The organism is Bacillus sp. BC05(2025) (assembly GCF_056725905.1).
In genome coordinates this window covers 57,672-106,645 of sequence record NZ_JBWYRA010000013.1, presented here as the reverse complement: position 1 = coordinate 106,645, position 48,974 = coordinate 57,672, and the positions used below count along the sequence as shown (strand labels likewise).

Annotated in this window: 42 protein-coding genes and 1 riboswitch (1 of these 43 only partly in view); of the genes, 22 read left to right on the top strand and 20 right to left on the bottom strand. The window is 36.8% G+C overall.

Annotated elements, in window-relative coordinates; all coding sequences use genetic code 11:
• The first annotated feature begins 532 nt into the window (after positions 1-532).
• From ACZ76X_RS26185 to ACZ76X_RS26175, 3 genes are all read left to right on the top strand, one after another.
• Positions 533-1,606, top strand: coding sequence for a glycosyltransferase family 4 protein (locus tag ACZ76X_RS26185; RefSeq protein WP_061529281.1), 1,074 nt, complete (start codon positions 533-535; stop codon positions 1,604-1,606).
• A gap of 202 nt (positions 1,607-1,808) precedes the next feature.
• Positions 1,809-2,546, top strand: coding sequence for a polysaccharide deacetylase family protein (locus tag ACZ76X_RS26180; RefSeq protein ID WP_098669937.1), 738 nt, complete (start codon positions 1,809-1,811; stop codon positions 2,544-2,546).
• Positions 2,547-2,650: 104 nt separating this feature from the next.
• A complete protein-coding gene (locus tag ACZ76X_RS26175; protein WP_479852152.1) occupies positions 2,651-5,326 on the top strand; it encodes a sigma-54-dependent transcriptional regulator in 2,676 nt (891 codons plus the stop codon).
• Positions 5,327-5,466: 140 nt separating this feature from the next.
• Here the strand turns inward: ACZ76X_RS26175 and exsM are convergent, their stop codons facing one another.
• Positions 5,467-5,880 carry an exosporium regulatory protein ExsM gene (gene exsM, locus ACZ76X_RS26170; RefSeq protein ID WP_479852151.1) on the bottom strand — a complete coding sequence of 138 codons (414 nt, stop codon included), beginning with the start codon at positions 5,878-5,880 and terminating at the stop codon, positions 5,467-5,469.
• Positions 5,881-6,070: 190 nt separating this feature from the next.
• Between exsM and ACZ76X_RS26165 the strand changes: the two genes are divergently transcribed.
• Positions 6,071-7,252 carry a chromate transporter gene (locus ACZ76X_RS26165; protein ID WP_479852150.1) on the top strand — a complete coding sequence of 394 codons (1,182 nt, stop codon included), beginning with the start codon at positions 6,071-6,073 and terminating at the stop codon, positions 7,250-7,252.
• 41 nt (positions 7,253-7,293) lie between these two features.
• On the opposite strand, the gene chbG is transcribed toward ACZ76X_RS26165, so the two are convergent.
• From chbG to ACZ76X_RS26140, 5 genes are all read right to left on the bottom strand, one after another.
• Positions 7,294-7,998: a chitin disaccharide deacetylase gene (gene chbG, locus ACZ76X_RS26160; RefSeq protein ID WP_479852149.1), complete on the bottom strand. Its 705-nt coding sequence runs from the start codon at positions 7,996-7,998 to the stop codon at positions 7,294-7,296.
• 201 nt (positions 7,999-8,199) lie between these two features.
• Positions 8,200-9,525 carry a 6-phospho-beta-glucosidase gene (gene celF, locus ACZ76X_RS26155; RefSeq protein ID WP_000145750.1) on the bottom strand — a complete coding sequence of 442 codons (1,326 nt, stop codon included), beginning with the start codon at positions 9,523-9,525 and terminating at the stop codon, positions 8,200-8,202.
• Between the two features lie 3 nt (positions 9,526-9,528).
• Positions 9,529-9,852 (bottom strand): PTS lactose/cellobiose transporter subunit IIA, encoded by a 324-nt coding sequence (locus ACZ76X_RS26150; RefSeq protein ID WP_000989055.1) that lies wholly within the window; start codon positions 9,850-9,852, stop codon positions 9,529-9,531.
• Between the two features lie 183 nt (positions 9,853-10,035).
• Positions 10,036-11,343 (bottom strand): PTS cellobiose transporter subunit IIC, encoded by a 1,308-nt coding sequence (celB, locus tag ACZ76X_RS26145; protein ID WP_001168822.1) that lies wholly within the window; start codon positions 11,341-11,343, stop codon positions 10,036-10,038.
• Positions 11,344-11,359: 16 nt separating this feature from the next.
• The gene (locus tag ACZ76X_RS26140; RefSeq protein WP_001023563.1) at positions 11,360-11,662 is read right to left on the bottom strand and encodes a PTS sugar transporter subunit IIB; all 303 of its coding nucleotides are present in this window, start codon (positions 11,660-11,662) and stop codon (positions 11,360-11,362) included.
• A 400-nt stretch (positions 11,663-12,062) separates the two neighbouring features.
• Here ACZ76X_RS26140 and ACZ76X_RS26135 point away from each other — a divergent pair, with 400 nt between their 5' ends.
• Together ACZ76X_RS26135 and speD are read left to right on the top strand one after the other, a co-directional pair.
• On the top strand, positions 12,063-13,148 hold the full coding sequence (locus ACZ76X_RS26135; protein WP_479852148.1) for a polyamine aminopropyltransferase: 1,086 nt from the start codon (positions 12,063-12,065) through the stop codon (positions 13,146-13,148).
• Positions 13,149-13,175: 27 nt separating this feature from the next.
• Positions 13,176-13,547 carry an adenosylmethionine decarboxylase gene (gene speD, locus ACZ76X_RS26130; protein WP_479852147.1) on the top strand — a complete coding sequence of 124 codons (372 nt, stop codon included), beginning with the start codon at positions 13,176-13,178 and terminating at the stop codon, positions 13,545-13,547.
• A 109-nt stretch (positions 13,548-13,656) separates the two neighbouring features.
• Here speD and ACZ76X_RS26125 read toward each other — a convergent pair whose 3' ends face one another.
• From ACZ76X_RS26125 to ACZ76X_RS26115, 3 genes are read right to left on the bottom strand one after another with little or no spacing between them, the layout of a single operon-like run.
• On the bottom strand, positions 13,657-13,974 hold the full coding sequence (locus ACZ76X_RS26125) for a PTS sugar transporter subunit IIA (protein ID WP_000379634.1): 318 nt from the start codon (positions 13,972-13,974) through the stop codon (positions 13,657-13,659).
• Between the two features lie 9 nt (positions 13,975-13,983).
• A complete protein-coding gene (gene celB, locus ACZ76X_RS26120; RefSeq protein ID WP_000617770.1) occupies positions 13,984-15,285 on the bottom strand; it encodes a PTS cellobiose transporter subunit IIC in 1,302 nt (433 codons plus the stop codon).
• A gap of 14 nt (positions 15,286-15,299) precedes the next feature.
• Positions 15,300-15,602 (bottom strand): lactose/cellobiose PTS transporter subunit IIB, encoded by a 303-nt coding sequence (locus ACZ76X_RS26115; RefSeq protein WP_479852146.1) that lies wholly within the window; start codon positions 15,600-15,602, stop codon positions 15,300-15,302.
• A 223-nt stretch (positions 15,603-15,825) separates the two neighbouring features.
• On the opposite strand from ACZ76X_RS26115, the gene ACZ76X_RS26110 reads away from it, so the two are divergent.
• The 3 genes from ACZ76X_RS26110 (at position 15,826) to ACZ76X_RS26100 (ending at position 18,831) form a co-directional block, all read left to right on the top strand.
• Complete coding sequence (locus ACZ76X_RS26110; protein ID WP_000649373.1) at positions 15,826-17,043, top strand: dicarboxylate/amino acid:cation symporter; 1,218 nt, start codon at positions 15,826-15,828, stop codon at positions 17,041-17,043.
• A gap of 207 nt (positions 17,044-17,250) precedes the next feature.
• On the top strand, positions 17,251-18,408 hold the full coding sequence (locus ACZ76X_RS26105; RefSeq protein ID WP_479852145.1) for an acyltransferase: 1,158 nt from the start codon (positions 17,251-17,253) through the stop codon (positions 18,406-18,408).
• 42 nt (positions 18,409-18,450) lie between these two features.
• Complete coding sequence (locus ACZ76X_RS26100) at positions 18,451-18,831, top strand: VOC family protein (RefSeq protein WP_479852144.1); 381 nt, start codon at positions 18,451-18,453, stop codon at positions 18,829-18,831.
• A 39-nt stretch (positions 18,832-18,870) separates the two neighbouring features.
• Here the strand turns inward: ACZ76X_RS26100 and ACZ76X_RS26095 are convergent, their stop codons facing one another.
• The gene (locus ACZ76X_RS26095; protein ID WP_479852143.1) at positions 18,871-20,871 is read right to left on the bottom strand and encodes a YhgE/Pip family protein; all 2,001 of its coding nucleotides are present in this window, start codon (positions 20,869-20,871) and stop codon (positions 18,871-18,873) included.
• A 135-nt stretch (positions 20,872-21,006) separates the two neighbouring features.
• On the opposite strand from ACZ76X_RS26095, the gene ACZ76X_RS26090 reads away from it, so the two are divergent.
• A complete protein-coding gene (locus ACZ76X_RS26090) occupies positions 21,007-21,891 on the top strand; it encodes a LysR family transcriptional regulator (protein ID WP_479852142.1) in 885 nt (294 codons plus the stop codon).
• 59 nt (positions 21,892-21,950) lie between these two features.
• Here ACZ76X_RS26090 and ACZ76X_RS26085 read toward each other — a convergent pair whose 3' ends face one another.
• Both ACZ76X_RS26085 and ACZ76X_RS26080 read right to left on the bottom strand, forming a co-directional pair.
• The gene (locus ACZ76X_RS26085; protein ID WP_342716358.1) at positions 21,951-23,036 is read right to left on the bottom strand and encodes a transcriptional regulator; all 1,086 of its coding nucleotides are present in this window, start codon (positions 23,034-23,036) and stop codon (positions 21,951-21,953) included.
• A gap of 91 nt (positions 23,037-23,127) precedes the next feature.
• Positions 23,128-23,277: a hypothetical protein gene (locus ACZ76X_RS26080; RefSeq protein ID WP_002174240.1), complete on the bottom strand. Its 150-nt coding sequence runs from the start codon at positions 23,275-23,277 to the stop codon at positions 23,128-23,130.
• Between the two features lie 256 nt (positions 23,278-23,533).
• Here ACZ76X_RS26080 and cydA point away from each other — a divergent pair, with 256 nt between their 5' ends.
• The 3 genes from cydA to ACZ76X_RS26065 all read left to right on the top strand — a co-directional run bounded on the left by cydA (position 23,534) and on the right by ACZ76X_RS26065 (position 27,638).
• The gene (gene cydA / locus ACZ76X_RS26075; protein ID WP_098238600.1) at positions 23,534-24,889 is read left to right on the top strand and encodes a cytochrome ubiquinol oxidase subunit I; all 1,356 of its coding nucleotides are present in this window, start codon (positions 23,534-23,536) and stop codon (positions 24,887-24,889) included.
• Positions 24,882-25,907, top strand: a complete 1,026-nt coding sequence (locus ACZ76X_RS26070; protein ID WP_001979387.1) for a cytochrome d ubiquinol oxidase subunit II — start codon at positions 24,882-24,884, stop codon at positions 25,905-25,907. Before cydA ends, ACZ76X_RS26070 begins: the two co-directional genes overlap by 8 nt.
• Positions 25,908-26,279: 372 nt before the next feature.
• Positions 26,280-27,638: an arsenic transporter gene (locus ACZ76X_RS26065; RefSeq protein WP_342716360.1), complete on the top strand. Its 1,359-nt coding sequence runs from the start codon at positions 26,280-26,282 to the stop codon at positions 27,636-27,638.
• Positions 27,639-27,791: 153 nt separating this feature from the next.
• Here ACZ76X_RS26065 and thiC read toward each other — a convergent pair whose 3' ends face one another.
• Both thiC and lldP read right to left on the bottom strand, forming a co-directional pair.
• Positions 27,792-29,552, bottom strand: coding sequence for a phosphomethylpyrimidine synthase ThiC (gene thiC / locus ACZ76X_RS26060; protein ID WP_306186511.1), 1,761 nt, complete (start codon positions 29,550-29,552; stop codon positions 27,792-27,794).
• A gap of 112 nt (positions 29,553-29,664) precedes the next feature.
• A riboswitch (TPP riboswitch) is annotated at positions 29,665-29,780 on the bottom strand.
• A 71-nt stretch (positions 29,781-29,851) separates the two neighbouring features.
• Positions 29,852-31,513: an L-lactate permease gene (gene lldP / locus ACZ76X_RS26055; protein ID WP_479852141.1), complete on the bottom strand. Its 1,662-nt coding sequence runs from the start codon at positions 31,511-31,513 to the stop codon at positions 29,852-29,854.
• Between the two features lie 283 nt (positions 31,514-31,796).
• Between lldP and ACZ76X_RS26050 the strand changes: the two genes are divergently transcribed.
• A complete protein-coding gene (locus ACZ76X_RS26050) occupies positions 31,797-32,114 on the top strand; it encodes a magnetosome magnetite crystal formation protein family (protein WP_479852140.1) in 318 nt (105 codons plus the stop codon).
• A 91-nt stretch (positions 32,115-32,205) separates the two neighbouring features.
• On the opposite strand, the gene ACZ76X_RS26045 is transcribed toward ACZ76X_RS26050, so the two are convergent.
• Together ACZ76X_RS26045 and ACZ76X_RS26040 are read right to left on the bottom strand one after the other, a co-directional pair.
• The gene (locus tag ACZ76X_RS26045; protein WP_098669959.1) at positions 32,206-32,697 is read right to left on the bottom strand and encodes a metal-binding protein; all 492 of its coding nucleotides are present in this window, start codon (positions 32,695-32,697) and stop codon (positions 32,206-32,208) included.
• 50 nt (positions 32,698-32,747) lie between these two features.
• Positions 32,748-33,113, bottom strand: coding sequence for a YkvA family protein (locus tag ACZ76X_RS26040; RefSeq protein ID WP_000435504.1), 366 nt, complete (start codon positions 33,111-33,113; stop codon positions 32,748-32,750).
• A 545-nt stretch (positions 33,114-33,658) separates the two neighbouring features.
• On the opposite strand from ACZ76X_RS26040, the gene ACZ76X_RS26035 reads away from it, so the two are divergent.
• From ACZ76X_RS26035 to ACZ76X_RS26010, 6 genes are all read left to right on the top strand, one after another.
• On the top strand, positions 33,659-35,587 hold the full coding sequence (locus tag ACZ76X_RS26035) for an LTA synthase family protein (protein WP_479852139.1): 1,929 nt from the start codon (positions 33,659-33,661) through the stop codon (positions 35,585-35,587).
• A gap of 510 nt (positions 35,588-36,097) precedes the next feature.
• Positions 36,098-36,982, top strand: coding sequence for a D-amino-acid transaminase (locus ACZ76X_RS26030; RefSeq protein ID WP_479852138.1), 885 nt, complete (start codon positions 36,098-36,100; stop codon positions 36,980-36,982).
• A 209-nt stretch (positions 36,983-37,191) separates the two neighbouring features.
• Positions 37,192-38,934 carry a C40 family peptidase gene (locus ACZ76X_RS26025; protein WP_479852137.1) on the top strand — a complete coding sequence of 581 codons (1,743 nt, stop codon included), beginning with the start codon at positions 37,192-37,194 and terminating at the stop codon, positions 38,932-38,934.
• Between the two features lie 346 nt (positions 38,935-39,280).
• The gene (locus tag ACZ76X_RS26020; RefSeq protein ID WP_097817021.1) at positions 39,281-40,492 is read left to right on the top strand and encodes a NupC/NupG family nucleoside CNT transporter; all 1,212 of its coding nucleotides are present in this window, start codon (positions 39,281-39,283) and stop codon (positions 40,490-40,492) included.
• A gap of 263 nt (positions 40,493-40,755) precedes the next feature.
• Positions 40,756-41,511 (top strand): GGDEF domain-containing protein, encoded by a 756-nt coding sequence (locus ACZ76X_RS26015; protein ID WP_479852136.1) that lies wholly within the window; start codon positions 40,756-40,758, stop codon positions 41,509-41,511.
• Positions 41,508-42,809, top strand: a complete 1,302-nt coding sequence (locus ACZ76X_RS26010) for a glycosyltransferase family 2 protein (protein ID WP_098669964.1) — start codon at positions 41,508-41,510, stop codon at positions 42,807-42,809. The genes ACZ76X_RS26015 and ACZ76X_RS26010 overlap by 4 nt, the downstream gene beginning before the upstream one ends.
• 153 nt (positions 42,810-42,962) lie before the next feature.
• Here the strand turns inward: ACZ76X_RS26010 and ACZ76X_RS26005 are convergent, their stop codons facing one another.
• Complete coding sequence (locus ACZ76X_RS26005) at positions 42,963-43,097, bottom strand: hypothetical protein (protein WP_000833067.1); 135 nt, start codon at positions 43,095-43,097, stop codon at positions 42,963-42,965.
• Positions 43,098-43,380: 283 nt separating this feature from the next.
• On the bottom strand, positions 43,381-44,898 hold the full coding sequence (opuD, locus tag ACZ76X_RS26000; RefSeq protein WP_479852135.1) for a glycine betaine transporter OpuD: 1,518 nt from the start codon (positions 44,896-44,898) through the stop codon (positions 43,381-43,383).
• Positions 44,899-45,563: 665 nt separating this feature from the next.
• Between opuD and ACZ76X_RS25995 the strand changes: the two genes are divergently transcribed.
• Both ACZ76X_RS25995 and ACZ76X_RS25990 read left to right on the top strand, forming a co-directional pair.
• Positions 45,564-46,436, top strand: a complete 873-nt coding sequence (locus ACZ76X_RS25995; protein WP_479852134.1) for a cell wall-binding protein EntA — start codon at positions 45,564-45,566, stop codon at positions 46,434-46,436.
• A gap of 80 nt (positions 46,437-46,516) precedes the next feature.
• Entirely contained in the window at positions 46,517-46,819 is a 303-nt protein-coding gene (locus ACZ76X_RS25990; protein ID WP_479852133.1) for a DUF3910 family protein, read from the top strand.
• A 132-nt stretch (positions 46,820-46,951) separates the two neighbouring features.
• Here the strand turns inward: ACZ76X_RS25990 and ACZ76X_RS25985 are convergent, their stop codons facing one another.
• Positions 46,952-48,331 carry a zinc ribbon domain-containing protein gene (locus ACZ76X_RS25985; RefSeq protein ID WP_479852132.1) on the bottom strand — a complete coding sequence of 460 codons (1,380 nt, stop codon included), beginning with the start codon at positions 48,329-48,331 and terminating at the stop codon, positions 46,952-46,954.
• Positions 48,332-48,344: 13 nt separating this feature from the next.
• Positions 48,345-48,974, bottom strand: partial view of a hypothetical protein gene (locus tag ACZ76X_RS25980; RefSeq protein WP_479852131.1) — the final stretch only. It continues 924 nt past the right edge of the window; 630 of the gene's 1,554 nt are visible here — the last part of the coding sequence; the start codon falls outside the window, past its right edge — the gene reads right to left on this strand; its stop codon occupies positions 48,345-48,347.

Here is a 48,974-nt window from a genome sequence, read left to right as displayed (position 1 = left end):
TTCCCCCTCTCACATTAAAAATGAGAAAACTCTTTTACTTCTTTATTATATGAATTCCTTTTTTCATTCTTTTTTAAGTTTTTGTAAAATTAAACAGTCTTCGTTAATTATTTGTTAAACCAATTTAGATTTTACAGGAATGAATACTCCCCCTAATTTCTTTCCTCCAACTAAATTTTAAGGGCTTGAGCATTACTACCCGTACACGCGAGATAAATTCCCACATTTTAACACGGAACTTACTCATTTCTACGTGTAACACTTATAATATTGAAATGAAAGTATTCATCATCAAAGAAAAAGAAAAAATGTCATATTCTAAATTCCAATACGATTAAACTTCTCAAACGATTCAACATTCTGTATACAATTGTCATATATTCTATCTGCTCCCATTTACCATACAAAGAAAAAAAGATTGAATTCTAATCTTTTTGTGATACCATATGTTATGAGCCTGTAAATAAACATCATAATTTTCAGATAAATACATTAAAAAAATTACGTTAGACTATAAAAGGGTGGGGTATTCATGGACTCACAAGTGATTTATGCCATTTTGGCATCTTTCATCACTGTACTCGTCGTTACTCCTTTAGTTATTAAGTTAGCTTTTAAAATAGGAGCAACAGATAAGCCAAACGCTCGTAAAGTGCACCAAAAGATCATGCCTCGTCTTGGCGGGTTAGCGATATTTATTGGTGTAGCTGTAGGATTTGTTGTCGGCGGCTTATACGAACAAAGAATGTTATCGATAACGCTAGGTGCGATTATCATTGTAATCATCGGTATTTTAGATGATATGTACGAGTTATCTGCGAAGGTAAAATTCGGTGGACAACTACTAGTTGCCATTATGATTGTAAAAAGTGGATTATTAGTGCAAGTATTATACATCCCAATCCTCGGGGATACTGAACTTGGATGGCTTGCTTATCCGATTACAGTATTTTGGATTGTAGGTATTACAAATGCAATCAACTTAATTGATGGCTTAGATGGATTATCTGCTGGTATTTCATCTATCGTACTTGCAACGCTAGCATATATGGCCTTCACTAGCCCATGGGGCACTGGAGCTGCTATTATCTTACCACTAGCATTAATTACATTAGCAAGTACAATTGGATTTTTATTCTACAACTTCCATCCAGCAAAAATATTCATGGGAGATACAGGCGCACTATTTTTAGGATACTGTATTTCTGTTATATCATTACTTGGATTATACAAAAGTGTAACGTTATTCAGCTTTATCGTTCCAGTTATTATTTTAGGCGTACCTGTATTTGATACGACATTTGCAATTATCCGCCGTATCGTAAATAAAAAACCTATTTCAGCACCAGATAAATCGCATTTACATCACCGTCTACTTGCAATGGGCTTCTCTCATCGTAAAACGGTACTAATTATATACGCATTCGGTATTTTCTTTAGTGTAAATGCAATCATTTTCTCTAGTGCGACATTATGGTTATCCATTATTCTTCTTTTCGTTTTAATCTTCTTTACAGAGATTATTGCTGAAGTAATCGGGCTTGTACACGAACGTTACAAACCAATTATTTCCTTTTATAAAAAAGTGAAAAAACGCGAAGACTAATTGTAGTATAGCCTTTACTATTATGAAATATTCAAATAGCATCCTCTTTCTTATAAGAGGATGCTATTTTTTTAATCCCCATTTCATATTTCCAAAATATAGTTTGTTTGAGAGTCCCACTATTGGAGAAAGATATACATAATAAGAAAAGGATTATATTTTCTTTTTTTACATCTTGATTGTCAAACTGAGGGTGAATGTTATGATCAAGCGAGTATTTCAATCCATTATTTTATTTTTAACAATTACTATGTACGCGTCATCTCATGCAGGAGCGACTACCATTCCCCCTGCTGAACATCATCCAAATACCGAAACTACCTCTTCTACCCAAAAAATCGCGTACTTAACATTTGATGACGGACCAAACAAATATACTACGCAAATTTTAAACATCTTAAAAGAAAAGAACGGAAAAGCAACTTTCTTTGTTATTGGTGGAAAAGTGCCACATTATAAAAAGACAATGCAACGATTGATTAAAGACGGACATTATATCGGACTTCACAGTATGTCACACGATGTAAAACGCCTTTACACTGGTGATCCATCTACTTTAATTACAGAGATGGAACAAGCACAAAGCATCGTTCAGCAAGTTACAAAATTAAATTCACATCTCGTTCGTGTCCCGTATGGTAGCATGCCTTACTTAAAAAAGAATTACCGTGATGCACTTGTATCAGCCCAGTATAAAATGTGGGATTGGACAATCGATACATATGACTGGAAAAGCTATGACAATCCTTCTGCCATACTAGAAAGAGTACGTAATCAGAGCGATGAACAAGTCGAAGTGATTTTAATGCATGATTCGAGTGTAACTGTACAAATACTTCCAAAGGTAATTGATTATTTACAGTCACAAGGATACAAACTGCTTCCCTATAATCCATCTTCTCATCTCGAAGTGAACTTTTGGAAAGACACAAGATTGTAACAGCTTTAGCGCTTATATGCTAAAGCTGTTTTATTTTTCTCTTCCCACCCTTCCCATTTTTGTGTAAAATTTTAAATAGTGATGAAGTTTCGAGGTGAATAGAAATGAAACGAATAGATCTCATTTTTAACGCAATACAAAAAGGCAATTATACAGAAGGTGTAACCGCATTAGAACTCGCTACCCTTCTGCAATTAGATCGCGCCAATGTAAGTAGCGACTTAAACAAACTTGTAAAAGATAAACGTTTATTAAAAACAAATACGCGTCCTGTTCGTTTTTATATCGAAACGAACGCTTCATTGGAAACGCATTCAAAAGAAGTGACTTCATTAGATACATTTGCAATTGAAAATACGAGCCTTAAAATCGCAATTGAAAAAGCGAAAGCTTCTATTCTCTATCCTCCAAACGGTATGCATACTTTACTGCTCGGAGAAACAGGAGTCGGAAAATCTATGTTCGCTTCTTTAATGCACGAATATGCAATTGAAGTCGAGCAGCTTCCTAAAAATGCACCATTTATCGTCTTTAACTGTGCTGATTACGCAAATAATCCACAGCTACTACTCGGGCAGTTATTTGGGATCAAAAAAGGAGCTTATACAGGGGCAAGTGATCAAAAAGGGTTAATTGAAAAAGCACATGAAGGGATCCTTTTCTTAGACGAAGTACATCGCCTTCCTCCAGAGGGACAAGAAATGCTTTTCACCTTTATTGACCGCGGTGTATACCGCCGCCTTGGAGAAACAGAAAACGAACGTAAGGCACAAGTATTAATCATTACTGCAACAACAGAAGAACCAAATTCATTTTTATTAAAAACATTTACAAGACGTATACCAATGACTGTCACGCTGCCACCACTTCGTGAGCGTACGCATAAAGAACGCTTTGCATTACTACAACTATTTTTCACAAATGAAGCAATCCGCCTGCGTAAAGAAATTCACGTTAGTCCGAATGCAATGCGAGCTTTCGTCTTTTACAATTGTCCCAATAACATTGGTCAATTAAAAACGGATGTACAAATTGCCTGCGCGAAAGCCTATTCTGACTTCGTGACAAAGAAACGTGATTCTGTCTATGTTTCAAGTACAGATTTACCTTGGTATATGAAAGAAGGACTATTCATTGAAAGAAAGAGCCGTCACCTATACCAAATACCGAATGAAACATTTGTATTTACAGGTGATGAAGGTTGGAGTAATCATAAAATAGAAAATGAAAAACAGTCTTCTATTTACGATTATATTGATTATAAATATGAAGAACTTCAAGCTCGCGGTATTGAAGAGGATGAATTAGAATTACTAATCGAAAATGATATTCAAAGCTTTTTCGTACAATATTTTAACCAAATGTCAAAAAAGACAAGTCATGAAAATGTTTTTAAAATTGTGGATCGTAATATCGTTTCCGTCTGTGAAAGAATTGCAGAACTTGCTGAAAAGCATTTATCTAAGACGTTTGATGAAAAAGTATTTCTCGCTTTAAGTCTACATGTACAGACAACTCTACAACGTTTGCAAGCTGGAAAACAAATTCATCACCCACAATTAAATCAAATTCGTACAAAATATAAAGAAGCGTTCTCTGTAGCTATGCAATGCATTCAACTACTGGAGGATGAATTACAAATAACAATGCCTATCGATGAAGCAGGCTTTTTAACAATGTTCTTCGTTGTTGATCCAATTCCTGCCTCGCAAACAGAAGTAAAAGTATTAATATTAGCGCACGGTAACGGCATCGCAACCGAAATGGCAAACGTCGCAAACGAACTGCTCGGCATTGATGAAGTAACCGGTATCGATATGCCATTACATGAATCACCGAAAGATTTCTTAGAACGTGTGAAAGTGTATATGAAGACACTCCAAAATGTAAACGGGCTCCTCTTACTTGTTGATATGGGATCGCTCGCTTATATTGGTGATATATTAGAAACTGAGTTCAAAATTCCAGTGCGTGTTCTTTCCATGACAAGCACTCCACATGCACTAGAAGCAGCTCGAAAAGCTCAGCTTGGCTACTCGTTAGATGCATTATATGAAACGGTGAAGAACTTAACACCGTTTTACTTAAACGTACAAGAAGAAAAGAAAAAGCCACTATCTCCAATGAAATCTGTTATTTTAACAGCTTGTTTAACTGGGGAAGGCAGTGCTTTAGCTATTCAAAAAATGTTGGAAAACTATTTGCGATTTGACAAAGACTTAATTGAAATTATTCCGATTAGTATCGTCCATGAAAAAGATTTAACGAAAATGATTGAGAACATAAAAAAAGAGCGGAATATTATTTGTATCGTCACGAATTTCGATGTACAGGTACCATGCTTAACGTATCATTTCCAAGACATTGTAAACTACACAGCGATTCAGCCAATTCAAGAATTAATTACGTATGAAGAAACATATGCAAAGATGGCTGATATTCTTGAACAACAAATGCAGCGTAACGACGGAGCACTACTTATTAAAACAATTCGTTACGCATTAAATACAATTCAAGAATTAATTTCCTTACAGCTAACTCCTGACAGTTTAATGGGTGTTATTCTTCATATGAGCTGTATGGTTGACCGTCTTCAAAAAGGAGAAAGCCTTCTCCCTCATCCAGATAAAGAGAAACGAAGACAAGATGAATACTGGATGTATATGAAAGTGAAAAAAGCGTTGCAACCGATTGAAAATACGTTTGAAATACAAATACCTGATGACGAAGTGTTTTATGTTATGGACTTCTTCATTAAAAATCAACCTACAAAAAATTAATCGAGGCAGTTCTTTAGTATATCGACTGTAACTTGGATTATATTAGCGATTTTCAATATATATCGATTTACCGGCAATAATCGCTAAAATTTGCACCTTATAGCAGAAAAGGCTGTTCCAAAATATGGACAGCCTTTTTTCTACTTCTTTACTTTCCTGATTCTTCCCCTGATTTCGCCCTTCTTATTGGACTTCGTATAAACATTTACATATACATTCGCCTGCACGATTTCTTGCAGTAAGCTATCAAACGCTCTCCCCTGTAACGGCCCTTCAAAATCTCCCACATTAGCTACACCAGTAACGACTCCTTCGTTTACACTAATCCCTTGCTTTAACGGACCAAATAACCTTAAAACAACTGGGCCAATTTGATCCGCTTTCCCTAAATGAATTTGGCATGATGTAACTTTTTCGATGTTTTTCAATATGACGCGATATTGTAATTTCTTTAAATCACCACTAAATATAAACTCTGCTACGCCAAAAGCTTCTGTATTTACAGGAGGTATTTCCCTCTTGCCTGTTAACCTCGCAAAGAAATGTGTTGTCATACGGGCATTCTCCTCATATAAATTTCCCAGCACTACTTCTACTACTTTATGGTTTATACATAATCATTTATGACTTTTTCAAGTGTTAATTACGAAGAAAAGATTCACACAATCTTTACATTACAATCGTTCCTTTTGCGTTACTACCTCCTGTATAATTCATTTAGGAAACACATTTTCGGAGGTTGTTTTGGAAAAAAACAAATACACTTTTCACACATTATTAGAGATTTTTCTCGTTTCATTTAAATTAGGACTTACTTCATTTGGTGGCCCCGTCGCCCATGTCGGCTATTTCCACCACGAATATGTACAAAAAAGAAAGTGGATGGATGAACGAAGCTATGGAGATTTAGTAGCACTATGTCAATTCCTTCCTGGCCCTGCTAGCAGCCAAGTCGGGATGGGGGTTGGATTATTAAGAGGCGGGATATTAGGAGCTATTATTTCATGGATTGGATTCACTTTACCGTCTGTGCTTGTTTTAGTTTTCTTTGCCTCATTCCTTAATCAGCTCAATCTTGGAAGTGCTGGCTGGATTCATGGGCTAAAACTTGTAGCAGTCGCTATTGTTGCTCATGCCATATGGGGAATGGCACAAAAATTAACGCCAGACCGAAATCGTGCGACGATTGCGATTGTAACTGCCGCAATCGCCTTATTATGGCCCAGCAGCTGGACACAAGTCACCCTTATTATAATATCTGGCTTTATAGGCTGGTTTTTATATCGCAACCAACCGATTAGCCAATCTCAACATATAAAAGTACGTATTTCAAAAAAGATAGCAGTTTCTTGTCTTATCTTATTCTTCGGGCTGTTACTACTGCTACCAATATTAAGACCGTTCTCTTATTACATCGCTTTATTTGATAGTTTCTATCGCTCTGGTGCACTTGTATTTGGAGGCGGACACGTCGTGCTACCTCTTCTTGAAGGTGAGTTCGTACAAAACGGAATGATGACGAAAGAACAGTTCCTAGCTGGATACGGATTAACACAAGCAATGCCAGGACCACTATTTACATTCACCTCTTATATAGGAGCAGTGCTAAACGGGACGCTTGGGGCAATACTTGCAACAATTGCGATTTTTCTTCCTGCTTTCTTGCTCGTTATTGGTGTTTTACCATTTTGGAACAGTGTGAGAAAAATATCTTTCATACAAGGCGCACTACTTGGAGTCAATGCCGCTGTTGTTGGTATTTTAATTGCCGCTTTTTATGATCCTATTTGGACAAGCACAATTATGAACGCTGTAGATTTTGTTTTTGCGTCTCTTCTATTTTGCTTGCTCGCTTTTTGGAAAACACCACCTTGGGTTATCGTTATACTCGGAGCCTTTGGCGGATATATTCTATCCATTTTGTAAATAGAAAAAACGACGGCATGATATAACCGTCGTTTTTTCTATTAAAACTTCACAAGCTCTATTCCTTCAGGCAATTCACTCTCTGTTAAAATACGCAATTCTTTCACGCGATCCATTACGTAAGAAGAACGCTTCACAAGCTCTGGATCAATATACGCTGGATGAACCATAATTTCTACCGTTTGTTCACCGTGTACTCTTTCTTTTAACTTCACAAAGTAATCTTCCGTCACACCATCCGCATAAAAGTCACTGTAAAATACGTCAGAAAACGGGCGTACTGCTCGCTCTTCCTCACAACGACGAATCGGAACATTATATGTAGCCGCTAATCTCTCAAGAACATCGTGCAAAATCGGTAAACTGTGCACATGGTGATGACTATCTAAATGAGTTGGTGTTAATCCGTAAGATAAGAATTTCTCAATTTGAGCAGTCCATTCTCGTTCGACTTCTTCCGGTTTTATCTTCCCTTCCCATACGATACTTTGTTTATGAAACAATCCATCTCTACTTACAAGTGATGGTACGTCTCCAAGAAGTGGTTTCCCTGCCGTTAATACGAGATGTACGCCTACTCCGAGTAGGTTATGTTCTTTCGCTAAACGTACTGCATGCTCTGTTCCCGGCATATTCATCATCATCGTCGTTGAATTTACAAGTCCGTTTATGTGCCCATCAATAATGCCGTAATTTGTACCTTCTGTAAGACCGAAATCATCTGCGTTTACAATTAACTTAATCATCGTAATACCTCCTAATAAAGTGAAACTTTAATCAGTGGGGGTTTTCTTCACCCCCCACTGATCATTAGCCCTCACCAATCGGACTTTAATGGGCAGCCCGACCCCCACCTAATTTCTTTGCTTTCGCTGAATTTTGAGGTAGGGGTCTTACTGCCCATTAAAGTGGGATAGAATAAAAAAAGCGGGCTAAATAGCGCCGCTTTATTTCTCTACCTTTTTGAAGAACTGTGGAAGATATTCCTTATGTGCTTCCAACATTTCATCTAAAATTTGTTTTGCCACTTTATCTGATGGTACAAGTGGATTAATTGTCATAGCAAGCAGCGCTTTATGATAATCCCCTGTAACAGCAGCTTCAATTGTTGTGCGCTCAAATGATTTAATTTGCTGTACTAAACCGCGAACTGGTACTGGAAGATCTCCAACTGCAATTGGTTTTGGACCTTCTTTCGTAATAATACAGTTCACTTCAACAGCCGAATCATGTGGCAAACTTGCAATTGTTCCATTGTTTCGTGTATTAACAGGCTGGATATCACCTTTATTATTATAAATAGACGTAATTAAGCTACATGCTGCGTCACTATAATAAGCGCCGCCACGTTTTTCTAATTGTGGTGGTTTAATATCTAAGTTCGGGTCTTTATATAACTCGAATAAATCATTTTCTAATTGTTTTACTACTTCTGCACGTGTACCTTTTTCAACTGAAGCTTCTTTCTCTTCTTCTAACATTTCACGTGTTTTGTAGTAATAACGGTGGTATGGACACGGAATTGCGCGAAGGCCGCGAATAAAGTCTGGCTCCCAGTTAAGCGCTGCAATATTTTCCATCGTAATTTGCTTTTCTGGATCTGTTACAAGCTCTAACACACGATCCATTACACTTACGCCATCTAAATATACGTCTAATCCGTATACCATATGATTTAAACCTGCGAAATCAACGTGAACACGACTTGCATCTACTTCAAGTAATTTTGCAAGACCCATGCGAATTCCGATTGGAACATTACATAGACCAACTACTCTTTGAATATTTGTATAACGAAGGACAGCTTCTGTTACCATACCTGCTGGGTTCGCGAAGTTAATTAACCATGCATTCGGACAAAGCTCCTCCATATCCTTACAAATATCTAAAATAACAGGAATCGTTCTCAGCGCTTTGAACAAACCACCAGGACCATTCGTTTCCTGACCGATTACATCATATTTTAATGGGATTGCTTCATCTTTCGCACGAGCTTCTAATAAACCTACGCGAAGCTGCGTTGTTACGAAATCAGCATCTTTTAATGCCTCGCGGCGATCAAGCGTTAAATGTACTTCGATTGGTAAACCAGATTTTTTCACCATACGTTTTGCTAAGTTACCAACGATTTCTAACTTTTCCTTTCCTGCCTCAATATCTACTAACCAAATTTCACGAACAGGAAGCTCATCATAACGTTTAATAAATCCTTCAATTAACTCTGGTGTATAACTAGATCCACCGCCGATTGTAGCAATTTTAATTCCAGTCATGCTTTATTCCCCTTTCGCTTCTAATTTTTTATAAAGGTCAATAAATTCTGCCGCCAATTCTTTTACTGTAATCGCATTCATTAAATGATCTTGTGCGTGAATTAAAAGGACACTAACCTCTGTTTTTTCTCCTCTTGCTTCTGATTGTATGAGCTCTGTTTGGAAATGATGCGCTTCATTAATCGCTTCTTTCGCCTTCACCATCGCTTCATCAGCCTCTGCCATTTTCCCCTGTTTGGCAAATTGAAGTGCCTCCATCGCAAAGCTTCGTGCATTACCACTATTTAAAATTAATTGAAATGGAATTTGTTCTGCTGTAGTCATCATAATTACCGCCCTCTCTATTATGGTTCAACCGATTTACATACCCCTTCAGTTTGAACATTTCTATTACATTATTATTTTATGAATGATAGTTTGGTGTTCTTGTAGATGGATTTCATCTTTTTGAACATGATATAAAGATAATTGTTCTCACAGATTATGTTATCTGTGAGAACAATTACTATGTTACATAGGTACAGAGTTGTTATTTCCTTGTGCTGCTGCTTTTTCAGTACGAACAACAGAACGGTCGCATAATACAACGAATGGATAGTAGATTACCATCGCAATTACAAAGTTGAATAACTGTAGAATTGCACCTGAAAGATGTCCACCTGTTACAAGATAACCACTAATAATTGGTGGTGTTGCCCATGGAATCATCGCTACTGTTTTTGGTACCCATCCAATAGATATAGCTGTATAAGAAGTTATTACTAATACAATTGGTGTTATGATAAACGGTAAGAATAAAACTGGGTTTAAAATAATTGGTGTACCAAAGATTACTGGTTCGTTAATATTGAATGCACCTGGCCCAATTGATAAGCGAGATACACCGCGTAATTGTGCACTTTTCGCTACAAGTAATACCACTACTAAGAACGCTAATGTTGCACCAGAACCACCAAGATATACGAAAGTATCAAAGAATGGTTTTGTAACAATGTTTGGAACATCAAATGCAGATGTGCCACCTTGGAATAGCTTCATGTTTTTCTCTAATGCCGGTAAGTATAATGGCTCAATAATACCACCAACGATATTTGGACCATGTAAACCGAAGAACCAAAGAAGATGAACAAGTAATACAATAACAATTGCACTTGGTAATGTTCCTGCTAAACTTTGCAGTGGTGATTGAATCGTATTAAAGATAAATTCATGAACACTTGTACCAGCTAATTTCACTGCTAATTGAATACCTGCAACTACTGTTAAGATAACAAAAGCTGGAACTATAGCTGCGAAAGATCTTAAAACTGCCGGTGGTACTCCATCAGGCATTTTAAAAGTAATGTTTCGTTGTACAAAGAAACGGAATACCTCAGTAACAAGGAGCGCCACAATAATTGCTACGAATAACCCTTGTGCACCTGTCCAAGCTAAGTTCAATCCGCCTTCTTTCGGTGTTGTTGGCGTAAGAATAATTAACGCACCAAATGAAATAATACCTGCTGACAAACCATCAACGCCGTAAGATTTTGCTAAGTTATAACTTGTTGTAAATGCTATGATTAGTGCTAGAATCGCGAAAGAACCAGTCCACATTCCACCGCCAACTTGTTTCCACGTTTCACCAAATAACCCTTTCATGAAATCTTGGAAAGCTTCAGACGGAAAACCATTAATTAGTGATGCCAGTGCACCAACTAAAATAAGTGGCATAACTGCAATAAATCCATCACGGATCGCAGCTAAGTGACGTTGCGATCCGATTTTACCAGCGACAGGAACAATATACTTCTCCATGAATGCAATAAACTTTTGCATTTCGCTTCCCCCCTAATTATTTTTTAAGTGTTAACGCGTGATCTAAAACTGCTTCTCCATTCATCATGCCGTAGTGCATTGGATTGATAACGTCGATTCCAACGTTTTTCTCATCAGCAAGCGTTTTCATTGAAGAAAGCATGTAACGAACTTGTGGTCCTAGTAATAATACATCTGCTTGATCGATATTGTTTTTTACTGCATCCCCAGATACAGCCCAAATCTTTCCTTCTAGACCGCGAGCTTTTGCAGCCGCTTCCATTTTTGTAACTAGTAAACTTGTAGACATCCCTGCTGAGCAACATAATAAAATATTCATTTGAAAATCCCCCTTGTGTAGTATAAAAAATTTATGTTTTATTTATTTTTCTTTACGCTATTTATTAATGCAATTAGCGTGCCAACTTTTTAAAACCACTAAAATCAGTGCTTTTTCGAGCATTTTCTTTGTGTGTTAACGCTTTCAATTAGTGTGTCACTCAAAAAACACACAGTGTGTTATAAAACAACACGCTTTTAACACATAACTGTATGAAAATAGATTAGTGTTTAGTTGTCTAGTTGTATTTAAAATAAAAAAACACTAAAAAATTTTTTTAGAATGAAAATCTAATAAAAAATAAACCTCTCTTAAACCCACTCTTCTCTCTATTGTCCAAGCAGCTTCTACTAGATTACATAGAATAGAGTAAAATAACACAATTCGAAAGGGGATTCCTATGCCAAAACATAGAAAACAGAAAAAAATAAAGATTTATAGAATAACTAGCTATAAAAAAGACAAGCGCTCTGAATTAGACTCTGACAAATTTGAACTAAAACAGCAAGAAATACAAAATAAGCAGGACAAGCAAAATAAACAGAACAAGCAGGACAAGCAAGAACAATTGGAACCTATAATAGAAACAAGTTCACACAACTTAGATATATGGGATGAAATTTCTCTCAAGGAAATACAAGCTGGTGAACATACAAGTTTATTTGCAGAACAAAGTAATTACCAAAATATTAATTTGTTACAAGTAAGCGATGTTCGTTTATATTTGGACAAGCAACTACAATTTAGTTCCGTTGATGAGCAAATTTATCATGAAGCACTTGTTCATCCAATTATGTCAAAAGTAATTGATCCAAAACGTGTTCTCATATTAGGTGGTGGCGATGGTCTTGCTTTACGAGAAGTTTTGAAATATGAAAATGTGCTACATGTAGACCTTGTTGATTTAGATGGATCGATGATTGATATGGCTCGTAACGTTCCTGAATTAGTTTCTTTGAACAAAAGCGCATTTTTTGATAATCGTGTGAACACACACGTATGTGATGCAAAAGAATTTCTGAATTCCCCTTCCTCTTTATACGATGTAATCATCATTGATTTTCCAGATCCAGCAACAGAGTTGTTAAGTACTTTATATACAAGCGAACTTTTTGCTCGTATAGCTACATTTTTAACAGAAGATGGAGCATTCGTCTGCCAATCTAATTCTCCTGCTGATGCACCACTTGTTTATTGGTGTATCGGTAATACAATTGAACATGCTGGATTGACTGTGAAAAGTTATCATACGATCGTTCCTTCTTTCGGAACTGACTGGGGATTTCATATTGCTGCTAACTCTGCCTATGTACTCGATCAAATTGAGCAATTATATGTTGTGCCAACTCCTCGAACATTACCTTCTCTTCTTTCTCCTTTATTTCAATTTAAAGAAGAACATTTAGAACAACGTAATCTCGCTCTTTTAAATTCAGAATCGAACCTTATCCTACATCAATGTTACAAAAAGGAAATGGAATTTTAACGATATTATAGTGAGGAGTGCTACCTTATGGAATACTCTACTTTCGGTAAGCATATAATAGTAGATTTATGGGGAGTGGACTTTTCTCTATTAGATGATGTTCACTTTTTAGAATATCATTTAGTTACCGCTGCTAATCGCTCTGGTGCCCATGTTTTAAACGTAAGTGCAAAAGAATTCGATCCGCATGGCGTTACTGTTTTAGTTTTACTATCTGAAAGCCACCTTTCTATTCACACTTATCCAGAAAAAAACTTTGCAGCCATTGACTGTTACACGTGCGGTACGACCGTTGAACCGCAAATAGCGATTGATTATATCGTAAGTATATTAAAACCAAATGAGATGCATATAAAAAAGCTAATCCGTGGTATAGGGAAGATTGTTACTACCGATTAAATACCACCCTTACTCATTTCTAAAAAGGAGGATTGTAAATACCATCAGTGGAACGAACACTCCACTGATGGTACAGACACATACATAAAAAACCTTGCATACGCAAGGTTCATTCAGCTACTGACATCTTCTTATATAATTCTACAAATTCACTCGCTAATTCCTTCACCGTAATTGCATTCATTAAATGATCTTGTGCGTGCACCATCAAAAGGGTAACTTCGGTCTTTTCCCCACCAGCTTCTTTCTGTATGAGATCCGTCTGTACACGGTGCGCCTCTTTTAATTCCTCTAACGCTTCTTGTAATTTAGCTTCTGCTTCTGTAAACTCTCCACGCTTTGCGCAATCAATTGCTTCCATTGAACAACTTCTCGCATTTCCCCCATGCAAGATTAAGTGAAAGGCCTTCGTTTCTATCGTATCCATTTTAGTTCTTTACTCCCCCTTTTCTTCCGCCACTTTTTGTTTATCCCATATTTTTAAGAACGGTAAATAAATGAAGAATGCAAGCGCAAAGTTAACAAGTTGTAAAACAACACCTGAAATTTTCCCACCTGATCCTAAATATCCACTAAATAGAATTGGTGTCGTCCAAGGAACAGCAGCACCGCTCGGACGAGCAACTAATCCCCATTCCATTGCAAAGTAAGAAACAATTGTTAACACAACTGGAACCAATATAAATGGGATTAATAAAATTGGATTCATGACAATCGGCATCCCAAAAGTTACCATCTCATTAATATTAAATATACCAGGCGCAATTGACAATCTACCTATACTTTTTAATTGCTGACTTCGGGCAAATAATAACATTCCTACAACTAAAGCAAGCGTTGCACCAGATCCGCCCATATAAATCCATAAATCAAAAAACTGTGCAGTAATCGTATTTGGTATATCTTGCCCTGCTTGGTAAGCAATTCGGTTTTGATCCATTAACGACAACCAAACGGGACTCATTACACCACCAACAATAGTAGCTCCATGAATTCCACATGACCAAAGAACATGAACGAGAATAACAGCTATTATTGCGCCCCAAAGACTAGCACCAAGTACACTAAGTGGTTCCTGTAAAATTTGCCCTACAATATTATGGATACTGCCAAAAGAAGTATTTTCTATAATTAAGCGTAAAATCCAAATAACCGTTACAACAATAAATCCTGGAACAAGTGCGGCAAATGAACGTGTCACAGCTGGCGGAACTGTCTCTGGCATCTTTATAATTATCTTTTTTTGTACAATAAACCGATAAAGCTCAGTAGATATAAGTGCAATAATCATTGCTACAAATAACCCTTGGCTTCCCATTAATGCAGCTGGGATAGCACCTTCTACAAGTACACTCTCTTTTGTACTTGGTATAATATATGCAACTTGAAATGGCGTCGCAAGTAAAAATGTCACAAGCGACAATGCCCCGGATGCTAAAGCGTCCACTTTATAATATTCTCCAAGCCTGTAAGCGATTCCAAAAACAGCTATTAAAGCCATTATATTAAAAGTTGCACTAACTGGATACCCCAAAGCCCTCTGCCAATTCTCCCCAAACAAACCGGCCATAAAATCATTATAACCTGGTATTGGTAAAGCACTAATGATGAGGAAAAATGATCCTATAATTAAGAAAGGCATCGTCAATACAAGTCCATCACGAATTGCTAGTAAGTGCCTCTGCTCTGCAACCTTCCCTGCTACTGGCATTACATATTTCTCTAAAAACCGTATCATCTATCCCACTCTCCTCATGGTTTCATTAACAAAGCTGCTTGCAGGATTGCTTCCCCATTACAAAGCCCGTAATGGACAGATTGAATGACATCAACAGGTACTCCCTTCTCCTTACATAACTCTTTCATTTTCGGTAATAAATAACGTACTTGTGGTCCAAGTAAAAGTACATCAGCTTCATCTATGTGACTATTTACTTCAGAACCTGATACTGCCCAAATCTTTACCTCTATCCCTCTTGCCTCTGCTGCTTTCTCCATTTTCGTAACAATTAAACTGGAAGACATTCCCGCTGCACAGCAAAGTAAAATATTCATCCCTTTTCCCTCCCCCTTTTTCCAAACCTAAGTTACGGCGCATCCTTTGCCACCACTAGGTTACAAATATATATGTCTAGATTTCCTGCTGTATGCCGAGCTTAAAAACAAAAATTTCTCGGTTTTCACGCTATTCCATCTATCATTATTCTCCTAGTAAAGAGGACGCTAACTCGCTATAATAATTCAGTATGATTTTTTTTATTGATAGGAGGATATATTTATGAAGGCATATCGCTTTCCACTTATTTTATTATCTTCTATCCTAATTGGTGGTTTCATTGGTTATTTCATGGGTGCCGATGCAGTTGCTTTAAAGCCGCTTGGTGACATTTTCTTAAACTTAATGTTTACGATTGTTGTACCGTTAGTGTTCTTTAGCATTGCATCATCTATTGCTAATATGGATGGATTAAAACGTTTCGGTAAAATTATGTCTAGTATGGCTGGGACTTTCTTATTTACAAGTATTTTAGCTGCTATTTTTATGATTATTGTCGTGAAGGTATTCCCGCCAGCACAAGGTGTTGTATTAGAACTAACACAACCTGACAAAGCTGAAAAAGCAGTTAGTGTTGCAGATCAAATTGTCGGTATTCTAACAGTATCTGACTTCTCGAAGTTACTATCTCGTGAAAATATGTTAGCTCTTATTTTCTTTTCTATTTTAATGGGGGTTGCAACTTCAGCAGTTGGTGAAAAAGGAAAGCCATTCGCTACATTCTTACAAGCTGGTGCAGAAATTTCAATGAAAGTTGTATCTTTCATTATGTACTACGCTCCAATCGGACTTGCTGCTTACTTCGCAGCATTAGTTGGTGAATTTGGACCACAACTTCTTGGAACTTACTTCCGAGCAGCAATGGTATACTATCCAGCGTCTCTCATTTACTTCTTTGTATTCTTCACGTTCTATGCATACCTTGCAGGTCGCAAACAAGGTGTACAAGTATTTTGGAAAAATATGGTCTCTCCTACAGTTACATCACTTGCAACTTGTAGTAGTGCTGCTAGTATTCCAGCGAACTTGGAAGCAACGAAGAAAATGGGTATCTCGTCTGACGTTCGTGAAACAGTTGTCCTTCTTGGATCTACACTTCATAAAGACGGCTCTGTTTTAGGCGGCGTATTAAAGATCGCTTTCTTATTCGGTATTTTCAACATGGAATTCGAAGGACCGAAAACATTAGCAATCGCACTTGTTGTTTCTCTATTAGTAGGAACAGTAATGGGCGCTATTCCAGGCGGCGGTATGATTGGTGAAATGTTAATCGTTTCTTTATATGGCTTCCCGCCAGAAGCATTACCAATTATCGCAGCAATCAGTACAATCATTGATCCTCCTGCAACGATGTTAAACGTAACAGCAGATAACGCTTGTGCCGTAATGACAGCTCGCCTTGTAGAAGGTAAGAACTGGATCAAAAACAAATTTGCTTAATAAATAGAAAGAGGATGCTCGTTTTGAGCATCCTCTTTTTGTCGTTATTTGTTGATAAGTCGATATCCCTTGTCGAAACGTCGATATATTGAAAAAATCGTCGATATAATCTATTCCGCCACAAATTTGTTAAAACCTTCACAAATATTCCACACTCATTATCCATTCTCCGTACTATAATCATGTATGGAAAAGGAGATGGACCTAATGACCCAAAGCGCACCAGAATTTAAAGTTTTGCAAAGCATTGCATTCCTTGCTGTCGTTTTGCAAAGTTCCTTATTATATACAATGAATCAAGGAAATGTTTTACTTGAGCAATCCCTCATTATGGGCATGCTATTTAACCTTGCAAAATTTTCAGCACCTGCATTCATATTTATCATCGGCTTTCACTTAATTCGGCAATATACGAAGCAACTAGCCTACACAGAATATCTTTATGAAAAAGCCGCACATTTACTCATCCCTTATTTCTTCTGGTCTATTCTTTACTTATTAACAACAAACGATATGATTACACTACAAAGCGGAATAAAAAGTTTATTACTCGGAACAGCAGCACCCCATCTTTGGTACGTAATTATGATGTTCCAAATTCACTTATTGTTTCCTTTGCTATGCACGCTATTTTATTGGTTTCAAAAACGAACAGAAAATAAAAAAGACATATATAAATATATGACCGTCTTTGCTTCTCTATATTTCCTCTTAATGTGGTATTCTTCTCACTACATTTTTAATGGAGAGAAATTGACTAGCTCAACCATTTTGCATTATACAGACCGTTCCTTCTTCTTCTACTCATTCTATTTTGTCATGGGAGGAATCGCTGCTGTCGCACTAAAAGCGTGGCGTACATTTGTCATAAAACATATTCCTCTTATTACAATCTTATTTTTTATCTTATTTTTATTCATCAATTATGAGTTATTTAGTTTTTACGGAGCAAACTCTATTCATTTAACCGTTTCGACTTATTTAAAACCGTCTATGTTTTTATATATCGTATGCGAGATTATTATACTTTACGTGCTGTCTATTACAATCGTACAGCGACGCGGTTTCTTATATAAAGCTTTACGCTTTATCGGGAATTACACATATGGTGCTTATTTAGCTCACTTTTTCTTCTTGCAACTATGTACAAAATTTCTTTCTTTATTCACACTGCAAGAAAACACAATATTATATAGCCTATTATTATTTACAATAACGGCCACAATCTCAATTTCAGCAATGGTCATTTGCAGTACACTACCACTTCATACGTGGATTACGGGCCCTTCTCCTAGGACAAATATGAAATGGGCGAAGATTGTACTTCGGAAAAATCATGAAAAAGTATTCAAACCATATCTTTGATATAATAGAATTCCATACAAGAAAAGAAAGTAGGACACACCTATGATTAATCAAATTGGACAAATTATGTTATATGTAAATAACCAAGACGAAACAGTGCAATTTTGGACAGAAAAAGTAGGGTTCCAAATCATCGGTGAAGAAAATAACGGAAAAGGATTTCGCTGGATTGAAATCGCTCCAACGAAAGATGCAGGCACAAGCATCGTCCTTCACGATAAAGCGTTAATTGCGAAGATGCAACCTGAATTAAACTTACATACGCCTTCACTTATGTTCTTCTCTAATAACTTAGATCAACTGTATAAAGATCTTTCTGAGAAAAACGTTACAGTTGGACAAGTTGTAGATTTACCTACAGGTAGAGCATTCAACTTTGCTGATAACGAAAATAATTATTTTGCGGTAATGGAACGCAAATAAAAAAGAAGCTATCCGAAAAAACGGATAGCTTCTTTCATTTTAAGAAACTTGTTCTGCATTCGTTTCCTTATGCTGTATATGACTCGTGATCCAAGCAATTCCGCCGGCAACAACGAGATAGCATAATAATATTAAAATTTGCATTTGTAATTGCGACCAATCTCCTAAAGAAATCACATCTTGTAGCCCTCTAAGAGAATGGGACATTGGGAGAAATTGTCCAATCTTGCTAAGAATAGCTATATTTAATTCTCCTGGGAAAGTACCCCCGCTCGTCGCTAATTGCAAGACGAGAAGTGTTACCGCTAAGAACTTTCCAACGAGACCAAATACCGTTACTAACATGAGAATAAATGTCATGAACGTAAAGGAAATAACAATACTTGATAAGATAAAGAGTGGCACACTTGCAACTTCTAATTTCATAGCTCCTAGCACAACCACATCTACTAGTAATGCTTGAATAAGTCCAATTACATATACCAATCCTAGTTTATTAATAAAATGTACCGTTCCGCTTACCTTCATATTTTGTCTACGGCCAAGAGGTAAAATATTCGATGCCATAATTCCGCCAACATAAAATGCAAGTGATAAGAAATATGGTGCAATACCTGAACCGTAATTAGGTACATCAGAAACTGTCGACTTCACTAATTGAACTGGCTCTGAGAACATCGTATTGCGTGCATCATCATTGCGAACATCCGCTATCTTCTCTGCACCCTCTCCCAATTTCGTAGAAAGTTCTTTCGCGCCATCGTCAAGTTTAACAAGTCCGTTCGTTAACTGATCAGCACCGTGATTTAGCTCTGTTCCACCACTCGCAAGGTGATTTACACCTTCTTGTAATGATGTAAATCCACTTCCCCACTTCGTAAATCCATTAGCTAAATTTGCAGCACCATCTGCAAGCTTTTTCGTTCCAGTAGTAGCCTCATTTAACTTAACTCCGAATGTATTCATGCCTTCTTCAATCTTATGCTGACCATCCGCAAGCTTCTGCGCACCTTGTGTCAATTGTTGTTGGCTGTTATTTAAAGTATTTGTTGCTTTAGCTAATCCATTAGAAGTAGCAATAATCTTTTGAAAGGCAGGATCTTGTTGCACTTCTGGATGACTTTTCACGTACTCTTCTAATTGTTGCTTTACACTATTTGCTGCATTGTCCGCTTTCACTTGCCCTTCAGCAAGTTTCTCACTTCCGTTCATCCATTCATTTGTACCAGCACTTAATTCACTAACCCCTGATTGTAAAGTTTTTTCACCTTGCACCAATAACTCCATCCCGCTATGAAGCGAATTTGCTCCTTGGCTTAGCTCGTTTGCTCCGCCAGTTAAGGCTGATTGGCTAGCAGCAAGTTTTTCACTTCCCTCTTTCACTTTTGATGTCCCTTCATTTAAACGATGAATACCATCTGCAAGCTGATTGGCCCCATTTTTTGCATCTGTCGTTCCTTCATGTAACTTCTCAGCCCCATTACTTGCATCACTCAATCCTTGTGCTAAGTCTTGAAACTTTGAAAAGACACCTTCTGTATAAGATTTCGTAATACTATTTGAAATTTTTGTTTTCATATTTTCAACAGCTGTCGTTCCAATTTGAGCTGCTACAAAGTTTTTACCCGGATTTACTTTGTACTGAAGCTGCGCTGGCTCTGGTTTCTCATCCATTAGTGTACTTACCTTTTGAGAGAAGTCCTCTGGAATCGTAACAACCATATAATACTTATCTTCTTTCAACCCTTCATCAGCATGTTTTTTTGATACGAAATGAAAAGCTAGTTCCTTATTCTCTTTTAAATTTTTTACAAAATCGTCTCCTGCATGAATTGTTTTTTCATCCATCGCAGCACCCTTATCTAAATTTACAATCGCAACAGGTAATTTATCTAATTTCCCATATGGATCCCAGTATCCAGCTAAAAAGAATCCTGAATAAATTAAAGGAACGATTAATAAAAAAATTAAAGCGATACGTCCATGTTTATGGTGCCACATCGCTTTCCAATCTTTAAATATAAGTTGAATTCCCTTCATGAAACATACTCCTTCTCCTAATTTCACACCATTACAATGGTTTAACAGATTTACTATACACGCCACTTTTCATACTGTATAATACATCTTTAATTATCAATTCATTCCTTTTAGTCTATAGAAAGGAGAGTCAAAATGGAACTTCTTCAACTAAAATACTTTCAGACAGTCGCACGATTAGAACATATGACAAAAGCGGCTGAGGAATTGCATATCGCACAACCTTCGCTCAGCAAAACAATTGCTAGATTAGAAAAAGACTTAGGCGTCCCGCTATTTGATCGCCAAGGTCGACAGATTACATTAAACTCTTTTGGGAAAGTATTTTTAAAACGAGTAGAGCGCATTTTTCATGAATTAAGTGAAGGTGAACGAGAAATTAAAGATTTAGCTGAATTACAACAAAGCTCTATTACACTGGCAGTTTCTATTCCGAGAATATTACCAGAACTACTCGGTTCTTTTTTACTAGAACATCCTAACGTTCGTTTCCAACAGTTTCTCGCATCTACTCCTTCTATGAAACGACAACTAGATAATATAGAAATTGACTTTTGCATTTCTTCTGTGCCAATTGAAGGCGAGGAAATTATGTGGGAACCACTTATTACAGAAGAAATTTTCTTAGTCGTCCCTTCAGGTCATCGTTTATCAGGACGCAACAGTATTCACCTGCATGAAGTAAAAAACGAATCGTTTATTAGTATGAACACTGGTTACGGATTTCGGCACTTAACAGATGAATTTTGCAAGGAAGCTGGTTTCACTCCGCATATCGCTTTTGAAGTAGATGAACCAACCGTAATTAGCGACCTTATTAAGCAAGGTCTCGGCATCGCTTTCGTCCCAAGTTTAACTTTATTAAAAAACTCTACTTTAGCATTAAATAAGTTACGTATTATTGAACCGAATTGCGAGCGAACTATCGGCTTAAGTTGGTCGAAAAAACGCTATTTATCGAAAACTGCTCAGCAATTTCGTGAATTCGTGATTGACTACTTCTCTAATATTAGGACGTAAAATTACATCGATAAATAACGATATAAATAGAAGGTGCCCCCTCAAAAGGATGGCACCTTCTATTTCTTACTCTTCTCCAATTCCATTTCCGCTAAAAGTGGCAATACGTTATCGAAAATATGCGTATTATTATTTTCACCCGTTACGTATCCACCGTAATATCTACTAAATACATTATCATTTCGAAATGTAACCATATGATCATATAGTTCCTTTGCAAACTTTGTATCACCTGTTTGTAGTACGTACATAATCGTTAATCCGTAAGCCGCTGGTGATTCATAATTCACAGTTTGTTTTCCCGTTTCTAAATTGTAACGGCCGTATAGCTTTCCATCCTCCTGAAATTTCTTCTTTATAAATTCCAAGTAAGCATCTGATGAAAGTCCACCTAGACTCCGGTGATAGGCAACGTATGATTGATCAATTAAATTCACTTCTTTATCGTACGTAAATGTACCATCTTCTTTATACTCTTTCGGGAATGCCCAGCCATGCCTTGGGTAATCCGCTAACAATTGAACGACTTCCTGATATTGCTGAGCAGAAACTTTACCGTACTTCTTCATATAAGAGAATGCGTGCGGATTTAAGTATGATGTAGTTGCAAAGTTATTTTGTTTTCCTGCATCTGCATCATAATAATCAACGTAATAATTACCTTTCTTATTATAACGAATTACAGCATCGCTCAATTGATCTGCCAAGGTTTTATAACGCTCTTCCTTATACATTTCATAAGCACGATATAATTGTTCTATAATACGAAGATCATCTATAAGTGCATTGGTAGCAGACTGTATTTCTCCCTTTTCAGAGATTTTCCATATAACGATTTGATCCTTATGTACAAAGTTATTTTGAATAACCTTAACTTGTTCATCGAATAACGCTTGATCGTCTTTATCGAGTGTATATTGTAGCCATAGCCCTGCCGATTCCGATAAAGCTTCACGGCCCTTCGCTTCACCCGTTCCTGCCTTTGTATCCGCTAAACGATATGTAGCAAGCGTCCCATTTTCATTCACCATATGTCTCAAAATAAAATGTTCTGTACGGTTTCCTTGTATAGCTGACCAAAATACAATTCCACCTAAAGCGATTAAGAGAACAACTCCAACCCCTATATATAAACGTTTCCTCAATCTATTCACCTCCCTAATAAGGCTAGCCTTAATTTTACCAGAACATACGTAAAATTAAAAAAGACAATCTATTAGATTGTCTCCCGTTCCTCTATCCCTCACAAGCCTCTTTAGAAGGTCTATATAGCGATTCCACAAGTCGATCATATTCACGACGCGTAATCTCTTTATTATACAGCTTCAATAATAAATCTCTATGCTCTTTTGAAAATGCCATCTTTTTAATGACTTCAGGATACATAAAACATCCTCTCCATTTCACATAAACTTCTTCACCCCGGAAAAAAAGAACTTATGTTCGCATAAAAGATTATAAAATATTCCTTACTAAAAAACAAACAAAATATTATTAAACATTAACTTTTTTCTTTTTAGAATATTCAAACATTATGTTACCATATCCACTTTTTAAATACATATATATTTTTGGTAGTTTTTTTGAATAAATCTTCCAATTCAATCAGAAAATAATGGCAAAAAAGAAGAGGAGTTTACATATGGATACGGTAACATTAGCAAGAGCATTTTTCGGTTCTTCATTAGCATTCCACATTATCTTTGCAACACTTGGCGTGGGACTTTCATTAATGATTTTTATAAGTGAAATACTCTACCACTGGAAGAAAGATTCCGATTACGCCATTATGGCGAAAAGATGGACGAAAGCGTTCGCCATCCTTCTCGGTGTAGCAATTCCGACTGGAACAATCGTTGGTGTGCAAATCTCACTTCTTTGGCCTGGTTTTGCCAAAATTGTTGGGCAGGTTATTTCTGTTCCCTTTCAAATTGAGATTTTTGCCTTCTTTTTAGAGGCTTTGTTCATGTCCATTTATGTATACGCAGCTGACAAACTACCTCCATTCATGAGATTAATCTCATTATTCTTCGTCATGATTGGTGCCACGGCATCTGCCGTGCTTATTACATCAGCAAATACATGGATGAATACACCAGCAGGCTTTTCAATGGGGCCAGATGGATCCGTTTTTAACGTTGATCCTTGGAAAGCTTTCTTTAATCCGAGTTTTGGCACGAGCGCATTCCATGTCGTGATTACAGCCTACGCAACTGGAGCTGCTGTCATTGCCTCTATCGCTGGATTTAAATTATTAAAGAAAAATTTAAGTGAGCGTGAAGTGGCGTATCATAAAAAAGGACTGCTGTTAGGACTCGTTGTGACATTTATTACAGGGGCTACGATGTGGCTTTCGGGACACGAATCGGCAATTGCCTTACATAAGCATTCCCCTGAAAAACTCGCATCTGCTGAAGCTTTATTTGAAACGACATCACATGCACCGTTATCAATTGGCGGCGTTGTAGATCCTAACACACTTGAACTAAACTATGCACTAGAAATTCCGAACATGCTTAGCCTACTAGTGGGACTAGACCCTAGCACCGTCGTAAAAGGACTAAATGAATTCCCACAAGAAACATGGCCACCATTTTACACACATACACTATTCAACTTAATGGTTGGCACCGCTGCCTTCACCTTTGCAGTTGCAGCAATTGCCCTCTTATATTGGTACTTTGTTTACCGAAAAAAAGGCGCAGAATTACCGAAGTGGCTTCTTTGGGGAGCGGCCGCATGTGGACCAATTATGATGCTCGGCATTGAATTTGGATGGATTTTTAGCTGTAGTGGTCGTCAACCGTGGACTATTTATGGTATGCAACGTACAGTCGACGCTTCTACACGCGCTGATTTTGTCGGTCCTTTATTTATTTTATTCATCATTTTATATATTGGACTCGGTATTTTAACTGTTTTTGTACTACGGACATTCTTTAAGAAACATCCGCTTACAAATGATTTACATCACGAAGGAGGCGATTCTCGTGCATGAGGAAAGTATTGCAATCATCATCTTATGGGCTCTTATTTTCGTTTATAGTATCTTGGGGTCCATCGATTTTGGGGCAGGTTTTTGGGGCATGGTATACGCAAAACATCCAACGCTCGCTGCTAAGCTTGCCAACCGATACTTATCACCAACTTGGGAAGTAACAAATACATTTCTCGTCTTTGTTGTTGTCGCTTTTCTCGGTTTCTTTCCGAAAGCCGCTTTCACCCTTGCGACAGTCATGTTCGTACCAGTTATGTTAATTTTAATACTCATTGCAATTCGCAGTACATTCATGGTATTTGCTTACTCTGTACCAAAGTATCAGTATCTTCTTCGGGTTATTTCAGGTATTACCGGGCTCTTAATTCCAGCCTTATTAATTACCGTTTTACCCGTTACAGAGGGGGCTTATATTACAATGTCTGAAGGAAAAGAAGTACTCCTGTATGGAAAGCTTCTTTCTAGCCCAGTGATCTACTGTTATATGCTCTTTGGGCTAACTTCGGAACTATTTCTCTCTTCTCTCTTTCTTGCTGATTTTGCGAGAGAGCAAGGTTCAGAAGATTCGTATAGAATTTATAGAAGAAACGCCATCATCCTTGGCCCTGCAACACTCGTTACGGCGATTATCGCCCTCGTTGTAATGGACCCGGAAACACACTGGCTTATGCAAGGACTCATAAAGCAATTCCCATGGTTTACAGTTTCTATCGTTTTATTCGTTATCGGGTACTCTTCTCTTTGGTGGACAAACAAGAAGTATGACTCACTAGGATACCCTCGTATTGCAGTTTTAGCAGTCATCGCTCAATATGCATTTGCAAGTTACGCTTACGGTGTTGCACATTTACCGTATATTATTTATCCTGATGTAACTGTATTTACAAGCTTTACAACGGTCGAAACATTCTATGCATTGCTTATTCTATATGCAATTGGCATTGCAATTTTATTACCAGGATTTATTTTCTTCTGGAATTTATTCTTGAAGGATCGAACTTTTTTAAAGGAAAAATAATCCATCCTTGGAGTCTGTCCCAAAAATCATATTGGGATGGGCTCCTTTTGTCATGTTTTTTCGACAAGTTGATATATTTTAAAAATCACTGATATATTTTGAGTTACGCCGATATATTTTAAAAATTGCTGATATATCTCAATAATTGCCTATATAATTTCTATTTACTATCTTACTGCCCCACTAATTTATAGACACCTCTCACAATAGTTATTTCACTATTCGTGACACTTGTCCTTTCGCTTGAAAAACACATATTCACTTTATTCCATTATATGTCTAGTTCTTCCTATTTTTCGCTGAATATACTACTAATACAAACCTTGAGACAAGCTACATTGGTTTAAGGAAAAGTAGAAAGGTAGGTAAAATATGAGCATTGAAATATGGATTACTATTATTGTATTCTTCTTAACGATGATTGTTATCTTTTGGCGACCCCGTGGTTTAAATGAGGCGTGGCCGGCAGCAATTGGCGCTGGCATTATCTTGATTACTGGACTTGTATCAAGACCAGACGTCATAGACATTATTAGTAAAATTGGCGGTGCCTCTATAACAATATTAGCGACCATCGTTATGGCGGTTATATTAGAAAGCTTTGGCTTCTTCCACTGGTCCGCGGCGAAACTTGCAAACTTAGCAAAAGGCTCTGGTCGCCGTTTATACTGGTATATTCAATTATTATGTTTTCTTATGACTCTTTTATTTAATAATGACGGTAGTATTTTAATTACAACTCCAATCTTAATTCTTCTTCTAAAAAACCTTCAATTAAAACCGCATCAACAAATCCCCTATTTATTAAGCGGTGCTTTAATCGCTACTGCATCTAGTGCACCAATTGGTGTAAGTAATATCGTAAACTTAATTGCATTAAATATCGTGAATATGACTCTTTATATGCATACTGCTATGATGTTTGTACCTGCAACATTAGGACTATTGTTTATGTCATGGCTTATGTATACAGTGTTAAAGAAAAAGCTACCAAAAAAATTACCTGTTTCTTCATATGATATCGAAGAAATATTCTTCACAAAAAACTTCCATCCGTTAAAAGGAAAAAATTCAGTTGATACGAAACAAAAACGGACAAGATTCATGCTAAAAGTATTAGGCTTCGTCTTCCTTATGCGCTGTCTTCTATTCGTTGCATCCTTCTTATCCATCCCAATTGAAATTGTTGCCGTACTCGGTTCACTCATTCTTCTCATCTGGAGATGGTACTACTTACGAACGAATCCTGTCGACATTTTGAAAAAGACACCGTGGCACATTTTAATTTTCGCTTTCTCTATGTATGTCATTATTTACGGGCTTCATAATGCAGGATTAACAGCGGCGCTTGTAAATTGGCTTGAGCCAGTGGTAAGTCAACATCTACTCTATGCTAGCTTTGCAATGGGCGGACTTGTCTCCCTCCTCTCCAACGTCTTCAACAATCACCCTGCACTTATGATTGGGACAATCACATTAACAGAAATGGGACTAGATCCAATCACTTTAAAAACGATCTATCTTGCAAACATTATTGGTAGTGACATCGGTTCACTATTATTACCAATCGGTACGCTAGCTTCCCTCATATGGATGTATATCCTGAAACAAAACAAAATTAAAGTAAAATGGAAAGACTATTTAAGTGTATCCCTTATCGTTATTCCACTCACTACAGTCGTCACATTATTCCTCTTATTCTACTGGGTACATCTCTTCTTCGCCTTATAAAGTGAAACTTTAATCAGTGGGGGTCTTATTACTGCCCATTAAAGTGGGATAAACGACAGAAGCCCGCTTTGCTACCGTCTTAGCAAAGCGGGCTTCTTCTATATTTAAGTTAGGTACTACAGTGTGATCAATCAAGTAAAGAGGTGTAACATGTTATTGGTATAAATGACTACCTGTTTCTTTAAATTCTTTCGCTTTCTCTTTCATTCCTTTTTCAATTGCTTCTGTCGTTTCTAAATCATTTTCTTTTGCATATTCCCGAATATCATGTGAAATTCTCATACTACAAAACTTCGGTCCACACATAGAACAGAAATGAGCTGTTTTCGCGCCTTCTGCTGGCAATGTTTCATCGTGATATTCCATCGCACGTTCAGGATCTAAAGATAAATTAAATTGATCGCGCCAACGGAATTCAAAGCGAGCTTTTGAAAGTGCATCATCACGCTGATGAGCCGTTTTGTGCCCTTTCGCCAGATCAGCCGCATGCGCTGCAATTTTGTACGTAATAACACCCGTGCGTACATCATCTTTATTCGGTAAACCTAAATGTTCTTTCGGCGTTACATAGCAAAGCATTGCCGTTCCAAACCAGCCAATCATCGCAGCTCCAATTGCGGATGTAATATGGTCATAACCTGGTGCAATATCTGTCGTTAATGGCCCAAGTGTGTAAAACGGCGCACCCTGACAAATATCAAGTTCTTTCTCCATATTCTCTTTAATTAAGTGCATCGGTACATGCCCAGGTCCTTCAATCATCACTTGCACATCATGCTTCCAAGCAATCTTCGTTAATTCACCAAGTGTTTCAAGTTCAGAGAATTGCGCTTCGTCATTTGCATCTGCAATCGAACCTGGACGTAATCCATCTCCAAGAGAGAACGAAACGTCGTACTGCTTCATAATTTCACAAATTTCTTCAAAATGAGTATACAAGAAGTTTTCTTTATGATGGAATAAACACCACTGTGCCATAATCGAACCACCGCGTGAAACGATACCCGTCGTACGCTTTGCAGTAATCGGAATGTAGCGAAGTAATACGCCCGCGTGAATTGTAAAGTAATCAACGCCTTGCTCCGCTTGCTCAATTAACGTATCACGATACACTTCCCACGTTAAATCTTCTGCAATTCCATTTACTTTCTCCAGCGCTTGATAGATTGGTACAGTTCCAACTGGTACAGGCGCGTTACGAATAATCCACTCACGTGTCGTATGAATATTTTTACCTGTAGATAAATCCATAATCGTATCTGCACCCCAGCGCGTTGCCCACGTCATCTTCTCTACTTCTTCTGCGATAGAAGAGGATACAGCAGAGTTTCCGATATTTGCATTGACCTTCACATGGAAGTTACGTCCAATAATCATCGGTTCTGCTTCCGGATGGTTAATATTTGCTGGTAAAATAGCTCGACCTTCCGCGATTTCCTTACGAACAAACTCAGGCTCTACTCCTTCACGGATCGCAACATATTCCATCTCAGACGTAATAATGCCATTACGTGCATAGTGCATTTGCGTAACATTTGCACCTTGCTTCGCTCTAAGCGGTTTGCGACCCATTTGCGGGAAAACAGGTGTATGTTTTGAAGCTACCTTCACACCGTCATCCTCTGGTTTCACTTCGCGCCCTTCGTATGCTTCTACATCCCCGCGCTCTAGAATCCAAGAGTGGCGCGGCGCCTGCAACCCCTTTTCCAGCTCCACTTTATACGCAGGATCTGTATAAGGACCGCTCGTATCATATACACGAATTGGCGGATTCGGAATGCCGTTCGTTTCACTTTGTTCAATCTCACGCATCGGCACTTTCATACCCGCGCGTGGCCCATCCACATATACTTTCTTACTTCCCGGTAAACTCGATTTCAATTCAATTTGCTCAGATGAAACAGATTGTTTCATAACCTTTGTTGCCCCCCTGTACGTGACAAGGACGAGATATGGCCAGCGTATGCCAAAATAAAAAGAGCCAGGTCCATAAAAAAATAAGGACCTGGCTCATAAAGACATCATTATGTAAAGCCGTTAACTTCCCTACGCTGGTACGAGCCAGATCAGGTCCAAAGGGTTAAGAAGTTCACGCGCTTCTCTCTCAGCCTACGCATACGTTAGGCACCCCTAGTTTATCACTGATTTAATTTTCAATACTTTCTCATCATACACGATAATCTGAAAAATGCAAAGTTTATTTCTTTTGTTACTTATGGAATCATCCACGTTAAATAATATGCCTGTACATACGTCATAATACCAACAATAATTACGAAGAATAAACTATGCTTCACTGTAAAGCGGAATAAATCTGATTCTTTTCCAGCAAGTCCAACTGCTGCACAAGCAATTGCAATCGATTGCGGAGAAATCATTTTTCCTGTTACACCGCCCGTTGTATTTGCTGCAACAAGAAGTACTTCAGATACACCGACTTGCTGCGCTGTAATCGCTTGTAAATTCGAGAACAGTGCATTTGCTGACGTATCAGACCCTGTTAAGAATACCCCAATCCAACCTAAGAATGGTGAGAAGAACGGGAATAGTGCTCCAGTTCCTGCAAGCGCTAACGCTAATGTAGAAGATAAACCAGAATAGTTTGCAATAAATGCAAATCCTAATACGAATCCGATAGATAGAATTGGCATTTTAAGCTCATTTAACGTTTCTTTAAATGTCGCTACTGCATCTTTTGCACTCATTTTCAAAATAAAGATAGAAATGATACAAGCAATTAAGATTGCTGTTCCTGTTGCTGATAGTACATCAAACTTCAAAATCGCCTCGTAAGGCGTTGGTTTATTTACAATTGGCTCTGCTTTCATTACTAAATTGTGTAAGCCTGGAATTTCAAACTTAAACACGAGGCTTTCCAATGCGCCGCCTGGAGCAAATAACGCTTTAAAGAAGCTTTGACTCCAAATGACTACCATCACAGTTAAAATAATAAATGGAGACCATGCTTTTACAACTTTTCCTACTGTTAGTTTCGGCATAGATGTTGCCGTCGTTGTCGCAGCTACTTCACTATTTGCTTGTTTAGACTGATAAATTTCTTTCGGCTGCCAAACTTTTAAGAATAGCGATAAACTCACTAAACTTACTAGTGCTGACGTAATATCCGGAAGTTCTGGTCCTAAGAATGTCGCTGTAATGAACTGCGTAATTGCAAATGAACTACCCGCTACAAATAGAGCAGGCCATGTTTGTCTTACCCCTTTAAATCCATCCATTAAAAATACGATGAAGAACGGAACAAATAATGATAAGAACGGTAATTGATGTCCAGCCATTTGTCCAATTTTATGTGGATCAATACCAGTTACTTGTCCAGCAACTGTAATCGGAATTCCCATCGCTCCGAACGCTACCGGTGCCGTATTTGCGATTAAGCAAAGACCCGCTGCATATAAAGGATTTAATCCAAGACCTGCAAGAAGCGCTGCCGTAATCGCTACTGGTGCACCAAATCCTGCTGCTCCTTCTAAAAATGCTCCGAATGAAAAACCGATTAAAATAACAAGTAAACGATGGTCATTCGTAATGGATAATACGGATGCACGAATGACATCAAATTGACCTGTTTTCACAGATATTTTATATAAAAATACCGACATAATGATAATCCAAGCAATTGGCCATAGTCCGTATAAAAAACCATATCCGGTCGCTGCCATCGCCATTGTGAACGGCATCTTATAAGCGAATAATGCCACTAAAATTGTAAGTACAACTGTAATAAAACCTGCCACATACCCCTTCATGCGGAAAACTGCTAACGCTAAGAAAAAAAAGATAATCGGAATAAGTGCGACCGCTGCCGAAATCCAAATATTTCCGAACGGATCATAAACTTGTGTCCATGTGTTCATTGTTTTCTCCCCCTAAAGAATCCCCTTTTAAATAGAATAATCTCATCAATAGACTATCAGGTCATCATACCTTTAAGTCTAAAATAAAAAACGTTTAAGAAAACGTTTTCAATAATTTTATCACAACAAATTCCATTACAAAAGATTTTTTTGAAAATTTTATTATTTAGTATGGGAATCTTACAAAAACGTCATGTTCTTGTAATGTTCATCGATAGGAAGCTCGCTACATTTCCTGCATAATAAAGATATAACAACGGATATTATTTATGAGGTGATATATATGAACGGAAACAAAATATTAGCAGCTTTATCATACTTTAGTGTATTATTTGCTCCTATCTTATTCCCAATCATTGTGTGGATCGTGGGGGATTCTGAAACGAAACCACATGCAAAACGTGCTCTATGGACACACATTATTCCAAGTATCGCGGCATTTATCGGATTTATTATTCTAGGCATTATGGGTATCGGATCAAATCAACCAGACGTAACACTTGGCATTGGATCAATGATCGTCTTATGTATTTGCGGTATTATTAGCTTATACTACTTCATTTGGAACATTGTAAAAGGTATTAAAATACTGACAGCTTAAGTTTAAACAAACGTTTGATTAAAACAGCACGGTAATACGACAACCTTTTAATAAGAAAAAAACGTCCCAAAATATCTTTTGGGACGTTTTTTTATCTTCTGCGTTTTTTCTTTTTTCTCATCATTTTTTTGCGGCGCGTATTCACTTTATCCGCTATAATGTGAAGCGTACTTGCTACAACAATTCCCATTACGAACGTTACAATTTCAACCTCATGTTCCTTCGCCATTTCTATTAAATTCCCATCAAACGCGATTACATTTAATAGGAATAAAAACGGAGAAAACACAATTAACATGTATGCAATACGAATTACATCACCAAGTATAATTGTATGCGTAAAGAAGGAGCGATGCGGCATGACCTTCTTATACGGATACCAAAATATACGCAGGAATCCCCATTTATTATACGCATTACTATACGTATCTAAATCCGGTGTTAAAAATGTAGTACCTACTAGAAAACCAATTGCAAAAGTTAATAAAAAATCAAAATTTGTTAATCCATACGAAAAGAGCATAAACAAAACAACCGGAAGGGATATTAAGTTTATTTTCGTATGCGTTCTTCCTGATGGCATAATGCACTTCCTCGCTTACGTTTGCCCTGTCACCATATGACAGTTCTCACCTATTGATCTAATTTCTGATCGATAAAGGATGTGTCTATATCCGAACCAAACCATTCTGCCAACTTCACTCGTGCCTTATCTTTCACATCTTCATTGACGTATAACGACGCTTGTAATAGCGCAGCCATTAACGCCCCTAAATCATCCGTATAACCAATTCCAGCAACGAAATCTGGAATTGCATCAATCGGCGCAATAAAATAAGCAAGTGCTCCAATTACAATAATTTTCACTCGTTTTGGAACATCCGGTTTCTGCAAAACGTAAAACAATAATAAACTTGCATAAATAACCGATTGCCCTGCTTGTTTTGCAACATGTTTCACTTTTTTCCAAAACGCTTCAACTGAAAATTTTTGTTCCATATAAAAGCCTCCCTATTTTTTAAAAGAAATAAGCTACAATATGTTATCAGTAAAAGTTCATCAAAATTACACATAATCTATCAATGAACTTCCATTGTAACAAACAAACGAAAAAAGAACAAGTGTTCGTTAATTTTTACATACTTTCCTTCATATAATAGGTTTCTAGATAACCACTTACCCATTGTCATTTCTTATTTCTCAACAAGAAAATTTTCACTTTCACTTAACATTCCGCTCTACCTTTGTTATATTTTCTAGTTGACGGACATATAAACGAATGTTAAAGTTTTCTCTGGTAGTGACAAATCTCATACAAAAAATGTAAAATGTTATAGTGTTTCTCAGAAATGAATTTTGTTGTATAATACAGAAATGACGTTATGCTTATGAGTAACACAAGAAACTAAAAGGGTATGCATAGTTATAGTCGTATATGGGTGAATATAGAACCTCTAATTATGGCCAAGAAAACTATGTATTTTTTATTTTAGCATTTTTCGCTCCAAAATCGACCAAGCCTGATAGAGAAAGGGTGGAAATGAATGAAAGAAACCTTGAAATCACAATTTCAAAACGTGCGTTTCACGGTATTCGTAGCTTTAGCTTTATGGCTGAAGACGTACCTTATTACACGCACAAGCTTTGATTTAAAACTTGAATCTTTCATGCAAGAATTCATTTTATTCCTTAGCCCATTAGCAGCATCATTACTGCTTGTTGGTCTTGCATTATTTGCAAAAGGGAAAAAACGTAACTATATAGCACTTGGAATTAATTTTGTTTTAACAATCGTTCTTGTTGGTAACGTAATGTTCTACGGATTCTACAATGACTTTGTTACTTTACCAGTACTGGGACAAACATCTAACTTTGGAAGTTTAGGTTCTAGTGTGAAAGAATTGTTTAACTACAAAATTATCCTTGCATTTGCTGATATTATCGTATTCTTCATTTTATTGAAGAAGATGAAGAATTTTGCACCGACAGAACGTGTAGCACGCCCAATGCGTTCCCTATACTTCGTGTCAACAGTTGCTATTTTCTTCGCAAACTTAGGACTGGCAGAAGCTGAGCGTCCTGAACTATTAACACGTTCATTCGACCGCGTTATGCTTGTTAAAAACTTAGGTTTATATGTACACCAAGTGTATGATCTTGGCTTACAAGCAAAATCAAGTTCACAAAAAGCCTTCGCTGACGGTAGTAAGTTACAGGAAACAGAGAACTACGTAAAAACAACGCAAAGCAAACCAGATCCAAATATGTTTGGTACTGCAAAAGGGAAAAACGTAATTGTTGTCTCTCTTGAATCATTACAAACATTCTTAATTGGTGCAACAGTTAACGGACAAGAGGTTACACCATTCTTAAACCAATTTACGAAAGAAAGTTATTACTTTGATAACTTCTTCCATCAAACTGGGCAAGGAAAAACATCAGATGCTGAATTCTTAGTAGATACTTCAATGTATCCGCTAGACCGTGGTGCTGTATTCTTCACACATGGTAATAATGAATATACAGCAACTCCAGAAATTTTACGTGAGCAAGGATATTACACATCAGTATTCCATGCGAACAACGCAACATTCTGGAACCGTAACATTATGTATCCGGCACTTGGTTACGACCGTTACTACAACGAGCTTGACTACAAGATTACGCCAGAAACAAAATTAAATTGGGGATTAAAAGATATCGAATACTTCGATCAATCTATCGATATGTTAAAAGAAGTGAAGCAACCATTCTACACTCGTTTCCTTACTTTAACAAACCATTACCCATTCACTTATGATGACAGCACGAAATTAATCGATGAATACAATTCTGGTGATGGCGTGTTTGACCGTTACATGGTAACTGCTCGCTATTTAGACGAAGCAATGAAACACTTTATTGAGCGTCTAAAGGCAGAAGGCATTTACGACAACTCAGTTATCGTATTCTACGGTGATCACTATGGTATTTCCGAAAACCATAACCGTGCAATGGCACAGTTCTTAGGAAAAGAAGAAATCACTGCATTTGACCATATGAACTTACAAAAAACACCGATGTTTATTCACGTTCCAGGTCAAAAAGAAGGTAAAACAATTTCAAAACCAACTGGTGAAATTGACATTAAACCAACAATTCTAAACTTACTTGGTGTAGATTCTACGAATCAAATTCAATTTGGTCATGATGTATTCTCACCAGAAAATAAAGGATTCGTTGTTCTTCGTGATGGTAGCTTCGTTACAGATAAGTACATGTACACAAACAGTACATTCTACGACCGTACTACTGGTGAAGTTGTACAACTACCAAAAGAAGAATCTCAACCACTCATTGATCGTGCCCAAAATGAATTGAACATGTCTGACAAAATCATTGAAGGTGACTTACTTCGCTTCTCTGAAAGTAACAAGACCAAAACTGGTGAAGTAAAGACAGCTATTAAAGAAGAAAAGAAGAGCGCTGAGTAATCTCAGCCTCTTTTTTTATATTTCTCCATACAATTACTTATATTCATTAACTTTAACATTACATAACCTTTACCAAATATTCACATAGAATTAACGAAACATCTCTATAATAAAATATATAAACGAGGTTCTCTATATTTCTTATCTCTCATCTGTAATAAGATCCCTTAAAGAAATATGTGAATCGTTTATTTCTACTTTCTTATAATTGTCTTTCAACATGTTTTGTTTCCATACACAAAACATTCAATAAGACGATGTCCCTATGAAAGATAGCTACCCTCCTTGTGCAGCATTCCATAAGAATGTTGCTTTTTTTTATTGAAAAGCAGGATTCTTATTTCTTATTTTCGAATTTGTATATACAAAATGCTATACACCACCACTACTTCTCTACCATTTACAAATACATATACGTCATATGTAAAGAAGTACTCACATAAAAATTACTATAGTGATTTTTATTCCAAATGAATGAAAGTTTCACTTTACTTATGTACTTACGAAAGGATGGGACGAAAATTGGCATATGAAAGATTTGTACTTTGGAATAATGCAGTTATTGATACAACAAAACAAAAAACGTACATAGAACTCGAAGAAAGAGGCTTACAGTTTGGAGATGGTGTCTACGAGGTTATTCGCCTATATAAAGGGAACTTTCACTTATTAGATCCGCATATCACAAGATTATATCGCTCCATGGAAGAAATAGAATTAACACTTCCTTTCTCAAAAGCAGAACTGATTATCCTACTTTATAAACTAATCGAAAATAATAATTTCCACGAAGATGGAACGATTTATTTACAAGTATCTCGTGGTGTACAAGCTCGTACCCATACATTCTCATATGACGTCCCTCCGACAATCTACGCCTACATTACAAAGAAAGAAAGACCGGCGTTATGGATTGAATATGGTGTACGTGCTATATCAGAACCGGATACGCGCTGGCTACGCTGTGATATTAAATCATTAAATTTATTACCCAATGTATTAGCTGCTACGAAAGCGGAACGAAAAGGTTGTAAAGAGGCTCTTTTCGTACGAAATGGTACTGTAACTGAGGGAAGCCACTCTAACTTCTTTCTAATTAAAAACGGAACTCTTTACACACATCCAGCTAATCACCTTATTTTAAATGGCATTATTCGTCAATATGTCCTTTCTTTAGCGAAAACCCTTCGCATTCCGGTACAAGAAGAGCTTTTCAGCGTTCGTGATGTTTATCAAGCGGATGAATGCTTTTTTACAGGAACGACAATTGAAATTTTGCCGATGACTCATCTTGATGGAACCGCAATCCAAGATGGTCAAGTTGGTCCTATCACTAAAATGCTACAAAGATCCTTTTCTCAAAGTTTATTACAATCCAATATGTCATCTTCTTAAACACGAATCATTTCTATCCTTTCTACATTCAATATATGTATTTAAATGGAAATCAAGGTATAGATTTATGCCTTGATTTTTTTTGTAATCTTTTTGTCATATTCAGATTCCCGCATAAGTCTTGACAGTAATCGACATGCTCTTTAGAATTTTTAACAGTTGGTAAATATTTCTTCACTACATTACAGACAGAAAGGAATCGACAAATTATGAAAAAATACCTTGCCGGTCTTGCGGCAGTGTCTGTAGCAGGAGGAGCAGCACCTACACTTGACAGTGTTCAAGCTGCCCCTGAACAAAATACACAAAAAGCTGCTACAACTGTCCAATCTTCTGCATCAAACAGCTCATCTTATAAGGTTAACGCTGACGTATTACATGTTCGTGCAGGATCAAGTACTTCTCACGACATCATCTCGCGCGTTTATAACGGCCAATCTTTAAACGTGATTGGCGAAGAAAATGGTTGGTTCAAAATTAACATTAATGGAAAAACAGGCTTTGTTAATGGCGAATTTATATCAAAAAATGGAGCAAGTAATTCTAATGTAAGTACAACAGATGGAAAGAATAAAGTTACTGCTGATGTATTACGTGTACGTACAGCTCCTAACACTTCTAGTTCTGTTTCAGGACGTGTATATGAAGGACAAACATTAAACGTAATTGGCCAAGAAAACGGTTGGGTGAAAATCAACCATAATGGACAAGTAGGTTATGTAAGTGGTGAATTTGTATCTGGCGTTTCTGCTAATGCAGGTTCTTCAAACAACAATACGAATAATAACAACCAAGAATCTGTAAAACCAGCAAGCGGAAATTATACAGTAAATGTATCTTCCCTTCGTGTTCGTACAGGTCCTAGCACTTCTCACACAACTGTAGGTTCTGTTACAAAAGGACAAGTCGTACAAGTTGTTGGCGAAGTTCAAGATTGGTTCAAAATCAATTATGCAGGACAAACCGCTTACGTAAGCAAAGACTACGTAACAAAAGGCGGTTCTAACGATAACGTTACACAAGGAAACAACCAAAATAATAATCAAAATAATAATGTAACTGTTCAAACAGGTGGTACTTACGTTGTTAACGCAACATCTCTACGCGTTCGAACAGGCCCTGCTACTTACCATAGCGTAATTGGTGGCGTATTAAATGGTACGACATTAAACGTAATTGGATCTGAAGGTAGCTGGTTTAAAGTTAACTATCAAGGAAAAACAGGCTACGTTAGTAGCGAGTTCATGAAATTCGTTAAAGGTGGCACTACTACTCCTGAGCAACCAAAACAACCTGAACAACCTAATCAAGGTGCAATTGGTGACTACTACATTAATGCTTCTGCATTAAACGTACGTAGCGGCGAAGGTACAAATTATAGAATCATAGGCGCACTTCCACAAGGACAGAAGGTTCAAGTAATCTCTGAAAACTCTGGATGGAGTAAAATTAACTACAACGGTCAAACTGGTTATATCGGAACACGTTACCTGTCTAAAACACCAGTTGGTGGCGCAGTAGATAATAAGCCTAACAACAACCAAAATAACAATCAAAATAATAACAACAATAATACGGGCAATAATAGCGGTGACAGTTCTTCTATACTTGCATATGCAAAATCAATGCAAGGCGTACCATACGTTTGGGGCGGTACTTCTGCTACTGGCGTTGACTGCAGTGGTTACATCTATCACGTATTTAAGAAATTTGGTCATAACATTAGTCGTCAAAGTGTTGCAGGATATTGGAGCAGCTTACCAAAAACTTCAAGCCCACAACCAGGTGATTTAATTTATTTCCAAAATACTTATAAATCGGGTCCTTCTCACATGGGTATTTATCTTGGGGGCGGATCATTTATCCAAGCTGGAGATAAAGGTGTAGCAATCGCTTCATTAAGTAACTCTTATTGGAAGAGTCATTTCTTAGGATACACAAAAGCACCTTAAGTTATATTTTTAGAGCCTTCTAGATTACTAGAAGGCTCTTTTTAATGTGTATAACCTATTTCCCTAAAAAAATAATGTATCTATTTTTCTATTTCATACACTATATTCTACAATAATGATCCATAACGTTATCATAATGTATATTTTCACATAAAAAACATAACCTATTTCATGTCTATTTATTTTATATGTGTTTTTTTAAAGAATTTTCTTTTTATTTAAACTTTTCGTTAGACGTTTGACCTCTGATGTCCATTATGATAAGTTACTTAAGATGTTATATTCGTAAACGTATAGACAACTGGTTTATACACTTTTTTTACTATGAGGAAGGAGCATACACTGCATGAATCTTTTATGGGGAATTGGCGGCGTGATTGGAGTATTAGCAATTGCTTTCTTACTATCTTCCAACCGCAAAGCTATTAATTGGCGCACAATTTTAATCGCGCTAGCATTACAAATGTCATTTTCATTTATCGTATTACGCTGGGATGCCGGAAAAGCAGGTTTAAAACACGCTGCAGATGGCGTTCAAGGATTAATTAATTTTTCTTACGAGGGAATTAAATTCGTTGCTGGGGATTTAGTCAACGCAAAAGGCCCTTGGGGATTTGTTTTCTTCATTCAAGCACTACTTCCAATCGTATTTATTAGTTCATTAGTTGCAATCTTATATCATTTCGGTATTATGCAGAAATTTGTCAGTGTCGTTGGTGGCGCATTAAGCAAACTTCTTGGAACTTCTAAAGCAGAAAGTTTAAACTCTGTAACGACTGTATTTTTAGGACAAACTGAAGCTCCAATCTTAATCAAGCCTTACTTAGCACGTTTAACAAATAGTGAATTCTTCACTATTATGGTAAGCGGTATGACAGCTGTTGCCGGATCCGTTCTTGTCGGCTATGCAGCAATGGGTATTCCGTTAGAACACTTATTAGCAGCAGCAATTATGGCAGCTCCATCAAGTCTATTAATTGCGAAACTAATTATGCCAGAAACAGAACAAGTAGATAATAACGTTGAACTTTCTACAGAGCGTGAAGATGCAAACGTTATTGACGCAGCAGCACGTGGCGCATCTGAAGGTATGCAACTTGTTATTAACGTAGCAGCAATGTTAATGGCTTTCATAGCATTAATTGCCTTATTAAACGGTTTATTAGGATTAATTGGCTCTCTGTTCCATATTAAACTTAGCCTTGATTTAATCTTCGGTTACTTACTATCACCATTTGCAATCTTAATCGGGGTTTCTCCTGGTGAAGCTGTACAAGCAGCAAGCTTTATCGGTCAAAAACTTGCAATCAACGAATTCGTTGCATACGCAAACTTAGGACCACACATGGCAGAGTTCTCTGCAAAAACAAACTTAATTTTAACATTCGCAATCTGTGGATTCGCAAACTTCTCTTCTATCGCAATTCAGTTAGGTGTAACAGGAACATTAGCTCCTACTCGCCGTAAACAAATTGCACAATTAGGGATTAAAGCAGTTATCGCTGGTACATTAGCTAACTTCTTAAATGCAGCAGTTGCAGGTATGATGTTCCTATAAAAATAACGCAAAGCCCCTACTCTTTGTAAAGAGGGGGGCTTTTTATTATGTTCTTTATTTTTTTAATATATATTAAATACTTTATGTCGAAATATAAAAACATTATGATACAATAATTATCAAGTCTGTTTATTTTTTCTTGCAAAAGAGGGATACTACTTGTTGTTACCTATCAAAAAGAAGCTAGTCACCCGATCTATTTCTTAATAATTGCGCATACTACAAGTATCCTTGTATGAATTATCTTTAAGGAGGAAAGTTTTGTGAAAGATAACTTCTATAAAGTCCTCTCTATGTGGATTTTACAAATTTTATTTTATTTTACAACCGTACATGTAACGCAATATGAGCATGCTCTCATTTTTACAATCATATATGTAATTGTTAATGTACTATTTCTATTTTTGCCTGATAAAACTGCATTTGTTCTCTTCATATTAGGAACCATTATTTCGGTATTCTACCTATTCTACCAAGCATGGCTTTACTTATGGAGCACATCAGAACAATGGGAATATATTATTACTCACTTCCTAATGGCAGCAAACTTCTTTATCGTATATATCTCCACTCACCTATTAAAGAAGGTTATTCATGAAAATAAAGAATTAACCGAACGTGTGAGAACGTTAGAACAATACATTGGAGAATCGAAATTATTAACAAGACAAGAATTCGAAAGACGACAAGCATTATTAATCAATGCAATGAATCGTCGTAATGAAACAGGCGTTATGATTTATTTTGACTTCACTTCCTTTAGTAAATATACGAAAGAAAGTGTTATGGATCGCGTAGCTTCATTATTAGTTGGAACGGTAAGAGCTGACTTTGACCTTGCTGCTAAATACGATAATAATACGCTCGTTATTCTATTACAAAACACAAATGAAGCCGGTGCTGACATTGTAATGAACCGCCTAAAACCAAAAATGGAGCAATGGCTTGCTGCTGAAGCAATCCAAGATATAAAAATTTCACGCGAGCAAATTGGGAACAAAGGACAGACGTTATTATGATGACACTCGTTATACTTCTTTTATTCCTTTTATTTTGTGTACTCGTGTTTTGGATTAGCATTACATTTTCGATTAAATATGTACTTATTTTCACGGCCTTTCTATTCTCTGGCTTACTCGTTTACTATTCTTTCTTAACACTCGCAGGTTTAGTTCACCGAAATAGTAAACGAAAAGATCGTACGCTAGAACATTATCCAAGTGTCGACATTTTAATACCTGCCCACAATGAAGGGGTCGTTATTAAAGATACTTTAGAGGCGATGGCGAAGATTGAATATCCAGGGAAACTAACTGTTTATTTATTAAACGATAACTCTCAAGATGAAACACCTGAAATTGGTGACGATTTTGACAAAGCTTATGCTCACATTCGTCACATTCGTGTTCCGCCTGGTGAACCAAAAGGGAAATCACGTGTATTAAACTATGGTCTTAGTATTTCAGATGGTGAATACTTCTGTGTGTATGATGCAGATAACCAACCTGAACCACATGCACTGCGAATGCTTGTAGAACATGCAGAAACAACTGAAGATGCCGTTGGAGCTGTTGGTCACGTTCGTACTGTAAATGAAAACAGAAACTGGCTAACACGAATGATTTCATTAGAATTTCAAATCTTCCAGCTCCTTATGCAATCTGGCCGCTGGTTACTCTTCCAAACAGGTTCACTAACAGGAACAAACATGCTTCTTCGTCGCTCTGCATTAGAAGAACTTGGCGGCTATGATCCTTATGCAATTGCAGAAGACGCTGAATTAACATTACGTATTACACAAAAGGGCTATCTCTTACCAATCGTGCCGGAATCGATTACATGGGAACAAGAACCTGAACATTTAAAAATCCTTATTAAGCAGCGTACACGTTGGCTCCAAGGAAACTTGTACATTTTAGAAAAAATGTTTTCTTCATTAAGTTTCTTTAAAGGGAAACTTCTCGTCCATTCCTTACAACAAGTTTTAGTGTATGTTGTATTTTGGCTATTCTTAATCATTTCGAACGTTTGGTTTGTAATTGGATTACTCGGGATATTCCAAATTCAATATAGCATTCCGCTACTATTTATGTGGTATGTCGCATATGTTACATATGTTTCTCAATTATTTAGTGCCCAGAGCGTGGAACGAACCTTTACACCAACTAATATTTTCATTAGTGTAATCATGTACTTTACGTACGCACAACTCTTTACGTACTTATTCATTCGCAGCTTAATTTTATACTTACGTGCAAAGAGCAAGAAACAGGTCATTGGCTGGGATAAAACAGTTCGATTCAAAAAAGATAAATAAATAAATAAAAATAAGCACAGAGCGCCGTATGCTCTGTGCTTATTTATTGCCGTATAAATTATATATATCAGACAATACCCCTTAGCTGAAAGTAATTTCACGTCCATCCCCCAACGAACGATCGACCTTCATTTATATACGAAAAAGTGATTGCTATTTTTGTAGAACCAATTGCTTCTCTTGCTGTTCTTTGCGCGTTTCAGTCTTAGGTTCCGTGCTTTCTTGGACACTACGATGTGCCACACGTTTCAAACAAATATGCTTCCACTTTCTTTCGTAACGTTTCATTATTCTAGATGTCCCCCTTGAATGCGCTTTAAAACTATTTGAAATCGCTTACAGGAAATAATATAGCACATATACATAAAAGTGACAACACATTTCCGACAATTTTTTGTCAAAAATACAAATAGAATTCTCAAGATATCGAACATTGTCGAAATGTATCGATTTTTCTCCGCATAAAAGGCATACTACTCACATAGTAAAGTATTTTATTTCCCTGACTTGCAATTAGAATTCCTTCTATATAAAAAAAGAGCTGATACAAAATCAGCTCTTTTTCCTTCTATTATTTATGACGCTTCATACGCCCTTCTTTTTGTAGCTCTTTAAACAATGCTGCCATCATAAAGAAAATAACGAAGACGAATGGGAATGCCGCTATGATAGCTGCCGTTTGTAAGGCTTCTAATCCTCCAATATATAATAGGGTAGAAGCGATCGCAGCTAAAACGATACCCCAAATCATTTTAATGCGATTTGGTGGATTTAAACTACCGTGTGTCGTTAACATTCCTAAAACAAATGTCGCAGAATCTGCTGATGTAATGAAGAATGTTGCAATAAGTAGAATACCTAATACCGATAAAGCTGATCCAAAGCTGCCCATCTGATCGAACATAGCGAATAATCCTACTTCTGTTCCCATCTCTTTCACTTTATCGAAGATATGAGCATCACCAAACAGCTCCATATGAATACCAGTCCCGCCGAAAACAGAGAACCAAAGTGCACCAATTACGGTCGGTACGAGTAACACACCGATAACAAACTCACGAATGGTACGCCCTCGTGAAACACGCGCAATAAATGTACCTACGAATGGTGACCATGCGATCCACCATGCCCAGTAGAAAATTGTCCATGACTGAATCCATTGATTTCCGCCTTCGTCTAATGGACTTAAACGGAAACTCATGCTTGGCAATTCCTGAATATAAGAACCGATTGTCGAAGTGAAGTAATTCATAATAAAGTTTGTTGGACCCGCAAATAATACAATGATCATAAGTGCAAATGCAAAAATAATGTTCGTATTACTTAAATATTTAATTCCTTTATCAAGACCTGTTTGCGCAGATAACATAAATAATACTGTTACGATTGCAATAATAACTAACTGAGTCGTTAATGAATTCGGGATAGATGTTAAATAACTAACACCACCGGCAATTTGTTTTGCGCCAAGACCTAATGATGTCGCAACACCAAATACAGTCGCAAAAACAGCTAACACATCAAATGAATGAGCGATACGCCCATGTTCTCCGCCTTTAAATAACGGTCCTACTGTCGCACTAATTGTACTTACTTTTCCTTTTCTAAATGTAAAGTAAGCAATACAAAGCGCTACAAATGCATATAGTCCCCACGGATGTAATCCCCAATGGAAAAATGAAAAGCGTAGTGCAAGACGCGCACTTTCCTCAGTTGCCCCTTCTCCAAACGGAGGTGCATATAAATGGTTTAATGGTTCGGCAACGCCCCAGAAAACTAAACCGATACCCATACCAGCACTAAATAACATAGCAAACCATGTCATATAACTATAATCAGGCTCGTCATCATCTTTACCTAAACGAATAGAACCGTATTTCGAAACAATTAAAAAGATAGACACACCTAAAATAATAGATACAGAAATAATATAGAACCATCCAAACTTACTCACTAATGCAGTTTGAATTGCGGTTGTTACATTTCCTAAGCTACCTTTTCCAATAATAGATTCGGGAATAATCCCCCAAATTGTAAATGCAATACATAATGTTAATGAAACGATGAATGTTTTTGTCAGTTTCCTCATCAAATCCCCCTTCGTAGGTTTCACTTTTGTAAATAACATAAATTCCGATATGTAAAATCGGATAGAAAACTATAATTTCACGGTGATTTTCTTACTTTCACCTTCACCAACTAGAATTCTTATGGACAGCCTTACCTTCCGTATAACCTTTTTCACTCTGCAAGAGCTATAAGATCGAAATACTGCTGTCGAATTGTGCGAGAAAAATGCGGATGGGAATGTGTTTTCCCAAAAAAGGATGTGTTACAGATTTAAAAAAGGGCATTTTTCTTCCTTGCAACCCTTTCTTTTTGTAACAATTATGCGGTTTTTTTGCTAGTATATAGCACGTGTTTATAGTTTCACAAACGAAATGTTTATGTTTATATAACTATATTACCCATAAAACGGTAAAATACTCAAGGAATGTAATCGTTTAGTAAACATCATGTAACACTCCTGTAATATTTTTATTTACGTCGAAAACAATATGTTGTATTAAATATTTTGAATATAAGTAGAAACCTACTAATCATATAGAATGAAAAACGCTTTCCTATATTTTTTGTTATATTACAGGATGTTAACGACTTATTACGAATGGTTTGTAATTGTGTGTTTTCCCCAAATCCGAAAAAATCTGTTGCTATAATGAGGACACGAAAACAAACGCAATGGAGGCTATCATGAAAAAATTAATTGGAATAGCAACAGCAGCAGTTTTTGGTCTTGGGATTTTCACATCATCTGCTAATGCAGAAACTGTTGTAACAACAGACGTACTAAATGTACGCGAAAACCCTACTACTGAATCAAAAGTTGTCGGTAAATTACTAAACGGTAATAAAATAGATGTACAAAATACAGAGAACGGATGGTCAAAAATCACTTTAGATGGTAAAGACGCATTCGTAAGTGCAGATTTCACAAAAAGCATCTACTACGTAACAGCTAACGTATTAAACGTACGTGCTGAAGCGAACACAAACTCAGAAATTCTTGGGACGCTTAAGAAAGAAGATATGATCGAAACAACGAACCAAGTACAAAATGAGTGGTTACAATTCGAATATAACGGGAAAACAGCGTATGTTCACGTTCCTTTCTTAACAGGTACAGCACCTGTTATCGAGAAACAAGAACAACCTGCTCCTGCTAAAGCTGTAGCACCAGCTAAAGCACCTGCAGCACAAGCAAAACAAGCTGCTAAGCCTGCTGTGAAAGCTGCTGAAACTAGCACACCTTCTGGTGGTCGTGAGTTAACAGTTGTAGCTACAGCATATACAGCTCATCCGAGCGAAAACGGTGGCACATACGGTGGCCGTGTATTAACTGCAATGGGTCATGACTTAACAGCGAACCCGAACATGAAAATGATCGCTGTTGACCCGAAAGTAATCCCATTAGGATCTAAAGTATGGGTAGAAGGTTACGGAGAAGCTATCGCTGGAGATACTGGCGGTGCAATTAAAGGTAACCGTATCGACATCCTACTTGGATCAGATAGTGCTGCTCAAAAATGGGGCCGCAAAACTGTTAAAGTGAAAATTTTAAAATAACCAATGACTGCTAAAGCCAGTTCTCTTTGTTGAGAGCTGGCTTTTATTTTTTTATAATAGCTATAAAGGAGGCTATGCCCATGAATGTACAAGCAAAAGTAGACTGGATCGGTACACCAAAACCATATATATATAAAGATGAAGTAACATATGACGCTACTTCCATTGATTTTTCACTCGTTGGTGATGACAATCGATATAAATTAATTGTGCTCAGTTCTGAAGAAAATACACATTACAAACTTGTCCAATATGGAATCAAACCAGGCTCACAAAAGCCATTCCCTATCGACATTCCATTTGAACAAAACATGTTACCTATTATAGAACAAATATTACATGACCCATATGTACAAGCGATAGTAAAGGAAACGCGTTTATAATTGTAAAAAAGGATATCACCTCGCCATATTTTTTGGCTAAGTGATATCCTTTTTGTTTTTCCTTCTTAAACACGAGATATACACTACAAAAAAAGAGGTTGTTCAACAATATTGAACAACCTCTCTCCTTTATTAGCGAGTCGGACCAGATACTTCCTCTGACTTAAGCGTATTATTCGCTCCAAGAGAATGGTACAATATCTTTCCATTTCCATTAACAGTAACGATATGGTCATTATTAAAACTTTTGAACTTCACAGATCCATCACCGTAACGAATATGATACTCTTCATATGTCGTTACTTTATATTTCGTAGCACTTTGACGCTCTACGTTACGAATTTCTATTGTTAATAAGTCTTCAGTAATTCCTTTTTTGTGTAAATATTGTATATAATCACGGTCTTCCTTGTATGATTTCCCGCTCTTATCATAATTATTTTCAATTAGACTAAAATCATTTAATGCGATTGCACGTACATTATCATAAATATGATTTCGTACAAAATCACCAACTCCCGAACTAGAAGCTTCTTTCGGGAATTTTAAGTAGTATGTACTTTGGTCTCCCACTTTGATGCTTTCAGATTTAATGACACCATATTCAGCGTTTTTCTCTAAATGTACCTCTACTGTTTCATCTGCCGGTACAGGACCAAGTTTATAACTTCCACGGCTCAACTTCCCGCGCTTCTTACCGTTGACAAATACAGTTGCATCATTTTCATCAGAAGAAATGGTTACATAGTTTCCTTCTAATGATAATTTAACATCCACCTTCGACTCTTTTTCATCTGCTAAGTCCACTTCTTTTTCTGTTTCTAACTCAGTTAGTTCCGTCTTCGCTTTTGCCTTTACAACGTAAGAACCAGGGAAATATGGACCAACTTCTTTTGAAGTTTTATCATTTGATAACTCTGTCTCTTTTTTATCATTCACATATATTTCAGCACTTTTCGCAGTTGTGCTTACATTCATATAATAAGATTTCATATTAAGTTTATACTTCGGATATAAAAACCATTCTTTTCCGTCTTCTATAATTTGACCATCTTTAAATGCTGCTTTATCACTTGCTAGTTTTTGATCAACTGTCTCTCTTTGTAAATAAGATAGCAGTTCTTTATTATAAGAAGGATTTTCTTTTAAATAACGGATGTACCCCTTAATATCTTCAGCTTTAATTTTCAAGCTTGGATCATCTACTTTTACAAACTCATCAATTGCATTCACATCTTTCTTTTGGAATGCTTCAATCATAACATTGACCTGTTTTTCTTTTGAAAACTTGCTTGCACCAAATTTATAGGCACCAAACAATATAGCAAAGATAATAACAAATCCTATAAGTAACACTATATTTCTCTTACTTTTCACTGGCTTTATTTCTCGTTGTATGTCTGAATGAGAAGAAGCTGTTTGATCAGCAACTACCTCTATCTTACTTCCACACTCCGGACAAAAGTTCAAATGATCCGCAACTTGTTTATTACATTTCCTGCAAAACTTCAAATGGCTCTCCTCCTTATTTTTTTACTAACTTCATACCAGCAAACGTTAATGCGTAAGAAAGAAGAAAACTACCTACTATTAAATACACTGTGCTACTTTGAATAGAGAATAATGGTCCGGAAATATCAACAAACTCCTTCATAACTTCTCTACTTCCTGAAGCTTCAATATGAATTTTTGCCAACCCATTTACACAAAGCATCATCACAGTATACACTGCACTAAATACCGCGATAGTTACGTACATATTTTTCATCGGATATTGAGCCAATTTCATTCCAGCTCTAAATAGTAAAATACATGGTAATAAAATTAGTAATCCCCACCAGTGCATATAGGAATTGAAATCCTCAATTTCTTTTACTCGTTTTAAATTAGCTCCGTTAGCGATTTCCAGATCTTTTAATGACGTACCATTTATTGATATTCCTGATGTATAAGATAAATGCAATGGACCTTTTTCCACTGAATATCTTCTCATTTCTTTATCCATACCTCCCCATTCAATTTCCGTTGGGGCAAAGTGAGCCATATTCCACATATATGGTGTTGCTTCTAATGAAATTAATGTTTTATATGTTTTCTCCGGAAAATCAATTGGTCCCACTGACTTTGAACTGCTAAATAAAATTGTAATAAGTAT

Bases quoted from the DNA above. Each gene is read 5' to 3' on its own strand.
- opuD (WP_479852135.1), bottom strand. From the start codon at position 44,898: ATGAGGAAACTGACAAAAACATTCATCGTTTCATTAACATTATGTATT.
- chbG (WP_479852149.1), bottom strand. From the start codon at position 7,998: ATGATTAAGTTAATTGTAAACGCAGATGATTTCGGTCTTACAGAAGGT.
- ACZ76X_RS26185 (WP_061529281.1), top strand. From the start codon at position 533: ATGGACTCACAAGTGATTTATGCCATTTTGGCATCTTTCATCACTGTA.
- ACZ76X_RS26020 (WP_097817021.1), top strand. From the start codon at position 39,281: ATGAATCTTTTATGGGGAATTGGCGGCGTGATTGGAGTATTAGCAATT.
- ACZ76X_RS26100 (WP_479852144.1), top strand. From the start codon at position 18,451: ATGATTAATCAAATTGGACAAATTATGTTATATGTAAATAACCAAGAC.
- ACZ76X_RS26050 (WP_479852140.1), top strand. From the start codon at position 31,797: ATGAACGGAAACAAAATATTAGCAGCTTTATCATACTTTAGTGTATTA.
- ACZ76X_RS26105 (WP_479852145.1), top strand. From the start codon at position 17,251: ATGACCCAAAGCGCACCAGAATTTAAAGTTTTGCAAAGCATTGCATTC.
- ACZ76X_RS26065 (WP_342716360.1), top strand. From the start codon at position 26,280: ATGAGCATTGAAATATGGATTACTATTATTGTATTCTTCTTAACGATG.
- ACZ76X_RS26005 (WP_000833067.1), bottom strand. From the start codon at position 43,097: ATGAAACGTTACGAAAGAAAGTGGAAGCATATTTGTTTGAAACGTGTG.
- ACZ76X_RS26110 (WP_000649373.1), top strand. From the start codon at position 15,826: ATGAAGGCATATCGCTTTCCACTTATTTTATTATCTTCTATCCTAATT.
- ACZ76X_RS26095 (WP_479852143.1), bottom strand. From the start codon at position 20,871: ATGAAGGGAATTCAACTTATATTTAAAGATTGGAAAGCGATGTGGCAC.
- ACZ76X_RS26030 (WP_479852138.1), top strand. From the start codon at position 36,098: ATGGGACGAAAATTGGCATATGAAAGATTTGTACTTTGGAATAATGCA.
- ACZ76X_RS26175 (WP_479852152.1), top strand. From the start codon at position 2,651: ATGAAACGAATAGATCTCATTTTTAACGCAATACAAAAAGGCAATTAT.
- celB (WP_000617770.1), bottom strand. From the start codon at position 15,285: ATGATACGGTTTTTAGAGAAATATGTAATGCCAGTAGCAGGGAAGGTT.
- exsM (WP_479852151.1), bottom strand. From the start codon at position 5,880: ATGACAACACATTTCTTTGCGAGGTTAACAGGCAAGAGGGAAATACCT.
- ACZ76X_RS26125 (WP_000379634.1), bottom strand. From the start codon at position 13,974: ATGGATACGATAGAAACGAAGGCCTTTCACTTAATCTTGCATGGGGGA.
- ACZ76X_RS26115 (WP_479852146.1), bottom strand. From the start codon at position 15,602: ATGAATATTTTACTTTGCTGTGCAGCGGGAATGTCTTCCAGTTTAATT.
- lldP (WP_479852141.1), bottom strand. From the start codon at position 31,513: ATGAACACATGGACACAAGTTTATGATCCGTTCGGAAATATTTGGATT.
- ACZ76X_RS26150 (WP_000989055.1), bottom strand. From the start codon at position 9,852: ATGATGACTACAGCAGAACAAATTCCATTTCAATTAATTTTAAATAGT.
- speD (WP_479852147.1), top strand. From the start codon at position 13,176: ATGGAATACTCTACTTTCGGTAAGCATATAATAGTAGATTTATGGGGA.
- ACZ76X_RS26040 (WP_000435504.1), bottom strand. From the start codon at position 33,113: ATGGAACAAAAATTTTCAGTTGAAGCGTTTTGGAAAAAAGTGAAACAT.
- cydA (WP_098238600.1), top strand. From the start codon at position 23,534: ATGGATACGGTAACATTAGCAAGAGCATTTTTCGGTTCTTCATTAGCA.
- thiC (WP_306186511.1), bottom strand. From the start codon at position 29,552: ATGAAACAATCTGTTTCATCTGAGCAAATTGAATTGAAATCGAGTTTA.
- ACZ76X_RS26090 (WP_479852142.1), top strand. From the start codon at position 21,007: ATGGAACTTCTTCAACTAAAATACTTTCAGACAGTCGCACGATTAGAA.
- ACZ76X_RS26025 (WP_479852137.1), top strand. From the start codon at position 37,192: ATGAAAAAATACCTTGCCGGTCTTGCGGCAGTGTCTGTAGCAGGAGGA.
- ACZ76X_RS26180 (WP_098669937.1), top strand. From the start codon at position 1,809: ATGATCAAGCGAGTATTTCAATCCATTATTTTATTTTTAACAATTACT.
- ACZ76X_RS26080 (WP_002174240.1), bottom strand. From the start codon at position 23,277: ATGTATCCTGAAGTCATTAAAAAGATGGCATTTTCAAAAGAGCATAGA.
- ACZ76X_RS26010 (WP_098669964.1), top strand. From the start codon at position 41,508: ATGATGACACTCGTTATACTTCTTTTATTCCTTTTATTTTGTGTACTC.
- ACZ76X_RS26140 (WP_001023563.1), bottom strand. From the start codon at position 11,662: ATGAATATTTTATTATGTTGCTCAGCAGGGATGTCTACAAGTTTACTA.
- ACZ76X_RS25995 (WP_479852134.1), top strand. From the start codon at position 45,564: ATGAAAAAATTAATTGGAATAGCAACAGCAGCAGTTTTTGGTCTTGGG.
- celB (WP_001168822.1), bottom strand. From the start codon at position 11,343: ATGCAAAAGTTTATTGCATTCATGGAGAAGTATATTGTTCCTGTCGCT.
- celF (WP_000145750.1), bottom strand. From the start codon at position 9,525: ATGACTGGAATTAAAATTGCTACAATCGGCGGTGGATCTAGTTATACA.
- ACZ76X_RS26135 (WP_479852148.1), top strand. From the start codon at position 12,063: ATGCCAAAACATAGAAAACAGAAAAAAATAAAGATTTATAGAATAACT.
- ACZ76X_RS26045 (WP_098669959.1), bottom strand. From the start codon at position 32,697: ATGCCATCAGGAAGAACGCATACGAAAATAAACTTAATATCCCTTCCG.
- ACZ76X_RS25990 (WP_479852133.1), top strand. From the start codon at position 46,517: ATGAATGTACAAGCAAAAGTAGACTGGATCGGTACACCAAAACCATAT.
- ACZ76X_RS26035 (WP_479852139.1), top strand. From the start codon at position 33,659: ATGAAAGAAACCTTGAAATCACAATTTCAAAACGTGCGTTTCACGGTA.